This window comes from Alteriqipengyuania abyssalis (assembly GCF_019857185.1).
Lineage (GTDB): Bacteria > Pseudomonadota > Alphaproteobacteria > Sphingomonadales > Sphingomonadaceae > Alteriqipengyuania > Alteriqipengyuania abyssalis.
Map to the genome: position 1 here is coordinate 726,280 of NZ_JAHWXP010000001.1, position 55,755 is coordinate 782,034.

56 protein-coding genes and 1 tRNA gene (2 of these 57 cut by a window edge) are annotated in these 55,755 nt (G+C 65.0%); 28 read left to right on the forward strand and 29 right to left on the reverse strand.

The features are described from left to right. The 10 genes from KYN89_RS03590 to mazG all read left to right on the forward strand — a co-directional run. On the forward strand, positions 1-537 hold the 3' portion of the coding sequence (locus tag KYN89_RS03590) for a lytic murein transglycosylase (RefSeq protein ID WP_222823829.1). The gene continues 483 nt to the left of window position 1, outside the view; the window shows 537 of its 1,020 coding nt (coding positions 484-1,020); its start codon lies off the left edge, out of view; it ends in the stop codon at positions 535-537. A 10-nt stretch (positions 538-547) separates the two neighbouring features. After that, positions 548-1,720: an SPOR domain-containing protein gene (locus KYN89_RS03595; protein ID WP_222823830.1), complete on the forward strand. Its 1,173-nt coding sequence runs from the start codon at positions 548-550 to the stop codon at positions 1,718-1,720. 68 nt (positions 1,721-1,788) lie between these two features. Beyond that, the gene (locus KYN89_RS03600; protein ID WP_346727185.1) at positions 1,789-2,940 is read left to right on the forward strand and encodes a D-alanyl-D-alanine carboxypeptidase family protein; all 1,152 of its coding nucleotides are present in this window, start codon (positions 1,789-1,791) and stop codon (positions 2,938-2,940) included. Continuing rightward, the gene (gene tmk / locus KYN89_RS03605) at positions 2,937-3,584 is read left to right on the forward strand and encodes a dTMP kinase (RefSeq protein WP_222823831.1); all 648 of its coding nucleotides are present in this window, start codon (positions 2,937-2,939) and stop codon (positions 3,582-3,584) included. The genes KYN89_RS03600 and tmk overlap by 4 nt, the downstream gene beginning before the upstream one ends. Continuing rightward, a complete protein-coding gene (locus tag KYN89_RS03610) occupies positions 3,581-4,540 on the forward strand; it encodes a DNA polymerase III subunit delta' (protein WP_222823832.1) in 960 nt (319 codons plus the stop codon). The genes tmk and KYN89_RS03610 overlap by 4 nt, the downstream gene beginning before the upstream one ends. Then, entirely contained in the window at positions 4,533-6,095 is a 1,563-nt protein-coding gene (gene metG / locus KYN89_RS03615) for a methionine--tRNA ligase (RefSeq protein ID WP_222823833.1), read from the forward strand. Before KYN89_RS03610 ends, metG begins: the two co-directional genes overlap by 8 nt. Continuing rightward, a complete protein-coding gene (locus KYN89_RS03620; protein WP_222823834.1) occupies positions 6,095-6,889 on the forward strand; it encodes a TatD family hydrolase in 795 nt (264 codons plus the stop codon). The genes metG and KYN89_RS03620 overlap by 1 nt, the downstream gene beginning before the upstream one ends. Further along, positions 6,886-7,653, forward strand: a complete 768-nt coding sequence (locus KYN89_RS03625; RefSeq protein WP_010238132.1) for an MBL fold metallo-hydrolase — start codon at positions 6,886-6,888, stop codon at positions 7,651-7,653. The genes KYN89_RS03620 and KYN89_RS03625 overlap by 4 nt, the downstream gene beginning before the upstream one ends. After that, complete coding sequence (locus tag KYN89_RS03630; RefSeq protein ID WP_222823835.1) at positions 7,650-7,817, forward strand: hypothetical protein; 168 nt, start codon at positions 7,650-7,652, stop codon at positions 7,815-7,817. The genes KYN89_RS03625 and KYN89_RS03630 overlap by 4 nt, the downstream gene beginning before the upstream one ends. Positions 7,818-7,986: 169 nt before the next feature. After that, positions 7,987-8,757 (forward strand): nucleoside triphosphate pyrophosphohydrolase, encoded by a 771-nt coding sequence (mazG, locus tag KYN89_RS03635; protein ID WP_222823836.1) that lies wholly within the window; start codon positions 7,987-7,989, stop codon positions 8,755-8,757. Between the two features lie 105 nt (positions 8,758-8,862). Here the strand turns inward: mazG and hflX are convergent, their stop codons facing one another. From hflX to dusB, 5 genes are all read right to left on the reverse strand, one after another. Continuing rightward, positions 8,863-10,179 carry a GTPase HflX gene (hflX, locus tag KYN89_RS03640; RefSeq protein WP_222823837.1) on the reverse strand — a complete coding sequence of 439 codons (1,317 nt, stop codon included), beginning with the start codon at positions 10,177-10,179 and terminating at the stop codon, positions 8,863-8,865. 41 nt (positions 10,180-10,220) lie between these two features. Beyond that, positions 10,221-10,871 (reverse strand): RNA chaperone Hfq, encoded by a 651-nt coding sequence (gene hfq, locus KYN89_RS03645; protein ID WP_248284963.1) that lies wholly within the window; start codon positions 10,869-10,871, stop codon positions 10,221-10,223. Positions 10,872-11,054: 183 nt separating this feature from the next. Then, the gene (gene ntrX / locus KYN89_RS03650) at positions 11,055-12,434 is read right to left on the reverse strand and encodes a nitrogen assimilation response regulator NtrX (protein WP_010238147.1); all 1,380 of its coding nucleotides are present in this window, start codon (positions 12,432-12,434) and stop codon (positions 11,055-11,057) included. 28 nt (positions 12,435-12,462) lie between these two features. Continuing rightward, positions 12,463-14,682, reverse strand: a complete 2,220-nt coding sequence (locus tag KYN89_RS03655) for a sensor histidine kinase (protein ID WP_248284964.1) — start codon at positions 14,680-14,682, stop codon at positions 12,463-12,465. Between the two features lie 117 nt (positions 14,683-14,799). Then, on the reverse strand, positions 14,800-15,819 hold the full coding sequence (gene dusB / locus KYN89_RS03660; RefSeq protein WP_222823839.1) for a tRNA dihydrouridine synthase DusB: 1,020 nt from the start codon (positions 15,817-15,819) through the stop codon (positions 14,800-14,802). A 62-nt stretch (positions 15,820-15,881) separates the two neighbouring features. On the opposite strand from dusB, the gene KYN89_RS03665 reads away from it, so the two are divergent. Beyond that, positions 15,882-17,036 carry a bifunctional 2-C-methyl-D-erythritol 4-phosphate cytidylyltransferase/2-C-methyl-D-erythritol 2,4-cyclodiphosphate synthase gene (locus KYN89_RS03665; RefSeq protein WP_222823840.1) on the forward strand — a complete coding sequence of 385 codons (1,155 nt, stop codon included), beginning with the start codon at positions 15,882-15,884 and terminating at the stop codon, positions 17,034-17,036. A gap of 3 nt (positions 17,037-17,039) precedes the next feature. Further along, on the forward strand, positions 17,040-17,540 hold the full coding sequence (locus KYN89_RS03670) for a CinA family protein (protein ID WP_197636421.1): 501 nt from the start codon (positions 17,040-17,042) through the stop codon (positions 17,538-17,540). Here KYN89_RS03670 and KYN89_RS03675 read toward each other — a convergent pair. After that, positions 17,501-17,959: a type II toxin-antitoxin system RatA family toxin gene (locus KYN89_RS03675; protein ID WP_222823841.1), complete on the reverse strand. Its 459-nt coding sequence runs from the start codon at positions 17,957-17,959 to the stop codon at positions 17,501-17,503. The genes KYN89_RS03670 and KYN89_RS03675 overlap by 40 nt on opposite strands. Continuing rightward, entirely contained in the window at positions 17,959-18,927 is a 969-nt protein-coding gene (gene lipA, locus KYN89_RS03680) for a lipoyl synthase (protein WP_248284965.1), read from the reverse strand. Before lipA ends, KYN89_RS03675 begins: the two co-directional genes overlap by 1 nt. Before the next feature lie 79 nt (positions 18,928-19,006). On the opposite strand from lipA, the gene KYN89_RS03685 reads away from it, so the two are divergent. Continuing rightward, on the forward strand, positions 19,007-19,735 hold the full coding sequence (locus KYN89_RS03685; RefSeq protein ID WP_029140489.1) for an NYN domain-containing protein: 729 nt from the start codon (positions 19,007-19,009) through the stop codon (positions 19,733-19,735). A gap of 82 nt (positions 19,736-19,817) precedes the next feature. Here the strand turns inward: KYN89_RS03685 and KYN89_RS03690 are convergent, their stop codons facing one another. Next, entirely contained in the window at positions 19,818-21,077 is a 1,260-nt protein-coding gene (locus tag KYN89_RS03690; RefSeq protein WP_222823843.1) for a hypothetical protein, read from the reverse strand. 300 nt (positions 21,078-21,377) lie between these two features. On the opposite strand from KYN89_RS03690, the gene gyrA reads away from it, so the two are divergent. Beyond that, complete coding sequence (gene gyrA / locus KYN89_RS03695; protein WP_222823844.1) at positions 21,378-24,203, forward strand: DNA gyrase subunit A; 2,826 nt, start codon at positions 21,378-21,380, stop codon at positions 24,201-24,203. A gap of 78 nt (positions 24,204-24,281) precedes the next feature. Here the strand turns inward: gyrA and KYN89_RS03700 are convergent, their stop codons facing one another. Next, a complete protein-coding gene (locus KYN89_RS03700; protein WP_222823845.1) occupies positions 24,282-24,926 on the reverse strand; it encodes a lysoplasmalogenase family protein in 645 nt (214 codons plus the stop codon). A gap of 78 nt (positions 24,927-25,004) precedes the next feature. Here KYN89_RS03700 and trmFO point away from each other — a divergent pair, with 78 nt between their 5' ends. Beyond that, on the forward strand, positions 25,005-26,372 hold the full coding sequence (gene trmFO / locus KYN89_RS03705; RefSeq protein ID WP_222823846.1) for a methylenetetrahydrofolate--tRNA-(uracil(54)-C(5))-methyltransferase (FADH(2)-oxidizing) TrmFO: 1,368 nt from the start codon (positions 25,005-25,007) through the stop codon (positions 26,370-26,372). Here the strand turns inward: trmFO and KYN89_RS03710 are convergent. Together KYN89_RS03710 and KYN89_RS03715 are read right to left on the reverse strand one after the other, a co-directional pair. Next, positions 26,369-26,827: an EF-hand domain-containing protein gene (locus tag KYN89_RS03710; protein ID WP_222823847.1), complete on the reverse strand. Its 459-nt coding sequence runs from the start codon at positions 26,825-26,827 to the stop codon at positions 26,369-26,371. The genes trmFO and KYN89_RS03710 overlap by 4 nt on opposite strands. 25 nt (positions 26,828-26,852) lie before the next feature. Then, positions 26,853-27,530 carry a squalene/phytoene synthase family protein gene (locus tag KYN89_RS03715; protein ID WP_222823848.1) on the reverse strand — a complete coding sequence of 226 codons (678 nt, stop codon included), beginning with the start codon at positions 27,528-27,530 and terminating at the stop codon, positions 26,853-26,855. A gap of 157 nt (positions 27,531-27,687) precedes the next feature. Here KYN89_RS03715 and KYN89_RS03720 point away from each other — a divergent pair, with 157 nt between their 5' ends. Genes KYN89_RS03720 through KYN89_RS03730 form a run of 3 tightly spaced genes read left to right on the forward strand, consistent with a single transcriptional unit; the run spans position 27,688 to position 30,799 of the window. Next, complete coding sequence (locus KYN89_RS03720) at positions 27,688-29,436, forward strand: TadE/TadG family type IV pilus assembly protein (protein WP_222823849.1); 1,749 nt, start codon at positions 27,688-27,690, stop codon at positions 29,434-29,436. Beyond that, entirely contained in the window at positions 29,436-30,032 is a 597-nt protein-coding gene (locus KYN89_RS03725) for a TadE/TadG family type IV pilus assembly protein (protein WP_222823850.1), read from the forward strand. The genes KYN89_RS03720 and KYN89_RS03725 overlap by 1 nt, the downstream gene beginning before the upstream one ends. Next, positions 30,026-30,799, forward strand: a complete 774-nt coding sequence (locus tag KYN89_RS03730) for a TadE/TadG family type IV pilus assembly protein (protein ID WP_222823851.1) — start codon at positions 30,026-30,028, stop codon at positions 30,797-30,799. The genes KYN89_RS03725 and KYN89_RS03730 overlap by 7 nt, the downstream gene beginning before the upstream one ends. A 48-nt stretch (positions 30,800-30,847) precedes the next feature. On the opposite strand, the gene KYN89_RS03735 is transcribed toward KYN89_RS03730, so the two are convergent. From KYN89_RS03735 to KYN89_RS03745, 3 genes are all read right to left on the reverse strand, one after another. Beyond that, the gene (locus KYN89_RS03735; RefSeq protein WP_222823852.1) at positions 30,848-32,272 is read right to left on the reverse strand and encodes a pyruvate dehydrogenase complex E1 component subunit beta; all 1,425 of its coding nucleotides are present in this window, start codon (positions 32,270-32,272) and stop codon (positions 30,848-30,850) included. A 3-nt stretch (positions 32,273-32,275) separates the two neighbouring features. After that, positions 32,276-33,364 (reverse strand): pyruvate dehydrogenase (acetyl-transferring) E1 component subunit alpha, encoded by a 1,089-nt coding sequence (gene pdhA, locus KYN89_RS03740; RefSeq protein WP_010238176.1) that lies wholly within the window; start codon positions 33,362-33,364, stop codon positions 32,276-32,278. A gap of 147 nt (positions 33,365-33,511) precedes the next feature. Continuing rightward, positions 33,512-33,853 carry an FtsB family cell division protein gene (locus KYN89_RS03745; RefSeq protein ID WP_222823853.1) on the reverse strand — a complete coding sequence of 114 codons (342 nt, stop codon included), beginning with the start codon at positions 33,851-33,853 and terminating at the stop codon, positions 33,512-33,514. 230 nt (positions 33,854-34,083) lie between these two features. On the opposite strand from KYN89_RS03745, the gene hppD reads away from it, so the two are divergent. From hppD to KYN89_RS03760, 3 genes are read left to right on the forward strand one after another with little or no spacing between them, the layout of a single operon-like run. Next, positions 34,084-35,202: a 4-hydroxyphenylpyruvate dioxygenase gene (gene hppD, locus KYN89_RS03750; RefSeq protein WP_222823854.1), complete on the forward strand. Its 1,119-nt coding sequence runs from the start codon at positions 34,084-34,086 to the stop codon at positions 35,200-35,202. Continuing rightward, entirely contained in the window at positions 35,199-35,801 is a 603-nt protein-coding gene (locus KYN89_RS03755) for a VOC family protein (RefSeq protein ID WP_222823855.1), read from the forward strand. The genes hppD and KYN89_RS03755 overlap by 4 nt, the downstream gene beginning before the upstream one ends. Before the next feature lie 54 nt (positions 35,802-35,855). After that, entirely contained in the window at positions 35,856-36,779 is a 924-nt protein-coding gene (locus tag KYN89_RS03760) for a mechanosensitive ion channel family protein (protein WP_222823856.1), read from the forward strand. 4 nt (positions 36,780-36,783) lie between these two features. Here KYN89_RS03760 and KYN89_RS03765 read toward each other — a convergent pair whose 3' ends face one another. Further along, on the reverse strand, positions 36,784-37,518 hold the full coding sequence (locus KYN89_RS03765; protein WP_222823857.1) for a DUF1499 domain-containing protein: 735 nt from the start codon (positions 37,516-37,518) through the stop codon (positions 36,784-36,786). Positions 37,519-37,541: 23 nt separating this feature from the next. Then, positions 37,542-37,618 (reverse strand) — tRNA-Arg (locus KYN89_RS03770). Between the two features lie 76 nt (positions 37,619-37,694). Here KYN89_RS03770 and KYN89_RS03775 point away from each other — a divergent pair. Further along, the gene (locus tag KYN89_RS03775; protein WP_222823858.1) at positions 37,695-38,432 is read left to right on the forward strand and encodes a queuosine precursor transporter; all 738 of its coding nucleotides are present in this window, start codon (positions 37,695-37,697) and stop codon (positions 38,430-38,432) included. Here the strand turns inward: KYN89_RS03775 and KYN89_RS03780 are convergent. The 12 genes from KYN89_RS03780 to KYN89_RS03835 all read right to left on the reverse strand — a co-directional run bounded on the left by KYN89_RS03780 (position 38,429) and on the right by KYN89_RS03835 (position 51,382). After that, entirely contained in the window at positions 38,429-39,985 is a 1,557-nt protein-coding gene (locus KYN89_RS03780) for a Ppx/GppA family phosphatase (RefSeq protein ID WP_222823859.1), read from the reverse strand. The two genes, KYN89_RS03775 and KYN89_RS03780, sit on opposite strands and share 4 nt — an antisense overlap. Then, positions 39,985-42,135 (reverse strand): RNA degradosome polyphosphate kinase, encoded by a 2,151-nt coding sequence (locus KYN89_RS03785; protein WP_222823860.1) that lies wholly within the window; start codon positions 42,133-42,135, stop codon positions 39,985-39,987. The genes KYN89_RS03780 and KYN89_RS03785 overlap by 1 nt, the downstream gene beginning before the upstream one ends. Positions 42,136-42,269: 134 nt before the next feature. Next, a complete protein-coding gene (virB11, locus tag KYN89_RS03790) occupies positions 42,270-43,310 on the reverse strand; it encodes a P-type DNA transfer ATPase VirB11 (RefSeq protein ID WP_222823861.1) in 1,041 nt (346 codons plus the stop codon). Positions 43,311-43,331: 21 nt separating this feature from the next. Continuing rightward, positions 43,332-44,468 carry a TrbI/VirB10 family protein gene (locus KYN89_RS03795; RefSeq protein WP_222824103.1) on the reverse strand — a complete coding sequence of 379 codons (1,137 nt, stop codon included), beginning with the start codon at positions 44,466-44,468 and terminating at the stop codon, positions 43,332-43,334. Positions 44,469-44,505: 37 nt separating this feature from the next. Next, a complete protein-coding gene (locus tag KYN89_RS03800) occupies positions 44,506-45,285 on the reverse strand; it encodes a TrbG/VirB9 family P-type conjugative transfer protein (protein WP_222823862.1) in 780 nt (259 codons plus the stop codon). Then, positions 45,282-46,484, reverse strand: coding sequence for a TrbL/VirB6 family protein (locus KYN89_RS03805; RefSeq protein WP_222823863.1), 1,203 nt, complete (start codon positions 46,482-46,484; stop codon positions 45,282-45,284). The genes KYN89_RS03800 and KYN89_RS03805 overlap by 4 nt, the downstream gene beginning before the upstream one ends. Further along, on the reverse strand, positions 46,481-48,919 hold the full coding sequence (locus tag KYN89_RS03810; protein ID WP_222823864.1) for a VirB4 family type IV secretion/conjugal transfer ATPase: 2,439 nt from the start codon (positions 48,917-48,919) through the stop codon (positions 46,481-46,483). The genes KYN89_RS03805 and KYN89_RS03810 overlap by 4 nt, the downstream gene beginning before the upstream one ends. A 23-nt stretch (positions 48,920-48,942) precedes the next feature. Continuing rightward, positions 48,943-49,227, reverse strand: a complete 285-nt coding sequence (locus KYN89_RS03815; protein ID WP_010238208.1) for a VirB3 family type IV secretion system protein — start codon at positions 49,225-49,227, stop codon at positions 48,943-48,945. 22 nt (positions 49,228-49,249) lie between these two features. Continuing rightward, positions 49,250-49,558 (reverse strand): TrbC/VirB2 family protein, encoded by a 309-nt coding sequence (locus KYN89_RS03820; protein ID WP_010238211.1) that lies wholly within the window; start codon positions 49,556-49,558, stop codon positions 49,250-49,252. A 4-nt stretch (positions 49,559-49,562) separates the two neighbouring features. Next, positions 49,563-50,201: a lytic transglycosylase domain-containing protein gene (locus tag KYN89_RS03825; RefSeq protein WP_248284966.1), complete on the reverse strand. Its 639-nt coding sequence runs from the start codon at positions 50,199-50,201 to the stop codon at positions 49,563-49,565. 211 nt (positions 50,202-50,412) lie between these two features. Further along, positions 50,413-50,736, reverse strand: a complete 324-nt coding sequence (locus KYN89_RS03830; protein WP_222823866.1) for a hypothetical protein — start codon at positions 50,734-50,736, stop codon at positions 50,413-50,415. A 187-nt stretch (positions 50,737-50,923) separates the two neighbouring features. Continuing rightward, positions 50,924-51,382, reverse strand: coding sequence for a MaoC family dehydratase (locus KYN89_RS03835; protein ID WP_010238215.1), 459 nt, complete (start codon positions 51,380-51,382; stop codon positions 50,924-50,926). Positions 51,383-51,508: 126 nt separating this feature from the next. On the opposite strand from KYN89_RS03835, the gene KYN89_RS03840 reads away from it, so the two are divergent. The 3 genes from KYN89_RS03840 (at position 51,509) to KYN89_RS03850 (ending at position 52,910) form a co-directional block, all read left to right on the forward strand. After that, entirely contained in the window at positions 51,509-51,922 is a 414-nt protein-coding gene (locus KYN89_RS03840; RefSeq protein WP_222823867.1) for a holin family protein, read from the forward strand. A gap of 98 nt (positions 51,923-52,020) precedes the next feature. After that, complete coding sequence (locus tag KYN89_RS03845; protein ID WP_222823868.1) at positions 52,021-52,446, forward strand: organic hydroperoxide resistance protein; 426 nt, start codon at positions 52,021-52,023, stop codon at positions 52,444-52,446. After that, positions 52,443-52,910 (forward strand): MarR family winged helix-turn-helix transcriptional regulator, encoded by a 468-nt coding sequence (locus KYN89_RS03850; protein WP_346727186.1) that lies wholly within the window; start codon positions 52,443-52,445, stop codon positions 52,908-52,910. The genes KYN89_RS03845 and KYN89_RS03850 overlap by 4 nt, the downstream gene beginning before the upstream one ends. Before the next feature lie 102 nt (positions 52,911-53,012). Here KYN89_RS03850 and KYN89_RS03855 read toward each other — a convergent pair whose 3' ends face one another. After that, the gene (locus KYN89_RS03855; RefSeq protein WP_222823869.1) at positions 53,013-53,765 is read right to left on the reverse strand and encodes an SDR family oxidoreductase; all 753 of its coding nucleotides are present in this window, start codon (positions 53,763-53,765) and stop codon (positions 53,013-53,015) included. 154 nt (positions 53,766-53,919) lie between these two features. On the opposite strand from KYN89_RS03855, the gene KYN89_RS03860 reads away from it, so the two are divergent. The 3 genes from KYN89_RS03860 to accC all read left to right on the forward strand — a co-directional run. Then, positions 53,920-54,354 (forward strand): type II 3-dehydroquinate dehydratase, encoded by a 435-nt coding sequence (locus KYN89_RS03860; protein ID WP_222823870.1) that lies wholly within the window; start codon positions 53,920-53,922, stop codon positions 54,352-54,354. Positions 54,355-54,420: 66 nt separating this feature from the next. Beyond that, positions 54,421-54,915, forward strand: a complete 495-nt coding sequence (gene accB, locus KYN89_RS03865) for an acetyl-CoA carboxylase biotin carboxyl carrier protein (protein WP_222823871.1) — start codon at positions 54,421-54,423, stop codon at positions 54,913-54,915. A gap of 11 nt (positions 54,916-54,926) precedes the next feature. Further along, on the forward strand, positions 54,927-55,755 hold the 5' portion of the coding sequence (accC, locus tag KYN89_RS03870; RefSeq protein ID WP_054524441.1) for an acetyl-CoA carboxylase biotin carboxylase subunit. The gene runs 527 nt beyond the window's last position; the window shows 829 of its 1,356 coding nt (coding positions 1-829); it begins with the start codon at positions 54,927-54,929; its stop codon lies off the right edge, out of view.

Here is a 55,755-nt window from a genome sequence, read left to right on the forward strand (position 1 = left end):
GAATTTATCGCGCTGCTGAAGGTGGCGGACAAGGGCTATTCGCGCGAGCGGCTGGTCGGCAGCTGGGCGGGTGCCTTCGGCAATCCGCAATTCCTGCCGAGCGTCTATCTGCGCCTCGCCACCGATGGCGATGGTGACGGGATGGCGAACATCTTCACCAACCAGGCCGACACGATGGCCTCGATCGCGCGCTATTTCCAGGATGCGGGTTGGCGGCCCGGAATTCCGTGGGGGGTGGGCGCAAGCGTGCCCTCGGGCTTCGATGTCGATGCCTACCGCACCGAACTGGTCGCCCCGGTATGCCCGCGCGTGCACGAACGCCACAGCCAGTGGAAGACGGTGGAGGAATGGCGCGCGCTGGGCGTTGCGCCGCATCGCAGCCTGCCACCGGGCACGCTCGCCAGCCTGTTCCAGCCCGACGGGCCGGGAACTCCTGCGTGGCTGTTAACCTCAAATTATCGCGTTATCCTCGAATATAACTGCTCCAATTACTACGCCATGAGTGTGGGGCTGCTAGCCGATGAGATTGCCCGGTAACCTCCGGATTTTGGGAATTGCGTTTGGTCTGATTGCCGGCCTTTCCGCCTGTTCGGGCGGGGGAGGGGGCGGCGATCTGGCGCCCAACGCGGATTACTACGCGGTCGATCGCGCCGCGCCGACTCCTGTCGGTGCGATCAACGGCCCGCAGGCGGATTACCCGCAGGTGCTGGGCGAGCCTTATGTGGTCGACGGCCAGACCTACACCCCGGCAGACGTGCTCAGCTACGATGCGGTCGGCTATGCGACGATCGATGACGCAGCCGGGCCGGGCATCACCATTTCGCACAAGACCCTGCCGCTGCCGAGCTATGTCGAGCTGACCTCGCTCGACACCGGGCGCACCATCCTGGCGCGTGCGGAACGGCGCGGGCCGATGACGTCGAGCCGGATTCTCGGCCTGTCGCCCGGTGCCGCGCAGGAACTGGGCGCGGGCGACGGCGCTCCGATTCGGGTTCGCCGGGTCAATCCGCCGGAATACGAACGCGCGGCCCTGCGCTCCGGCCAGCCTGCCGGATCGCGGCTCGATACGCCCGACACGCTGCTGGCGGTGCTGCGCAAGCAATTGCCTGCCACCGGATCGGTCAGCCTTGCGCGAGCCGACGCGCGCAGCACCTCGGCAAGAACCAGCGGCGCTGCCGACACCGATTACCGCACGGTGGAGCGGGAATTCGACACGACCTTCGCCGAGGTCGACCCGGGCCCCTCCAGTGCGGTCGCCGACGCATTCGAGGAATATGAGACGCTGCCGCCTGCTCCTGCGCCCGCTCCGGCGGCGCCGACCCGCTACGCGCTCGCCCCGATCGGGGAGACGCCGACCGGGGCAGGGCGTCCGGCACCGGTCGAGGTCGCTCGGATGGAAACGCCGCGCCCGGCCCCTGCGCCGCGCGCCGCGCCGCCACCGGCGCGGGCTGCACCTTCGCCGCCCGTCACGCGCTCAGTACCTGCGCGGACGACGCAATCGACCGCCAGGCGTGGACGTTACGTCATCCAGGTCGCATCATTCTCCAGCAAGAACAATGCGATCGAAGCGGCCGACAAGCTGGGCGGATTCGTGGTCCAGTCGGGCCGCTTCTACCGCGTGCGCACGGGGCCGTTCGCGACCCGTGGAGAAGCCGATGCCGCCCTCGCCAGCGCGCGCCGGGTCGGCTATAGGGACGCCTTCATAGACACGAGCGAATAGCGGCTGCGCCAGTCCCCCGACGGCGCAAACTCGCCGTAGCAGGAGCAACCGCATTGTCTTCATCTCTGGTGAACCGGGCCCGGGTGGTGGGTTTTCTCGCCGCCCTGTCGCTCGCGTTGCCAACCGGGCTCAGCGCCCAGCCTTCGCCCCCGACCCCCGAACAGGCGCCGATCGCCTACATGATCGATCTGTCGAGCGGACAGACGCTCTATGCGCGCGATATCGACCGCCGCTTCGTCCCCGCTTCGATCACCAAGGTGATGACGACGCTGGTGGCGTTCGACATGCTCGCCGATGGCAAGCTGCGACGCGACCAGCGCATGCCCTATCGCGACGCCAGCTTCGACGAATGGCATCGCAAGGGATCGACCCTGTTCCTCCCGCGCCGTGCACGGCCTTCGGTGAACGAGCTGCTGATCGGGATCACCACGGTCTCTGCCAATGACGCAGCGGTCGTGCTGGCCGAAGGCGCAGCGGGCAGCGTGGACAAATGGACCGCGCGGATGAACGCCACCGCCCGTTCGATCGGCATGCACGACAGCTATTTCGGCACGCCCAATGGCTGGCCGGACGAAGGACACACCTTCACCAGCGCGCGCGATCTGGGGCGGCTGGCGACGCGGATCATCCGCGGCCATCCCGACTTTTTCGACTATTACTACGGCCGCACCGGCCTGAAGGCCTACGGCATCGCGCAGGACAATCACGATCCGATCACCGGCCGGGTGGACGGCGCGGACGGGCTGAAGACCGGCTATACCGATCAGGCCGGCTACGGCTTCCTCGGCACGGCGGAGCGCGACGGGCGGCGGCTGGTGATGGTGGTTGCGGGGGCCGATCGCGGCCAGGTGCGCAACCGGGCCGCACGCGATTTCATCGAATGGGGTTTCGACGCATTCGACAGCACGTTGCTGGTGAGGAAAGGCAAGCCTGCCGCCACCGCACAGGTTCAGAACGGCGCGGTCGACCAGCTGCCGCTGGTCGCGGCGCAGGATATCCGCGTCGCGACCCCGCGCGGCGATGGCGCGCGACCTGAACTCACCGTGCGCTACGACGGGCCGCTGCGGGCTCCGATCGCCAAAGGCGAAGCGGTCGCCACGCTGGAGATCGCTGTGCCGGGGATGGAGCCTTCCACCCTGCCGCTCTACGCCGCGCGCGACGTGCCCGAGGCGGGGCTGTTCCAGCGGATCGGCAACGGGTTTGCCGGGCTTTTCCGGTGACGCATCACGACATCAAGGCGCGCTTCATCGCGTTCGAGGGCGGCGAGGGCGTCGGCAAGTCGACTCAGGCGAAGCGGCTGGTCGAAGCACTCGCGAACCGCGGGATCGACGCGCTGCTGACCCGTGAGCCGGGCGGCACCACCGGGGCGGAGATGATCCGCAAGCTGCTGCTCGAACCGCCGGGCACCGGCTGGCGCGTGCAGGCCGAAGCGATGCTGTTCGCCGCCGCCCGGTCGGACCATGTGGCCAAGGCGATCAAGCCCGCGCTGATGGCAGGCCGCTGGGTCGTGTGCGACCGCTTCGTATTGTCGAGCCGCGCCTATCAGGGCCTCGCCGGGGGCCTCGGCGATGAAGAAGTGCGCACGCTCCACCAGATCGGCAGCGGCGGCTTGCTGCCGTGTCGCACCTTCCTGCTCGAAGCGCCGGGCGACGACGTCGCCGAACGGCTGCGCAAGCGCGACGGGGACGAGGTGGACGCCATCGGCGGGCGCGATGCGCGCTATCACGCGGATGTCGCGCGCGGGTTCGCCGGGCTGGCGCAGGATGACGACACCATCATCCAGATCGATGCTTCGGGCAGTGCCGACGCGGTTCACGAAGCGGTGATGAGGGAGCTTGCTCCGCTGCTCGTCGGCGAAGCGTGACCGATCATCACGCCCCCCAATGGCGCGAATGGCGCGCCGCGCTGGCCAGTCCGCGCATGCACCACGCGTGGATTCTCGCGGGCAAGAAGGGGCTGGGAAAGCACGACTTCGCCTTCGCGGCCGCGCGCGAGCTGGTCGCCATCGGGCGCGATGCGCCGGTGGCGGATAACGACCCCGACATCCAGCTGCTGACCCACCTGCCCAAGGACGACAAGGAAGCGAAGAAGGCGGAGAAGGGCGAGGCTTTCGAAACCAAGCGCAACATCTCGATCGACCAGATACGCGCGATGCAGGCTCGGCTGACCACGCGGCCGACGCTCGGCGCTTTTCGCGCGATCATTATCGAACCGGCAGACGATCTGGAGCGGAGCGCCGCCAACGCGCTGCTCAAGAGCCTGGAGGAACCGCCGGCGGGCACGTTCTTCCTGCTGGTGACCCATCGCCCTGGCCTGCTGCTGCCCACGATCCGCTCGCGCGCCCGGATTCTGCGGTTCAATCCGCTGTCCATGGGCGCGGTCGAGGATGCCCTGCGCGCCGCCGGCGACCATGCCGACCCCGCCGAGATCACGCTGGCGGCGCGCGCCAGCGGCGGAGCGCCGGGGGCCGCGCTGTCGTTCATCGCACAGGACCTCGCCCCTGCAGAGGCGCTGATGCGCCAGATCGCGAGCGAGGGAGACCCGGCTTTCGTGCTGCGCGGCAAACTGGGCGAAGAAATCGGCGCGCGGCCCGACCGGGCGCGGCTTTCCGCCACGCTCGACCTCGCGCGCACCGTGCTCGCGCAAAAGCTGGAATCGCCCGACTCGATCGACATTCCCGCTCTGGTCGATGCGCATGCGCGTTTGGTGACGATCTCGGGCCAGGCGCGAAGCTATAATTTCGACCCCGGTTTCCTCGCGATGGAAATCGGCACCTTGCTCGCTTCGGCTGCGCCGAATAGAGCCGCTTCCGATGGCTGAACCCTACTACATTACCACCGCGATCCATTACCCCAACGGCAAGCCGCATATCGGCCACGCCTACGAGACGGTCGCTGCCGACGTAATCGCGCGATTCCAGCGCCTGAAGGGCCGCGACGTGCGGTTTCAGACCGGCACGGACGAGCATGGGCTGAAGATGGCCCGCAAGGCGGAGGAGCAGGGCAAGACCCCGCGCGAGCTCGCCGACGAGATGAGCGGCTATTTCCGCGACCTGTTCGACCGGCTGAACATTTCCTACGACCGCTTCATCCGCACCACCGAAGCTGGCCACCACACCGCCAGCCAGGCGCTGTGGCGCAAGATGGAGGCCAACGGCGACCTCTATCTCGATCGCTACGAAGGCTGGTATTCGGTCCGCGACGAAGCCTTCTACGACGAGAAGGAGCTGGTCGAAGGAGAAGGGGGAGAGAAACTTTCTCCGCAGGGCACCCCGGTCGAATGGACCGTTGAGGAAAGCTGGTTCTTCCGCCTGTCGAAATACCAGGACAAGCTGCTCGACCTCTATGCCTCGCAGCCGGATTTCATCCAGCCCGACAGCCGCCGCAACGAGGTGATGCGCTTCGTCGAAGGCGGCCTGCGCGATCTTTCGGTCAGCCGCACCAGCTTCGACTGGGGCGTGCAGGTGCCCGGTGCCGAAGACCACGTGATGTACGTGTGGGTCGACGCGCTGACCAACTACATCAGCGGCCTCGGCTACCCGGAAGAGGGCGCGGACTGGAAATACTGGCCCGCCGACCTGCACCTGATCGGCAAGGACATCATCCGCTTCCACACGGTCTACTGGCCCGCCTTTCTGATGAGTGCCGGGGTCGAGCTGCCCAGGCAGGTCTATGGCCACGGCTTCCTGCTCAACCGCGGGCAGAAGGAATCGAAGTCGCTCGGCAATGTGACCGATCCCAATGTGCTGGCCGAACAGTTCGGGGTGGATGCGCTGCGGTACTTCCTGATGCGCGAAATCGCCTTCGGGCAGGACGGTAGCTATTCGCCCGAAGCGATCGTAACTCGCGCCAATGCGGAGCTGGCCAACAGCTTCGGCAACCTCGCGCAGCGCACGCTTTCGATGATCGCCAAGAACCTCGACGGCGAGCTCGGTGCCTATTCGCCCGCAGGCGATGACAAGGCGCTGCTGACCACGGTGCAGGATGCCTGCCGCGAAGGCCTGCCCAAGCAGTTCGAAAAGCTCGCCTTCTCGACCGGGATCGAGGCGTGGATGAAGGCGGTCTACGCCTGCAACCAGTATGTCGACGAGCAGGCGCCGTGGGCGCTCAAGAAGACCGACCCGGAGCGGATGCGCACCGTGCTGCAGACGCTGTTTATCGCGCTGCGAGACCTCGCCATCGCGATCCAGCCTGTGATTCCGGAGAAAGCGGACCACCTGCTGACCATGCTGGGCATTGCCGAAGACGCGCGAACTTTCGAGGATCTGGCCGATGAGGGCTGGTATGGCGCGCTGGTGCGCACCGGATACCGCGTCGCACCGCCGAGCCCACTGTTCCCGCGCCTCGAACTGCCAGAGGCTGAGGACGCAGGCTGATGCTGATCGATAGCCACTGCCATCTCGAATACGAAGGCCTGGTCGACGATCAGGACGCAGTGCTCTCCCGTGCTCGCGAGGCCGGGGTTCGGGGCTTCCTGAACATCTCCACCAAGCAGGACGAGTGGGACCAGGTCGTCGCCACCGCCGCACGCGAGCCGGATGTCTGGGCGAGCGTCGGCATCCATCCGCATAATGCCGATGGCCATGCCGATCTCGCGCGCGAGACGCTGTTCGAAGCGACGCAGCACCCCAAAGTGGTCGGGATCGGCGAGACCGGGCTCGATTACTTCTACGACAAGTCCGACCGGGCGACGCAGCAGGCGCTGTTTCGCATGCATATCGACGTTGCGCGCGAGACCGGGCTGCCGCTGATCATCCACACCCGCGATGCCGAGGATGACACCGCCGCAATCCTCGAGGAAGAGATGGGGAAGGGGGCCTACCCCGCGCTGATCCATTGCTTCACCGCCTCGGAAAGCTTCGGGCGCAAAGTCCTAGATCTGGGCCTCTCGATCTCGCTTTCCGGCATCGTCACCTTCAAGAACGCGAAGGATCTGCAGGAGGTCGCCAAGATCATCCCGGCGGACCGGCTGCTGGTCGAAACCGACAGCCCGTTCCTCGCGCCCGTGCCGCATCGCGGGAAGACCTGCGAACCGGCCTTCGTCGCCAATACCGCGCAATTCGTGGCGGATCTGCGCGAGACCAGCGTAGAGGCCTTGGCCGAGCAGACCACGCACAACTTCCACGCGCTGTTCGCGAAGACGCGCCAGCAGGGCAAGGCAACGGCGTGAAGGTCACGCTGCTCGGCTCGGGTACGTCGACCGGCGTTCCGCGCATCAATGGCGACTGGGGTGCGTGCGATCCGTCCGAACCGCGCAACCGCCGCACGCGGGTGTCGATCGTGGTGGAGAACGACGCCGGCGCACGCTTGCTGGTCGACACCCCGCCGGATCTGCGCGACCAGTTCCTGCGCAACAAGATCACCAATGTCGACGGCGTGTTCTGGACGCACGACCATGCCGACCATTGCCACGGAATCGACGATCTGCGCGCGCTGCGATACGGCCGCAGCGGCCCGATCCCGGGCTATGGCGTCGAGGAGACGGTGCGGCGGCTGAAGGCGCGCTTTTCCTACGTTTTCGCAGGCGAACACGGCTATCCGACGATCGTGAAGCTGGAGGTGCTCGACCGGCTGCGGCTTTTTGCGGGCTTCACCGTCAACTGGTGCGTGATGCCGCACGGCCCGGCGAAAAGCACAGGCTATCGCTTCGGATGCGATGACAAGTCCATCGGCTATGCCACTGATTTCAGTGAAATAACCAGCGAGATGGTCACGCTGTTCAAGGGCGTGGACCTGCTCGTGTGCGATTGCCTCCGCCGGGAAGAACACCCGACCCATGCGAATCTCGCCATGGCGCTGGAACTCGGCAAACGCTGCAAGGTCGGCAAGATCGTCCTGACGCACCTTGATAAAAGCATGGATTACAAGACTTTATCGGGCGAAGTTCCGGCGGGCGTTCAGGTCGGTTACGACGGAATGGTGGTCGCCGCGTGAACCAGTTCGAAGTCGTCCAGATCATCGCGCTGGTCGGCTGGCTGATCCTCGCGGTCAGCGCGTTCGCAGCGCGCGGGCTCAACTGGAAGACGTCGCTGCGCCACGCGCTGATGTGGGCCGTGATCATCTGCGGGTTGATGCTGCTGATAACGATGGTGCGCTGAAGCGCGCGAGCCGGGGTAAGAACCCGGCAGGGCGGCCCGATAGCTCGATCCTGCCGCTCTCGGCCCATCCCTTATTTTACATAATATATATTATCCATCTAGTGCGTTCGCCGATCCGCTGCTCAAATCCGCTGCTGACGCGGCGTGCTCTTGGCCCTACTCGTGCGTCATGACGCACACACCGACACCCCAGATCGATCGCCTGCTCGCCATCATGGCGCGGCTGCGTGATCCGGACCATGGCTGCGAATGGGATCTGGCGCAGGATTTCGCCAGCATCGCGCCGTACACGATCGAGGAAGCCTACGAGGTCGCCGACGCGATCGAGCGTGACGCCATGGCGGAACTGCGCGAGGAACTGGGCGACCTTCTGCTGCAGGTCGTGTTCCATGCGCGCATGGCCGAGGAACGCGGCCTGTTCGGGTTCGAGGACGTGGCGCAGGCGATTTCGGACAAGATGGAGGCGCGCCATCCGCACATTTTCGGCGGCAGCGATGGCACGATGGACGAGACCCGCTGGGAAGCGCTGAAGGCGCAGGAGCGCGAGGCGAAAGGCCAGCAAAGCGCGATGGACGGCGTCGCCCGCGCCCTCCCCGCACTGCTCCGCGCGGAAAAACTGCAGAAGCGCGCGGCACGCGACGGGTTCGACTGGCCCGATCCCTCCGGCGCGGCGGCCAAGATCGCCGAGGAAACGCGCGAACTGGCCGAAGCGGACGATGCAACGCGCGAGGAGGAAGCGGGCGATCTGCTGTTCGCCGCAGTCAATCTCGTCCGCGCATACGGAATCCAGCCCGAGGCTGCACTGCGCGCCGCGAACGACAAGTTCGAACGGCGCTATCGCGGAATGGAGGCGCTGGGGGATGGGGAATTCGCCACGCTCGACCTCGATGCGCAGGAGGCGCTGTGGCAGGCGGTCAAGCGCGCGGAGAAGGAAAGATAGGCCGTCACCCTGAACTCGTTTCAGGGTCCAGCCTTCCTCGTGTCCGACTCATTCGGATTGAGATCTGGATGCTGAAACGAGTTCAGCATGACATTGCCGATACGCTCAACTCACCCCGAAACTCTCGAACTGGCCGCGTTCCTTGGGGCCGAGGCGGACCAGCAGCCGGTGGCGCGGTGCACCGCCCTCCCCGGCAGGAAGCTCTTCTTCCTCCAGCACGTCGCCATGCGCGTGCAGCCACGCGATCTCGCGCCCGGCCGATGTCGGCAGCACGAATTCGCACACGCTCGCCTCGCGGGTCAGCGCGTCGCCGATCCGCGTCTCTAGCGCGTCCATATTGAACCCGGTTTCGGCGGACAGCGGCACCACGCTATCATCCTCCGCGGCGCGCGCGGCGAGGTCTTCGCGGACATCGTCGGCCAGCAGATCCCACTTGTTCCACACTTCGAGCATGGGGATCGAACTGACGGGTTCCTCCCCCTCCTCGCCCCCGGAGACCACGCCGAGCCCGCGCAGCACCTCCAGCACCTGCGTCTTCTGCGCTGCGCTTGCCGGGTTGGCGATGTCGCGCACGTGCAGGATCAGGTCGGCATTGGTGACCTCTTCCAGCGTCGCACGGAACGCGGCGACCAGCTGCGTCGGCAGGTCGGAAATGAAGCCCACCGTGTCGGACAGAATCGCCTTCTCGACCGCAGGCAGGCTGATCGCGCGCATCGTGGGGTCGAGCGTGGCGAACAGCAGGTCTTCGGCCATCACGTCCGCGCCGGTCAGGCGGTTGAAGATGGTCGACTTGCCCGCGTTCGTATAGCCGACCAGCGCGATCACCGGCCAGGGCGCGCGGGTGCGCCGCTCGCGGTGGAGCGCGCGGGTCTTCTTGACCTGTTCGAGGTCGCGCCGCAGCCGCGCCATGCGCGTGCGGATCATCCGCCGGTCTGCCTCGATCTGCGTTTCGCCCGGCCCGCCGAGGAAGCCGTAGCCGCCGCGCTGGCGTTCGAGGTGGGTCCAGCTGCGCACCAGACGGCTCGCCTGATAGTCGAGATGAGCAAGCTCCACCTGCAACCGCCCTTCGGCGGTCGCCGCGCGTTCGCCGAAGATTTCGAGGATCAGCCCGGTCCGGTCGATCACCTTGCGTGCCAGCTTCTCCTCCAGCGTGCGCTGCTGGATCGCGGTGAGCGCGCCGTCGACAATGATCAGCTCTGCCTCGGCCAGTTCGGCCTGGGTGCCGATCTGTTCGACCTGCCCCGCCCCGAACAGTGTGGCGGGCCGCACGTCGCGGATCGGCTGGATATAGCTTTCCGCCACCTCGATCCCGATCGCGTGCGCGAGGCCGACCGCCTCGGCGAGGCGCTCCTCGGCCGGCAGGTCGTGGATCTGGCCGCGAATGTCGGGGCAGATGACGAGCGCGCGCGCACCGCGCGTCACCTCGCCTTGCAGGTCATCTTCGAAAATCTAGGTCGTTCCTGTCAATCGTCGTCGTCGTCGTGATCCGGCTCGTCCTCTTCCCAGTCGCTCAGGTCGACGGGTTCGGCGGGCTGGATGGTCGATACCGCGTGCTTGTAGGCGAGCTGGACGTAACCGTCGCGCTCCAGCAGCGTGCAGAACAGGTCGTAGGCGGCGATCCGGCCCTGGAGCATGACCCCGTTGACGAGGAACATCGTCACCTGAACCTCTGCCTCGCTCACCCGGCTCAGGAACACGTCCTGAAGCTGGCGCTGCTTGCGGCTGCCGTCCTGGCTGGAAAACTGTTCCGCATCCATCGCGGAAGCCGGCATGATCGTGCTGATCGCGTGCTTGTAGACCAGCTGCGAGTGGCCGTCGCGGCGCAGCAGCAGGCTGAAATTGTCGAACCAGGTGATGATGCCCTGCAGCTTTACGCCCTTCACCAGAAACACCGTGACCGGCGCCTTTTCACGCCGCAGCAGGTTGAGGAAGGAATCCTGCAGGCCCGGCTGCTTGTCGTCCGAAGCGCGGGCTCCTCGCGCACGGGCGGGCGCAGGCCGCGTGGTCTTCCGCGCCGGTGCGGGCGCAGCCGCGCTGGACTCGGCTACGCTGGCGACTTCGTCGTCGGCGGCCTTGGGCTTGGTGCGAATGGAGAGCGTTTTTCCTTCGGGCATGACCCTGTTCCTATTGTTCTTGGCCATCCGCGCATTGGGCACGGCTAGCGGGCGCTCATATATCTGCGGATGTCGCGCACGGGGGAAGGCGACAACCGCTACTCAACCGAAAAATGCGCGCCGCGGCCTTGCGTTCCGGTAAGCGGAGTTCGTTAACTCCTGCAAGGCCGGGAAGATGCGCGTTCAGCCGTCGTCCTTGCGATCGGTCATGCCGAGAATCTTCAGCTTTCGGTGCAAGGCCGAGCGTTCCATTCCGATAAAACTCGCCGTCTTGGAAATATTGCCCGAAAAGCGCCGGATCTGCACGGTGAGGTATTCACGTTCGAACTCCTCGCGCGCTTCACGCAGAGGGACACCCATCAGGCTGGACAGGCCGATGCCGCCCTTCACTCCGCCCTCGGTGATCTCGCCCGGCAGCATGTCCGGCTCGATCACGCTCATCTGGTCGCGCGGAGAGAGGATCACGGTGCGCTCCACCACATTGCGCAGCTCGCGCACGTTGCCCGGCCAGTCGTAGGCCTGCAGTGTCGCCAGCGCCTCTTCGCTCACCTCGGGCGGCGGAAGGCCCTGTTCGGCGGCATAGCGGGCGAAGAAATGGGTCGCCAGCGCGGGAATATCGTCCCGCCGGTCGGCCAGCGAGGGGATCTCCACCGGCACCACGTTGAGCCGGTAGAACAGATCCTCGCGAAAACGCTTTTCCTCGATTTCCTTCTGCAGATCGCGCGAGGTGGAGCTGACCACCCGCATGTCGACCCCGATCTGCCGGTTGCCACCCACGCGGACAAAGCTCTGTTCGGTCAGCACGCGCAGGATGCGGGCCTGGGTGGAGAGCGGCATATCCGCCACTTCGTCGAGATAGAGCGTGCCGCCATCGGCCATCTCCAGCAGCCCGGGCCGGACCAGCTTGCCCTCCGCCTCTTCGCCGAACAGCTCCTGTTCGAACCGCTCGGGCGTGATCCGCGCCGAATTGACGATCACGAAACCGCCTTCGCTGCGCGGGCTCCAGCTGTGCAGCAGCCGCGCGGCGACTTCCTTGCCCGACCCCGCAGGGCCGCTGATGAGCACACGGCTGCCCGTGCTGGCAACCCGCTTGAGCGTCGCGCGGACCTGGTTCACGGCGGCGGAGTTGCCGGTGAATTCCTCGCCCGCACCGCCATTATCCTGCCGCAGCCGGGTGTTCTCGCGCCGCAGCCGCTCGGTCTCGGTCGCGCGCTCGACCAGCAGCAGCAGCCGCTCGGTCTCGAACGGCTTCTCGATGAAATCCATCGCCCCGCGGCTGACCGCGGAAACGGCCGTGTCGATATTGCCGTGGCCCGAGAAGATGATCACCGGCAGTTCCGGCTCGCGCGCCTTGATCGCGTCGAGCACCTCGAGCCCGTCCATCGGGCTGCCGTGGAGCCACACGTCGAGCAGCACGAGACTGGGGCGCCGTTCGTCGACCAATCGCAGCGCGGTCCCGCTGTCGCCCGCGACGCGACATTCGTAGCCCTCGTCGCTGAGCACGCCGGAGACCAGATCGCGAATGTCGCGTTCGTCGTCGACGACCAGAATATCGAGCGCCATCAGCGCCTCCTTCCAAGGGTGTTCGGCATCATGCCGGCGTCTCTTCGGACGCGGGTTCTTCGGGGGTGCGGGCGAAGCGCAGGATCACCTGCGTGCCGCCATCGGGGGCCGGTGCGAAACTCATCTCGCCCCCGTGCTCCTCCACAATCTTGGTCACGATCGCGAGGCCGAGGCCGGTGCCTTTCTCGCGCGTGGTGACGTAAGGTTCTGCGATCCGGTCGCGATCGGCAGGCAGCCCCACGCCATTATCGGTCACGCAGATATCGACCACGTCATCGCCCGGTGCGATCGACACCGCGATCTTCCCGGCAAAGCCCTCGCCCTCTTCGGCGGCGCGCGCCTCGACCGCCTCGACCGCGTTCTTGAGCACATTGGTCATCGCCTGGCCGAACTGGTGGCGGTCGCAGCTCAGCGGCACTTCGCCTTCGGGCGTGTCGAAGGTGAAGGCGATGTCCTGATGCGCAACCTCCTGCAGGAAGACCGCCTGACGCACCAGGTCGAGAGCATTCTCGTCGCGGAACACCGGCTTGGGCAGCCGCGCGAAGGAGGAGAACTCGTCGACCATTTTGCGCAGCGCACCGACCTGCCGCACGATCGTGCTGGTCAGCTCGTCGAACAGCGCGGCGTCATCGCCCACCTTGGTGCGGTAGCGGCGCTTGAGGCGCTCGGTCGCGAGCTGGATCGGGGTCAGCGGGTTCTTGATTTCGTGCGCGATGCGCCGCGCCACATCGGACCATGCGGCGCGCCGCTGGTCGAGCAGCTGGCGGGTAATATCCTCGAAGGTGATCACCTTGCCGCCGGTTGCAGGCGCGATCCGCACTGCCAGCGTCAGCAGGTCGGCGCCCCTGTTCAGGGTCACGATGCCGCGATCCCCGCCCTGCTCCATGACTCCCGCGATCTGCGGGGAGATTTCGGCGAACGCCCTCCCCCGCCCATCCTGCGAGGGATCGTCGAACAGCAGCGCCCTGGCCGAGGTGTTCATCAGCTGGATCGTCCCATCCTCGTCGATCGAGACGATCCCGGCGGTCATCGATTCCAGCACCGCCTCGATGAAGGCGCGCCGTTCGTCGAGCTCGTGATTGGCGCGCACCAGATCGTCCGTCTGCGCCTCCAGCTGCGCGGTCATCCGGTTGAACGCACGGTTGAGCAGGCCGATCTCGTCCGCTCCGGTGCGCCCTTCGACGCGCAGCGAGAAGTTGCCCGCGCCGACCTTGCGCGCGGCGAGCACCAGATTGGTCAGCGGCTCGACCTGCCGGTCGGCAAAGCGCAGCGCGAACCACACCGCAAAGATGACCAGCGCGAGCGAGACGAAGAACAGCGCGAGGTTGAAGCGCAGCTGGAGCGCCCGCGCACGCGTGGTCAGCGCCGAATACTGCTCGATAATCTGGCTCGCGAGCTGGTAGTTGTTGAAAGACAGCGCTTCGATGTTGCGAGCATTATAGAGATAGATGCCCGCTGCGGTGTCGATCGGGGTCACCGCCTCGATCCGCTCCTTGTTGGCGAACACAACCTCGGGCTTGCCCTCCTTGAGCTGCGGAAGAGCGGCAGCACCCTTGGTCGCCGGCTCATTGCCCTCGACCAGGCCGATCGCGACCGCAGTGGTCATCTTGCCGTCGGGAAATGCCTGCAGGATCGCACTTTCGGTGATCTCGCGCGCCTGCATCTGATAGGTGTAATCCTCCAGGAAGGCACGATCGGCGAGATCAGGACCCGAGCGCTTCTGCAGCAGGACCAGCATGTCGCCCGCCATCGCGCGCGTTTCCTGAGCAACTTCGTACTGGTTCTGCTCGAAAAACCCCTCGGCCAGATCGGCGGTGCTTTCGAACAATCCTCGCGAGGGGCCGGAAAACCAGAAATCGACCCCCGACTGGAACAGAACTGCCGCGAACACCGCGACCAGCAGGGTGGGCACTGCCGCGATGATCGAAAACACGAACACAAGGCGCACATGCAACCGCGCCGTGCTACCCGCTGCGCGGCGCAGGGCAAGCCGCCGACCAAACAGCACCACCAGAGCCATCGCGGGCACCAACGTGCCGACAAGCAGGAAGGAAATCTGCCGCGTGGGCAACAGTTCGGTTTCGTCCGGTGTCGTGGAGAAGGCGGTCCAGGTCGCAACGATCATGATCGCCAGCGCAACCCCGGCGCCGATCTCGAGCCAGCGGAAGAGGTTGGCCCGGCGCGATGCCACAACCATGCGCCGTGCGAGGCGCGATCCGCGTGGAGTTGTGCCGTCCGAAGCGCTCATCGTTGCCAGTTTACAACATCGCTGTTGCCAGAATACAAGTTACAAACGCCGATACGTCCCACTTCGCGTCGCATTTTGGCAACGCTTCGTAGCCCGCATGTCTGCGGGACAATCCGCTCAGGCAGCGTTGCGAACCAGGAAGGGTTCGTAGAAGCGCTCGATCTCGCCCAACACCTGTGCCGGATCGTCGATGAAGTTGACCGCCTTGCGGAACTCGGACGAGCCGTAGAGGCCCTTCACATACCAGCCCAGGTGCTTGCGGGCGATCTTCACGCCCACTTCGGGCGTGTAGTGGTCCAGCATCCGGCGGAAATGCTCCACCACCACGGCATATTGCTCGTTGAGCGGCGGATCGGCGCGCTTCTCGCCCGTCTGCCACCAGTGCATCACCTGGCCGAGCAGCCACGGGCGACCATAGGCGCCGCGCCCGATCATCAGCCCGTCCGCGCCCGATTGCTCGAGCGCCTTCGCGGCATCGTCGACACCGCAGATGTCGCCGTTGACGATCACGGGAATGCTGACCGCATCCTTCACCTTGCGGATGAAGGACCAGTCGGCGCTACCTTTATACATCTGGTTGCGGGTACGGCCGTGGACGGTGATCATCTTCACGCCCAGATCCTCGGCAATGCGCGCGAGTTCGGGCGCGTTGAGGCTGTCGTGGTCCCAGCCCATGCGCATCTTGACCGTCACCGGCACATCGACCGCCTTGACCGTCGCTTCCATCAGCTTCGTCGCCAGTGGCACTTCGCGCATCAGCGCGCTGCCCGCCAGCTGGCCGACGACCTTGCGCACCGGGCAGCCGAAATTGATGTCGATGATCGCCGCGCCGTTGCCTTCCTGCAGTTTCGCAGCCTCGGCCATGCTCGCGGGATCGCACCCGACCAGCTGCATGCTGACCGGTTCCTCGATCCGGTCCCACGCGGCCTTCTGCACGCTCTGGCGCGTCTCGCGGATCGCCGCCTCGCTGGCGATCATCTCGGTCACGTTGAGGCCGGAGCCGTAGCGGCGCACCAGCGTGCGGAAGGGCATGTCCGTCACACCGGTCATCGGCGCGAGGACCACGGGCGTCTCGACGCGCACGTCGCCGATGGCGATCGGCTTCGGGGCCGAGGGAGGGGTTGGTACTTGCATCATGGGGAAACGCGCCAAATAGTGGATTGCCGCGCTTCCCGCAAGCGCGTAGCCCTCTCGGCTCCATGCCATCCCCCGCACCAGCCCCCCGCTTCGCCGCGATTATCGTAGCCGCAGGCTCCGGCACACGTGCCGGGCAGGCGATCCCCAAGCAATATGTCCGCTGGCGCGGCAAGCCGGTGCTGCGCCACTCAGTGGAGCATCTTCTCGAAGCAGGCGCAGACCGCATCGTGATCGCGATCGCCCCCGATGCGAAAGACCTTGCCCGCGAGGCGACCGCCGGGTTGGAGAATATCATGTTCGTCGAGGGCGGCGCGACCCGCCGGGCCTCGGTCGCCTCCGGGCTGGAAGCACTCGCGCTCGATCCGCCGGAAGCGGTGCTGATCCACGACGCTGCGCGCCCCTGTGTCCCGCTAGCTGTCGTTGAACGCGTGTTGAGTGCGCTTGAGCACCATGCTGGCGCGATCCCCGCACTGCCTCTGGTGGACACCATCGCGCGCACGCAAAACGGCGTGATGACGGGTCAGGAAGACCGCTCCACCCTCGCCCGCGTGCAGACCCCGCAAGGGTTCCGCTTTGCCGAGATTCTCGCGGCGCACCGCGCCTGGGACAGCGAAACGCAGCCCACGGATGACGCGCAGGTGCTGCGCCATTCGGGCGGCGAAGTCGCCATCGTCGAAGGCTCGCAGCGCCTTGCCAAACTCACCTTCGCAGAGGATTTCGCGATGCAGGCACCACCCGTGCGCACCGGCACCGGCTTCGACGTTCACCGCCTCGCCGATGGCGAGGAGCTATGGCTCGGCGGGCTGAAAATCGATCACGATCAGGGCCTTGCAGGCCATAGCGATGCCGACGTCGCGCTTCACGCGCTGGTCGACGCGGTGCTCGGCGCGATCGGCAATGGCGACATAGGCACCCACTTCCCGCCCAGCGACGAACGCTGGAAAGGCGCGCGATCCAGCCAGTTTCTGGCCCACGCGGTCAGCCTGGCGAGTGAGGCAGGCTACCGGATCGGCAATCTCGACCTCACGATCATCTGCGAAGCCCCCAAGATCGGCCCGCACAAGGACGCGATGCGTGAAACAATCGCGGAAATCGCCGGTGTTCAGGCCGATGCGATCAGCGTAAAAGCGACCACTACTGAAAGGCTGGGCTTCACCGGCCGCGGCGAAGGCATTGCCGCGCAAGCGGTCGCCACGCTGATCAGGGAGGATTTCTAGCGCATGACCGACATCCTGCTCCCCACCAATGTCGTCGAACTGGCCACCAAGGTGGTCGAGGCGAACCGCGACGCGAACCGCACACTCGTGCTGGCCGAAAGCTGCACCGGCGGGCTGGTGAGCGCGGCGATCACCGAGATTCCGGGCTCCTCCTCCGTGCTCGATCGCGGCTTCGTCACCTATTCCAACGAATCGAAGATGGAGATGCTGGGAGTTCCGCAGGACATCATCGAGACCTTCGGTGCGGTGTCGATCGCCTGCGTGTGGGCGATGGCGCAGGGCGCGCTTGCCAACAGCAATGCGGATGTCGCGGTTGCGATCAGCGGAGTGGCCGGCCCCGGCGGCGGAAGTGCGACCAAGCCGGTCGGCACGGTCGTATTCGCGCGGGCCGTGCGCGGACACGATGGCGAGCCTGAGGGCGAACTAAAATCCTTCGGCGACCTGGGCCGCGGCGAAATCCGCCGTCAGGCGACGCTGTGTGCGCTGGAGCTGCTATTGCCGTAGAGTTCGTGGGCGCGATCCTCGAACGCGGCCATCATCCGGCGAAAGGCACGGTCGAAATAGGCCCCGGCCAGCCGCTCGAAAATCTTGTTCTTGAACGTGAAATCGACGCAGAAATCGATCTCGCAACCGCCGTCGACGGCGTTGAAGCGCCAGTCGTTCTGAAGGTCGCTCAGCGGCCCGTCGATATAGTGGACGCTGATACTCTGGGGGCGGTGCTTCTCCACCCGCGAGGTGAACTTCTCGCGGATCGCCTTGAAGCCGACGACCATGTCCGCAACCATCTCAGTCTCGCTGTCGGACTGGATCCGGGTCGCGATCACCCATGGCAGGAACTCGGGGTAACGCTTCACGTCGGCGACCAGATCGAACATCTGTTCGGGCGTGAACGGCAGCACGCGCTGCTGGTGGATGCCAGGCATCAGCGGGCTCCGGCGTTTCCGGCCTTGCGCCCCGCGTCGCGCTGAAGACGCTCTTCGCGCGCCGCCTTCATCTGCGCGAAATCGTCGCCCGCGTGATAGCTGGAGCGGGTCAGCGGGCTCGCCGCGACCTGCAGGAAGCCCTTGGCGCGCGCGATCGAACCGAACGCGTCGAACGCCTTGGGAGTGACGAAATCCTCCACCTTCGCGTGCTTGGGCGTCGGCTGCAGGTACTGCCCCATGGTGATGAAATCGACGTCGGCACTGCGCATGTCGTCCATCACCTGATGCACTTCGAGGCGCTGCTCACCCAGGCCCAGCATGATGCCCGACTTGGTGAAGATCAGCGGATCGTGCGACTTCACCTCTTCGAGCAGGCGCAGCGAGGCGTAATAGCGCGCGCCGGGGCGGATCGTCGGATACAGGCGCGGGACCGTTTCGAGGTTGTGATTGAACACGTCCGGCCCGGCTTCGCAGATCGCCTCGATCGCGGGGCGCATCTTGCCGCGGAAGTCGGGCGTGAGGATTTCGATCGTGGTGTTCGGAGTCTCGCGCCGCAGCGCCTGGATCACCTTCACGAACTGCCCCGCCCCGCCATCGGGCAGGTCGTCGCGGTCGACGCTGGTGATGACGATGTGTTCCAGACCCATCTTGCCTGCCGCCACCGCGACATTCTCAGGCTCCATCGGGTCGACCAGCCGCGGCATCCCGGTCTTGACGTTGCAGAATGCGCAGGCGCGCGTGCAGACATCGCCGAGGATCATGACGGTCGCGTGCTTCTTCTCCCAGCACTCGCCGATATTGGGGCAGGCCGCTTCCTCGCACACCGTGTTCAGGCTGAGGTCGCGCATCAGACGGCGCGTCTCGTGATAGCCCTTGCTCACCGGCGCCTTGACCCTGATCCAGTCGGGCTTGCGCGGGCGTGGTGCGCGGTTGTCGTGCGGTTCGGGGGCGGAGGAGAGGTCGTTCATGCCCGCCATCTAGGAGCCTCGCCCGGCAGAGGCAATGCCGCGCCTTGCCAGTGGGGCTCCGCTCGCCCATGTGGCGGGCATGACCGAAGAGACCCTCAAGAATATCGCCCTGCTGATCGATGCGGACAACACCACCCCCAAGGGCATCGACCCGGTGCTGACCGTCATGGCCGAGCTCGGCCAGGTCAACATCAAGCGCGCCTACGGCAATTTCGCGAAGAACAACCTCGCCAACTGGGACAAGATCACTCACAAATACGGCATCCGTCCGCAGCAGCAGTTCGACCTGACGGCGGGCAAGAACGCGACCGACATGGCGATGACCATCGATGCGATCGATCTGCTGTATCAGGGCAAGGTCGACGGTTTCGGGATCATGAGCTCGGACAGTGACTTTACCCCGCTTGTCACGCGGCTGCGGCAGGACGGGCTGGTCGTCTACGGCTTCGGCAGCACGAACAAGACGCCCGCGGCCTTTAAGAGCGCGTGCACCCGCTTCATCGACATCGATGCGCTGATCAAGGGCGCCTCCGATGAGCAGGAAACGCCTAAGGCGCGCGCCGCGAAGGGCAAGGGCCAGATCGACGACGAACTGGTCGAGCTGCTCGGCACCGCGTGGAAAGCGGCGAAGCGGGACGAAAACGGTTATGCGCCAATGGGCGAAGTCGGCAAGATCGCCGGCAACCGCTCCAGCTTCGACGTGCGCAATTACGGATACAAGCGGCTTTCCGACCTGTTCGAGGCGATCGACGAGTTCAAGGTGGAACGGCGCGACAATAGCGGGATGTACGTAAAGCGCCTGCGCTGATCCGCACACGCATGAGAAAGGAAAACGGCGCGGAAGGTCTCCCTCCCTCGCCGTTCTTTTCTCAGCTTAAAAGCGGCTTCAATCAGCCCGCCTGCTGCTTGGCGTAAGCCGCCCACAGCTTGGCGATGGACGCACGCTGGCCCTGAACCTTCTCCAGAGTCTCCTGCGCTGCGGCATAATCGCCTGCCTTGACCTGCGCGATGCCGAGGCGGGTCAGAGCCAGACTGCGATCAACATCGGGCCGCGTCAGCGCGAGCTCGTAAAGCTCGGCCGCCTTCGCACCATTGTCGAAGTTCAGGTAGGCATCACCCGCAGCAACCGCGAGGCTGGCCGATGCGCCGGATGCCTTTGCGTCGCTTTCAAGCGCTCCGAGGTCGGCCTTGAGACCGGCGGTACGCGACTGCGATTCGCGCTGCGCTTCTGCGACGAAGGTGTCGCTCGATTTGAGCTTGCCGGAAGAGATGCCCTCGGCGGTGACAGCCGCAACCTCTGCCGGAAGACGACGGAAGTTGGCCGCATCGATGTAGTCGGTGTAATCGCGCGCCTCACGCATTGCATTCGCGGCGCGCGCAAGACGCAGCAGGTCGAGCATTTCGGCATCAGACCACTGGCCGAAATTACGCTGGATCGCGACCGCATCGGCCCACGTCGTCGCGCTCGGGTAGTATTTCACGAGCATGAGGCTGTAATTGGTCGCGTCTTCGAACATGTCATTGTTGTAAGCCGTGGTCAGCCCCCGCTTGAGCAGGGTTTCATCCGGTGCGCCGCCGGCGGCAATCTGTTCGTTGATCTGGTCATTCACCGTTTGCAGCGCGGCGGTGAAATCGCCCTCCTCGCTGTAGGTTCGCGCGATCAGCGCACGTGCCTGCTCAACCTCGTAACCAAGCTCGATCGCCTTCTCGAAGCGTGCGCGAGCGGATGCCCAGTCCTGCGAGTTGAAGGCAAGCTGGCCGGCGACGTAGGTGTACTGCGGCACATTGGCCTCGGGCACCTTGCCGCTGTCGAGCATCATGTTCATGCCTTCGAGCTGCAGCGCGACATCGTTGAGCTTACCGCCAATGGTGTACATCGTGCTGCCGTAGAAAAAGCGTTCGTCATCGGTTTTCACCGTGTCCTTGGCAGCTTCGGCCTGCGCACGCAGCGCGGCGTAATCCGGGTTTTCGCCCTTGATCGCCTCATCGATTGGCTGGAACGCCGCGAGGAATTCCTTGGAAAACTTGGCCTGCTTCTGCGCGTAGGCCGGCGTGGCGATCGCGGTCGCGCCGAGCGTGCCGACCGCCATCATCGCCGCAGCGATTGCGAACCTGGAACTCTTGGCGGGGAAAAAGGCAAACCTGGCCATATGTATCGTCTCTCCTGTTCAGCCGCGCAGTGTCGCGCAGCGTGTGTCATCTGCTTATCGGAATAACGCGCGGCCTATGCGATAGTGCCACGCCAACGTCCAGAGAGTGGCTGAAACCGGTTGAACCGAGGTTGAATGGGTGCTTCAGGCAATTCGACGTCCAACTCCGCAGAAAATGTGGAAAAACCGGCCCTCAATCCCCATGTCTGGCTGCCATTGCTGGCACCGCCGGGCGCTTTCCCCTAGCCTTCCCCGACTGCGCGTCAGACGCATCCGAATAACAGACGGACCGGACATTCCTTGAGCGACGAAACCGACACCCTCACCCCGCCCAGCCCCATGGGCGAATATGATCGCATCGACATCGTCGATGAGATGAAGACCAGCTATCTCGATTACGCGATGAGCGTGATCGTCAGCCGCGCGCTGCCCGATGTGCGCGACGGTCTGAAGCCGGTCCATCGCCGCATTCTCTTCGCCAGCCAGGAAGGCGGCTTCGTCGCCGGGCGGCCCTATCGCAAGAGCGCCAAGATCGTCGGCGACGTGATGGGTAACTACCACCCGCACGGCGACAGCGCGATCTACGACGCCCTCGCGCGCATGACGCAAAGCTGGTCGATGCGCGTTCCGCTGATCGACGGCCAGGGCAACTTCGGCAGCATGGACCCCGATCCGCCCGCCTCGATGCGTTACACCGAGGCGCGGCTGGAAAAGGTCGCCAATGCGCTGCTCGACGATCTCGACAAGGATACCGTCGATTTCGCGGAGAACTACGATGGCTCGCGCGAAGAACCGACGGTTCTGCCGGCGGGCTTCCCCAACCTGCTGGTCAATGGCGCAGGCGGCATTGCGGTCGGCATGGCGACCAACATCCCGCCGCACAATCTGGGCGAAGTGATCGACGGCTGCCTCGCCTTCATCGCCAACCCCGCGATCACCTCCGAAGAGCTGATCGAGTACATCCCCGGCCCCGATTTCCCGACCGCACCGCTAATTCTCGGCCAGTCGGGCGCACGCTCGGCTTACCTGACCGGGCGCGGTTCGATCATGATGCGGGCGCGGCATGAGGTCGAAACCGGGCGTAATGATCGCCAGTCGATCGTGCTCACCTCGATCCCCTATCAGGTCGGCAAGAACATGCTGGTCGAGAGGATCGCCGAGGCCGCGAAGGACAAGCGGATCGAAGGCATCTCCGACATCCGCGACGAATCCAGCCGCGAAGGCGTGCGCGTGGTCGTGGATCTCAAGCGCGATGCCTCGCCCGAAGTCGTGCTCAACCAGCTGTGGCGCTATTCCCCCGCGCAGGCGAGCTTCCCCGCGAATATGCTGGCGATCCGTGGCGGGCGGCCCGAGGTGCTCGCGCTGCGCGACATCATCCAGGCGTTCATCGGCTTCCGCGAACAGGTCATCACGCGGCGCACGAAGTTCGAACTGAACAAGGCGCGCGACCGGGCGCATATCTTGCTCGGCCTGGTGGTCGCGGTGTCGAACCTCGACGAGGTTGTCGCGATCATCCGCGGCGCCTCCAATCCCGCCGAGGCGCGCGGCAAGCTGCTGCGCAAGGAATGGCCGATCGGCGATATCGCGCAATATATCGCGCTGGTCGAAGCGATCGAGCCGACTTCGGACGAACACGGCGGAACCTATCGCCTGTCCGAACGGCAGGTGAAGGCGATCCTCGACCTGCGCCTGCACCGCCTGACCGCGCTTGGCCGCGACGAGATCGGCGACGAGCTGAAGGAACTCGCGACCAAGATCGAATATTACCTCTCGATCCTCGCCGATCGTCGCAAGCTCTACCAGGTGATGCGCGAGGAACTGCAGGCGATCCGCGACCAGTACGCGACCCCGCGCATGTCCGAAATCGCGCCCGCATGGGACGGCGTCGACGACGAAGACCTGATCGAACAGGAAGACATGGTCGTCACCGTCACCCACGGCGGTTACATCAAGCGTACTCCGCTCCACGCCTTCCGCGCACAGGCGCGCGGCGGCAAGGGCCGCAGCTCGATGGCCACCAAGGACGAGGATGCGGTGGTCGAGATGTTCGTCACCAGCACCCACAATCCGGTGCTGTTCTTCACCAATACCGGCCGCGTCTATCGCCTCAAGGTGTGGAAACTGCCCGAAGGCAGCCCGACCACCAAGGGTCGCCCGATGGTCAACCTGCTGCCGCTGGGCGAAGACGAGCGCGTGACCAACGTGCTGCCCCTGCCGCAGGACGAGGCCGAGTGGAGCAAGCTCAACATCGTCTTCGCGACCGAACAGGGCATGGTCCGCCGCAACTCGATGGATTCCTTCACCAACATCCCGTCCAACGGGAAGTATGCGATGGGCTTCGTCGAGGATAGCGGCGACCGGCTGATCGGGGTGCGCCTGCTGAACGAGGATCAGGAGATTTTCCTCGCCTCCGACGCGGGCAAGGCGATCCGCTTCGCCGCGACCGACGCGCGTGAAACCAAGAGCCGTACCGGCATCGGCGTGCGCGGCATGAAGCTGAAGGAAGGCGACAAGGTCGTCAGCCTCGCCGTGCTCCACCCGCTCAGCCACGACATGGAAACGCGCGAGGCATATCTGCGCGGCGCAGTGTGGAAGAACAACGACACCGCCCACACGCTCGACCCGGATATTGCAGCGGCGATGGAGGAGAACGAGGAGTTCATCCTCACCCTCACCGCCAATGGCTACGGCAAGATTTCTTCGGCCTACGAATACCGCACCATCGGGCGCGGCGGCCAGGGCATCACCAATATCGGCGAGCCGAGCGATACCAAGCGCAACGGCCCGGTGGTCGCGAGCTTCCCGGTGCGCCACGGCATGCAGCTGATGCTGGTGACCGATCAGGCCAAGCTGATCCGCCTGCCGATCGATTTCAGGCATCTCATTCCCGACGGGTTCGAGAACCACAAGGGCTGGTCGATCTACGGCCGCAGCTCTTCGGGCGTGAAGGTATTCGATGTCGCCAAGGGCGAGCATATCGTCGGCGCCGCGCGCATCGACGAGGATGCCGATCCCGAGAACTCGGCAGAAGAGGCGATCATGGATGAGCGCATGGCGCGCGAAGACCAGACCACCTCGCCGCACACGACGCTGGACCGGGACGATCCGACACCCACGGATGTCTAGGGCCTAGTCCCGCTCCCTGACAAAGCCCGCTCGCCCTCGAACTTATCGGGGCGAGCGGTCGCTTTAATGGCGACTGGTTTACCGCCGGAACCGGCGCAGCGTCTGCACCACGCCGGTCGCGATCAGGAACTGGCCGACGTAATATGTCGGCCAGATCAGCAGATCGGGCAAAGGCGCGAGGTTGTATGGGCCGAGGCGGCTGAAGATCAGCCAGTCGGACACCACGAACAGCAGCGCCCCCAGCCCCACTCTCCATTCGGGGAACAGGCTGAGCCACGCGACCATCGCCATTCCACCCAGCGCGAGACCATAGATCCCGATCAGAACGTCGCCGCTGAGCCACCAGGCGACGAGCGGCACGGCCACGAACAGCAGTGCGGTGCCCCAGGTCCGCCCGACGCTCGGCTCGGGCCGCAGGTAGCGGCGGTAGAACAGTATCGCGACGACGTGGCTGGCGAAGAAGGCCACGCCCCCCGCAATGAACGACAGCTCGATCGCGAGATCGCCCAGCGCACTCAAAGCGAGCGCGAGAACGAACAGACCCGCCCGCAGCCCCTTGGTGCGCTGCGCCGCATAAAGCGCGAGGAAGCCGACCGCGGAGGTCTTGATCGCCATCAGCCAGACCCCGCCCAGCGGGGTCTGTTCGAGCAAGGGCAAGGCAATTGCTGCGAGCAGGCTGAGGGCAAGCCAGGGGCGATACTGGACGAGGGCACGGCGCGGCATGGCCCGTCTCTAACGCGGGTGCAGCGTCCTCGCCACATGCTTTGAACTTTTGCCGCACTGCGCCTACGTGCGCTGGTAATGACACACGACGTACACATCATCGGCGGCGGTCTCGCGGGCAGCGAGGCGGCGTGGCAACTGGCACAGGCAGGGCTCAAGGTTCGCCTGTCGGAAATGCGCGGCAGCGGCGAGATGACCCCCGCGCATCAGACAGATGGCCTGGCCGAACTGGTCTGTTCCAACTCCTTCCGCTCCGACGACAGCGACAAGAACGCGGTCGGCCTGCTGCACGACGAAATGCGGCGGCTGGATTCGATCGTGATGTCCGCTGGCGAAAAGGCACGCGTGCCCGCTGGCAGCGCGATGGCGGTCGACCGCGACGTCTTTTCGGCAGAAGTCGGACGCAGGCTGGCCGAGCATCCCAACGTCACCGTGGTGCGAGAGCGGGTCGACACGCTACCCGACGCAGGCCTCACCATCGTCGCCACCGGACCGCTGACCGCGCAGACCCTGGCCCAGAGCATCGTGCAGGCGACCGGCGAGGACCGGCTCGCCTTCTTCGATGCCATCGCCCCGATCGTCCACCGCGACTCGATCGACATGAGCAAGTGCTGGATTCAGAGCCGCTGGAACAAGCGGACCGAGGCCAGCAACGAGGATGGCGACTACATCAACTGCCCGATGACGAAGGAACAGTACGAAACTTTCGTGCAGGCGCTGGTCGATGGCGAGAAGACCGAGTTCAAGGAATGGGAGGCCGACACCCCCTATTTCGACGGCTGCATGCCGATCGAGGTGATGGCGGAGCGCGGGATCGAGACGCTGCGCTACGGCCCGATGAAAGGCGTCGGGCTCGACAACCCTTACGACACCACCGAGGAACACCCGCAGGGACGCTGGCCCTATGCCGTCGTACAGCTTCGGCAGGACAACAAGCTGGGCACGCTGTGGAACATGGTCGGCTTCCAGACCAAGCTGAAATACGGCGCGCAAGTCGAGCTGTTCCGTACAATTCCCGGCTTGGAGAACGCCGAATTCGCGCGGCTGGGTGGTCTGCACCGCAACACCTTCATCAACTCGCCGCTGGTGCTGGACCGGCAATTGCGACTGAAGAACGCGGGCCATATCCGCTTCGCCGGGCAGATCACCGGATGCGAGGGCTATGTCGAAAGCTCGGCCATCGGTCTGCTCGCCGGCCTGATGGTCGCGGCGGAGCATCGCGGCGAGGACTGGTCCGCTCCCCCGCGCACGACGGCGCTGGGTGCGCTGCTCAGCCATGTGACCGGCGATGCCGAGGCCGAGACCTTCCAGCCGATGAACGTCAATTTCGGGCTCTTCCCGCCGCTCCACGAAGTGAAGAAGAAGCAGCGCAAGGAAGCCTATACCAGCCGCGCCAAGGCGGATCTGGGCGAGTGGCTTGCCGCGCGCGAGCGCGTGCCTGCCTAGCAGCTACAGCGCGGTTTCTTCTTCGGCTTGGGCGCGGTGGTCGCGAATTCGGCCTGCGTCAGCACGCGGTTGCCATCCGCATCGGCACCCTCGAACTTGTCGACCGTCGCCACCGCCCATTCCTCGAAATCGAGCAGGTTGTTGCCGTCCTTGTCCAGCTTGCGGAACGCATCGCTGCGGGTCGAGAGCATTTCGTTGCGCGTGATCTTGAGGTCGCGATTGCGATCATAGCGGAAGAAGCGCCGCTGTTCGCGCGTCAGCTCGGTCGCTTCGGGAGGAGCCGGGCCGGTCAGGTCCGCCGGATCGGCCTGGGGCAGCGCGTCCTCTGCCGGGGTCGTGGCAATGTCGGGCGGCGGCGGAGCGGCCTCTTCCACCTGCGCGCGGCCCTGCCACCAGAAAATCCCGACGCCCGCCAGGATCAGCCCCAGCACTGCACCCAGCACCACGCGATCCATCAGCCCCTCCCCCTCTTGAAGCCCTTCAGCGGCCTAGCATACCCGTCCGTACCGCCGCGAGAAAATCTCCGCCTGCCGACATCATCGGCCTGCCCGAACGCAGGCTGCGCAAGCCTTGCGTGCCGAGTACCGCGAAGGGCCGCAAGGCACGCGGCAGCCTGGACGGCGTCTGGTCGAGCAGCCGCTGCCCCCGCGCCGCAGCCTGCACCCGCTCCACATCCTCTGACGTGGAGCAATGCTGCGCCAGATCGGCGTAGGACCATAGCAGCGCGGCATGATCGGGGGGCGGAGGCCCGGGGTGGCCCAGCGCCGCTGCGGCGAGCGCCCACGCATCGGCATGGCCTTCGCCGAACGCGGTGATCGCCTCCTCGGCCAGCGGACCTTCGGCCAGCAGCGCCTCCCACCCGTCGACCAGCGATGCAAGCTGCGAGACATCCGCATCCCAAGCCGCAAGGCGGGCCAGCAGCGGCTCCCCCTTGGGCCAGTCGCTGCGATCCTGCGCGAAGCGGTCGCGCCACCAGGCGAGCTTCAATTGCCCGATGATCGGCTCGCTCGCCTGCCGCACGGCATCCGCCAGCCGCCGGTCGAGCGCGAAGAGATCGTCGAATACCGGCCGCGCATCGCGCGGGGCGTAGGCCAGCGCCAGCGTAAGCGAAGGGTCTGTTGCCGGACCTGATTCTCCCTCGGTTCTTGCGCTCGCCATGGCACGCCCATGCGCGGCTCTTAACCTCGCTTCAACCCTGATCGGTCAAAGCCCGACAACCACTGGTAGGTTAAGCGGAAGGATGATGGCGGTTAACCATCGTCCGACACGCAAGCCACAAAGACGGGACCACGAGAATGACTGGGAAAGGGCAGGCATGAATTTTCTGACGCGCCTGCGCCGTAATATCGCGGGCAATACCGTCGCCATCGTCGCGGCTGCGCTGGTGCCGCTGGTCGCGCTGATCGGCAGCGGTGTCGACATGAGCCGCGCCTACATGGTGGAATCGCGTCTGCAGCAGGCGTGCGACGCAGGCGTGCTCGCCGGCCGCAAGGAAATGGGCAACAGCACCTGGTCGACCGCCGCCGCAAACGTCGCCTCCGAATATTTCGAGGTCAACTACGCGAGCGACTATCTCGGTTCGCAGGATGTCAGCTTCGCGGCGACCAATCCCTCAGGCACGACCACGGTCGAGGGGACCGCCTCTGTCCGCCTGCCCACGGTCATCATGCAGTTCTTCACGTTCAGCGAGCTCAACCTCGCGGTCGACTGTGCGGCACGCTACGATGTCGGTAACGCGGACGTGACCTTCGTGCTCGACACAACCGGCTCGATGGCGTGCCCGAGCGACTCAAACGACAGCCAGTGCAGCGGGTATTTCTCTCGCTACGGAACCCAGCAGGGGCGCAGCTATTCCGGCCTGTCCACCACGTCCCGGATGGGTGCGCTCAAGGATGCGATGGATAGCTTCTACAACACGCTTAGCACCGCATCGGCAGGTAGCGGAGGCCGGATCAGATACTCGTTCGTCCCCTACACCGGCACCGTCAACGTCGGGCGCCTTCTGCCTCAGAATTACATCGTGGACAGCCATAACTATCAGTCACGCAAAGCTGAAAGCACACTTGTAGAACATTTCCGCAGTAGAGATTCGAGATACACCTCGGACTGTTCCAGCTATTACGGCACCTGGGATGGCTACCGCGTTTATGGTCGATTCGACAGTGACTATAATGGTTGCATCTGGGACGATCAGCATACCGGAAGCACAAGTTACAAGCAGTACAATTTCAGCACCGCGACTTACAAAACCTTCGCGTCCACTCCGGACCCGACGAGCACGGGGATCGGCAACTCGACCTGGGCGGGTTGCATCGAGGAACGCGACACGGTCGCTTCGGGCTCGGTTTCCTTCAATTCGGGCACGAAGACCTTCAGCCCGAGCGGCCTTTACGATCTCGATATCGACAGCGCACCGACCAATAACGCGACCAAGTGGCGCCCTTACTGGCCCGAAATAGTCTACTATCGCAACAACAATACGACCACTGCCAATTCGGGGACATCGTCACAGACCAGTTGCCCCTATCAGGCAAAGCTGTACGCCGAATACGGCTCTCTCTCGGCGTTTCGGACCTACACCAACAATCTTGCGCCCGACGGCGGTACCTATCACGATATCGGACTGCTGTGGGGCGCCCGGGTAAGCTCGCCGCAGGGCATATTCTCTTCCAACGTGAACGCTGCGCCGACCAACAACAGCTTCGTGGGTCGGCATATCGTGTTCATGACCGATGGTCAGCTGGACCCGGGCGACACCTATTATCAGGCGTACGGGGTCGAACGGCACGATGGCCGCATCACCGGCATGCAGACCTCGAACAGCAGCAGCGCCATCACGGGGGAACAGCGCACCCGGCTTACCCGCCGCTACAAGGAGCTGTGCAAGGCGATCAAGGCCAAAGGTATCCGCCTTTGGGTGGTCGCGTTCAACACCGCGCTGACCAGCGACATGACCGAATGCGCCAGCCCCAACAGCAGCTTCACGGCGAACAATTCGGGCGCGCTCAACAACGCGTTCGGCAAGATCGCCGAAGAGATCGCCGATCTGAGGCTGGTCGACTGATGCTGGCGCGCGCCCTCAACCGTCTGCGCCGCGACACGCGTGGCTCGACCATCGTCGAGTTCGCGATCATTGCGCCGTCCTTCATGATCCTGCTGATGGGCGTGTTCGATCTCGGCCAAACTGTTTACCTGCGCGCGGTGATGAATGGCGCGATGCAGGAGGCCGCGCGCGATTCCACACTGGAAAGCGGCCCCACGGCGGAAGCGACCATCGACGGGATGGTTGAAACCCGCGTGCAGCATGTGTTGCGCAGCGCGGAACTCTCCTTCGATCGCAAGAGCTACTACGACTTCACCGACGTCGAGCGGCCCGAGGCGATCAATGACGCGAACGCCAACGGCGAATGCGACGCAGGCGAAACCTTCGAAGACGAAAACGGTAATGGAATCTGGGATTCCGATGTCGGCAGTGCGGGTTTCGGCGGCGCGCGCGATATCACGATGTACACCGTCACCGCGACCTACGATAAGCTGTTTCCGCTCTACGGTCTGCTCGGCCTGCCTCAGGAAGCCAGCATCGAGATGAGCACGGTGCTGAAGAACCAGCCCTACGCCCAGCAGAATGGCAAGGCGGTGCCCGAGACCAAGCCATGCTGACCTCCCTCGCCCCTGTCCCCGCGCGGCTGCGCCAGTTTGCCCGCCGCCTCAAACGCCTGCGCCGCGACAATCGCGGCCTCGCGCTGATCGAGTTCGCGATCAGCCTGCCGGTCTTTCTCGGTCTCGGGATGTTCGGGATCGAGCTTGCCAACTACGCCGTGACCAGCATGAACGTCAGCCAGATTTCGCTGACCATCGCCGATAACGCGGCCCGGATGGGCCAGACCTCGTCGAACAGCACGACCAAGACCATCTACCGGTCGGACGTTAACTCGATCTTCGCGGGCGCAGCGAAGCAGGGCGAAAACATCGACCTGACCGCGCATGGCCGGGTTGTTCTCTCCAGCCTGGAGACGGTTGGCATTCTCGACAAGCAGCTGATCCGCTGGCAGCGCTGCACGGGTTCGGCTGCCTACGCGTCACGCTACGGGCCGGAGCTTACCAGCGAGATCCTGGATCCCAGTTTTGTCGGGATGGGCCCGACTGGCCGCCAAATCCGTGCGCCGGTCGGCGATGCGGTGATGTATGTCGAGGTGTTCTACGAATATCAGGGGCTGTTCGGCGACATGTTCCTCGGCAACCGCGTGATCAGGCACGAAGCCGCTTTTCCGATCCGTGACGACCGAAACCTTCTGCCCGGTGTCGCAGATGATGGCGCGCCCGATCCGGTCTGCGCGCCCGTACCGACGCCGCCCAATCCGTATCGGGATAACGCCGCTGCCGGTGTCTGCCACACGACCGCATTCGACGGCTACCACTGTCACTGACGAAAAGTGGCTGTAGCGGTCCGCTGATGGGCGGCGTGGTGGGGCGCGCTATCGGCGCCCCTCCTCCTCTACGTAGCAGACCTTCTTCACCGCCTTCACGATCCGGTCAGTATCGATCAGCGCCATCGCCTCCAGATTGGCGGCGTAGGGCAGCGGCACGTCCTCGTTGTTGACCCGCGTCACCGGTGCATCGAGATAGTCGAAGCCTTCCTCCATGCAGATCGCCACGATCTCGCTGGCGATGGAGCAGGTCGGCCAGCCCTCTTCGGCGACCACCATGCGGTTGGTCTTCTTGAGGCTTTCGAGCACGGTTTGCTTGTCCAACGGACGCAACGTGCGCAGGTCGATCACTTCGGCATCGATCCCGTCTTCCGCCAGCTTCTCCGCCGCGTCGAGCGCCAGCCCGACTGCGATGGAGTAGCTCACGATGGTCACATCGCTGCCCTCGCGCACGATCCGCGCCTTGCCGATCGGCAACACGTAATCGTCCAGCTCGGGCACGTCGAAGCTGCGACCATAGACCAGCTCGTTTTCGAGGAAGACGACCGGGTCTTCACTACGGATCGCAGCCTTCATCAGGCCCTTGGCATCGGCCGCGTCATAGGGCGCGATCACGATCAGACCGGGAACGCTGGCGTACCAGGGCCCGTAGTTCTGACTGTGCTGGGCCCCGACGCGGCTGGCCGCGCCATTCGGCCCGCGGAACACCACCGGGCAGCGCATCTGGCCACCCGACATGTAATTGGTCTTCGCCGCCGAGTTCACGATGTGGTCGATCGCCTGCATCGCGAAGTTGAAGGTCATGAATTCGACGATCGGGCGCAGGCCGCCCATCGCCGCGCCCGTGCCGAGCCCGGCAAAGCCGTATTCGGTGATCGGCGTGTCGACCACGCGCTTCTCGCCGAATTCGTCGAGCAGGCCCTGCGTCACCTTGTACGCGCCCTGATACTGGGCGACTTCCTCACCCATCACGAACACGCGCTCGTCGCGGCGCATTTCCTCGGCCATCGCATCGCGCAATGCCTCGCGCACGCTGGTCGAAACCATGTTTGTGCCCTCCGGGATCGCGGGATCGCTGGCCGGGGAGCGGGTGGGCTTTTCCGCCGTCTGCGTCACTTCGGCTTCGGACGGTTCGCGCCCGACATCCTTGCCTTCGCCCTCGACGTCTTCCTTCTCGTCGGACGAGTTATCGGACTTCGCGGCGGGCGCTTCGACATCGCCGACATCCTCGCCCTCATCGGCCATCATCGCGATGACCGTGCCGACGGAAACGCCTTCGGTGCCTTCCTCGACGAGGATCTTTGCCAGCGTGCCTTCGTCGACGGCCTCGAATTCCATCGTCGCCTTGTCGGTCTCGATCTCGGCGATGATGTCGCCGATTTCGATCTTGTCGCCTTCGGACTTGAGCCACTTGGCGAGCGTGCCCTCTTCCATCGTCGGAGAGAGCGCGGGCATCTTCAGTTCGGTCGCCATCGCTCAGTACTCCTCCACCAGAACGTCGGTGTAGAGTTCGGCAGCCTCAGGCTCGGGCGAATTCTCGGCAAAGTCCGCAGCTTCGGAAACCTGAGAGCGGATTCCCTTGTCGATCTCCTTCAACTCGTCCTCGCTCTTGCCCTTCTCGATCAGCGTCTTCTTGATCCGCTCGATCGGGTCGTGGTGTTCTTTCTGGTCCTGCACCTCTTCACGGGTGCGGTATTTCGCCGGGTCGGACATCGAGTGTCCGCGATAGCGATAGGTGTTGCATTCCATCAGCACCGGGCCGTTGCCCTCGCGAATATGCTTGAACGCGACCTCGGCCGCCTGCCGTACTTCGAGCACATTCATCCCGTCGACTTCCATGCCGGGGATGCGGAAGCTCGTACCGCGGCGGTAAAACCGCGTTTCCGCGCTGGAGCGCTTGGTCGCGGTGCCCATGGCGTACTGGTTGTCCTCCACCACGAAGCAGATCGGCAGGTTCCATAGGGCGGCCATGTTGAACGCTTCGTAGACCTGGCCCTGGTTCGCTGCGCCGTCACCGAAATAGGCGAGGCAAATGCCCCCGTCCTCGTTGTACTTGTGCGCAAAGGCGAGGCCTGCACCCAGCGGCACCTGCGCGCCGACGATGCCGTGCCCGCCGTAGAACTTATGCTCGGTGCTGAACATGTGCATCGAGCCACCCTTGCCCTTGGAAATCCCGGCCTGGCGACCGGTCAGCTCGGACATGATGACCTTGGGGTCGATCCCGTAGGCGAGCATGTGGCCATGGTCGCGATAGCCGGTGATGACCGAGTCCTTGTCGTTATCGAGCGCCGACTGGAGCCCGATCGCGACCGCTTCCTGCCCGATATACAAGTGGCAGAACCCGCCGATCAGGCCGAGACCATACAATTGGCCCGCGCGCTCTTCGAACCGGCGGATCAGGAGCATCTGCTCGTAGAAATGGAGCATCTGCTCTTCGCTCGCGTCGTAGAGCTTGTTCTTGTCGAACTCCTCTTGCAGCGAATGAAGTACGAAGTCCGGATCATCCACGGCGGCCAGATTTTCGGCTTTGGCGGGGGACTTCTTCGCAGCGGGTTTCTTGGCCAATGGTAACTCCTTCACGCAAGCCGCACGGCGGCCCGGCACGTGTTCCTCAGGGGCGTGGCGTAGCCCCATGACGTAACGTCGCGCGGCTTGCAATGGTTGCGAAAAATCTTGGGTCTCGTGGAGCGTGCCCGGATCGAGGCCCGGCAATCAGCGTGCCGGAGCGTCCGGCTTGGGCAGGATCACTTCGTCGGGATGAACCACGTTGAGATTGCGGCGCATCATTTCCACGACCATGTCCGGATCGGCATTGTCGGGGTCGAGCGCGTCGACCCGCTGGCGCAGATCCGCCCGCTGATCCTGCAGCTTGGCAATCCGCGCCTCACGCTCGGCCAGCGCCTTGGAGGCATCGCTCCACGCGAAAACCCCGCTCGGCCCGGCGATCGCCATCCCGCCCATCAGCAGCAGCGCCGCGAGCGCGAGCCCCTGGGTCAGGCGCTCACGCCGGGCCGCACGGTTCTGCTTGGCAATGGTTTTCTTGGCGAGGTTCATGCCAGCCCTTGAATCACATGCGCCGGGCGGAGGCAAGCCCCTTTGACGCAAGGGAAATCTGCGGGCGCTCGTCGCGTCGCGGCGCAGGAACCGGGCACGCCCCGCGTCCGTTGCAGCGATTGACAGGCAGGCCTGTCAGACCTAGCTCGACCGGGAAACGGCGCGCGCCCTCCCCCGGATACGCTGCTGCCGCCCGCCAAGACACAGTCACTGCTACGGAGGATGCCGATATGGCCGACCTTTTCGAGAATCCCGTGGGCCTCAACGGCTTCGAGTTCGTCGAGTTCTGCGCGCCGGAAAAAGGCACGCTTGAGCCGGTGTTCCAAGCGATGGGCTTCACCCATGTCGCCAACCACCGCTCCAAGGATGTGCAGTTGTGGCGGCAGGGCAATATCAATCTGATCACCAACTACGAACCGCTGAGCGCGGCGTGGTACTTCGCCCGCGAACACGGGCCGAGCGCGTGCGGCATGGGCTTCCGCGTGAAAGACGCAGCCGAAGCCTGGGCGAAGCTGATGGACGCCGGTGCCGAACCGGTCGACACCCAGACCGGGCCGATGGAACTCTCGATCCCCGCGATCAAGGGCATCGGCGGCGCGCTGATCTACATCATCGATCGCTACGCCGATAAGGACGACGAAGCGCTTTCGATCTACGACATCGACTTCGAATATCTCGACGGGGTGGAGAAATATCCCGAAGGCGCCGGCTTCCAGCGGATCGACCACCTGACGCACAATGTCTACGGCGGGCGCATGGCCTATTGGGCCGACTGGTACGAGAAGCTGTTCAACTTCCAGGAAATCCGCTTCTTCGACATCAAGGGCGAATATACCGGCCTGACCTCCAAGGCGCTGACCGCGCCCGACGGCAAGATCCGCATTCCGCTGAACGAGGAAGCCAAGGGTGGCGGCGGCCAGATCGAGGAGTTCCTGCGCGAATTCAACGGTGAAGGGATCCAGCACATCGCCCTGATCTGCGACGACCTGATCGCCGCGTGGGACAGGCTCAAGCAGTTCGGCGTGCCCTTCATGACCGCGCCGCCCGAAACCTATTACGAAATGCTACCCGAACGCCTGCCCGATCACGGCCAGCCGGTCGACGAGCTGAAGGCACGCGGCATTCTGCTCGACGGAACGACCGAAGGCGGCCAGCCGCGCCTGCTGCTGCAGATTTTCGCCGAAGCGCAAGTCGGGCCGGTGTTCTTCGAATTCATCCAGCGCAAGGGTGACGAGGGCTTCGGCGAAGGCAATTTCAAGGCGCTGTTCGAAAGCATGGAGCGCGACCAGGTACGCCGCGGCGTGCTGAACGTCGAAGACGCCAAGACCGTCTCGGAACCGGCGGAATGACTAAAGCCGCCCATCCGGTAAACCTGGGCGGCGTCCACCACGCCGCCTATCGCTGCAAGGACGCGAAAGAGACGGTCGAGTGGTACGAAAAGGTGCTCGGTATGGAATATACCAGCGCCTTTTCGGAGGACCACGTGCCCTCCACGGGCGAGTACGATCCGTACATGCACGTCTTCCTCGACGCGGGGAACGGCAACATTCTCGCCTTCTTCGAACTGCCTAACCAGAAGGATATGGGCCGTGACGAGAATACGCCGATCTGGGTCCAGCACCTCGCCTTCAAAGTCGCGGATGAGGCCGCGCTGATCGCAGCGAAGAGCCACATCGAAGGCCTCGGCATCGACGTGCTCGGCCCCACGCACCACGGCATCTTCAAGTCGATCTACTTCTTCGATCCCAATGGCCACCGGGTCGAGCTGGCTGCCGACATCGGCACGGACGAGCAATATGCCGAGCTCAAGCGGGTCGCGATGCCGATGCTGGACGAGTGGAGCGAGACCAAGAAAGCCCCGCAGCACGCGGCATGGCTGCATGAGCTCGCTCGCGAGGAACATGCCAAGGCCAAGGCCAAGGCGGCGGAAGAACCCGACCTGCCCTGATTTTCGGAACTCTCCCCGTTTTGCCGCCGTTAGTGCCGCAAAACGGGGAATTCCATGAGCATACCAACGAACACGCCTTCCGGCGAAACCTACGATCAGACCGTCAACACGCTGGCCACCTTGCAGGACCAGCTGGTCGACATGGCGGAGGGGTTCGTCCGCGCCCTGCCCAATATGGCGATCGCCCTCGTGATCATCCTGATCACCTGGATCGTCGCGCGCATCGCGGTTCGGGGCGTAAGCCGCGCCATCGGCAAGACCGATATGCGCCCCTCCTTGCAGAATCTGATCGATACCGTCGTGAAGCTGGGCATTTGGATCATCGGCCTGATGATCGCGCTGATCGTGGTCATGCCGGGGATGACGCCCGCCAGCCTGATCGCCGGTCTCGGGATCGGCGCGGTCGCGATCGGCTTTGCCTTTCAGGACATCTTCGAGAACTTCCTCGCCGGCGTGCTCATCATGCTGCGCGAGAAGATGCGCATCGGCGATGTGATCGAATGCGAGGGGATCAAGGGCAAGGTCGAGCACATCACGCTGCGCGAAACCCATGTGCGCAAGCTGTCGGGCGAGCTGACGATCGTGCCCAACTCGATGATCTTCAAGAACCCGGTCGAAATCCTGACCGACGAGCAGGTGCGCCGCCACGAAGTGGTTGCCGGGGTCTCCTACGACACCGATCTGGACCACGCGGCCGAGGTGATCCGCAAGGCGGTGGAAGCGGTCGAGGGGATCGAGAAAGACAAGGGCGTCGACATCTTCGCGACCACCTTCAACTCCAGCTCGGTCGATTTCCTGGTGCGCTGGCACGCAGGCTCGACCCCGCGCGACGGGTGGGAATCGAAGGACAAGGTCGTGCGCGCGATCAAGCGCGGGCTGGACGAGGCCGGGATCGAGATCCCCTTCCCCTACATCACCCACACCTTCAAGGAGCGCGTCCCGCTGGGCCGCGAGCCAGGCGAAAGTGCAGTGGGCTAGCCCCTCACCTCACCGCGGCGAGATCTTCGAGAAAGTCGCGGATCCGCTGCGCGTTCACGCCCAGATCGCCGATCCCGACCCGGCTCACCGAGCGCATGTCGACCAGGCTGCGCCCGGCACCGTCGGGGCGCACGCGGAGCACCACCTCATCCTCGAACCGGATGTATGAGGCATAGGCAGTCGCCTCCAGCCGGCCTTCTTCGGGATCGACCGCACGGATCGTCCAGCCGCGTTCTTTCGCCAGCTTCTCCGCATCGCGGATGGTCTGATCGACCGGCCGGTCGAGAACCACGCTGCGCAGGTCGGGATAGCCGATCTCGTGCAGGCTGACCCATTCCGAGGGTTCGCTTAGCCCGCGCATATTGTCGTCCGGCAGGGTAATCGTCTCGAACTGCGGGACATCGGCTAGGTCGGTGGTGGCGTCGTGGATCATCGGTGCGTCGGTCCCCATGGCCACACGAACCGCCAGCGAGCCGACGAACCCCACCGCGAACAGGAAGCCGATCAGCGCCGCCCGGCGCGCGGGCCATCCCGTACGCCAGTTGAGCAGCAGCGCGATGATCGCAATAACCAGCGCGCCGACCATCACGGGGGCCGAGACGGTGAGGTACTTGAAGCCTTCCAGCTTGCCGATGGTATCGAACCGCGCCAGCGTCATCCCGGTAAATGCGGCAATCGTACCGCCCAGCGCCAGCACCAGCGCGAGCCATGACAGGCCCCTGGTCCACTTGTGACTCATCGTTCGTTCCCCCCGGATTGCTGTGGCGCGCCCTGCAGGATTCGAACCTGCGGCCTCAGGATTAGAAGTCCCGTGCTCTATCCAACTGAGCTAAGGGCGCGTGTGCGATGCGCATAGCCATCTTTGCGGCGGTGCAAAACCGGCTTATGCAAGGATTGGCTTCGGGGGGTGTAACGATGTCGGACGAACCGGTGAAATCAGCGGACCAGGGCGCGCCCCCGCGCTTCAAGCATTACGATCGGATCATGGCGGCTTTCGTCACGATCCTGCTGCTGTCCAACCTGATCGGCGCGTCCAAGCCCAGCTACGTGATCCTGCCCGGCGGGATGGAATGGAGCTTCGGCGCCGGGGTGCTGTTCTTCCCCGTCAGCTACATCATCGGCGACGTGCTGACCGAGGTTTATGGCTATGCCCGCGCGCGCCGCGTGATCTGGACCGGCTTTGCCGCGCTGCTGTTCATGGCCTTCATGGCATGGGCGGTGGTTTCACTGCCCGCCGCCGACGGGTGGGACGGGCAGGAGGCTTACGAGAAGGTCTTCGGCAACACATGGCGGATCGTCGCCGCCTCCATGATCGCATTCTGGGCGGGCGAATTCGCCAATTCCTATGTTCTTGCCAAGATGAAGGTCTGGACGAAGGGCAAGGCGCTGTGGACGCGGACCATCGGCTCTACGGTGGTGGGCCAGGGGCTCGACAGCCTGATTTTCTATCCGCTCGCGTTCTACGGCCTCGCCGGATGGCCACCCGAACTGCTGTGGCAGGTCGTCATCTCGCAATGGCTGATCAAGACCGCATGGGAAGCGATCCTGACCCCGTTCACCTATCTCGCGGTAAATTGGCTGAAGCGCGAGGAGGGTGTCGAGATCTTCGATACCGACACCAACTTCTCGCCCTTCGCGAGCGGTGACCGCTAGCGCTTGATCTGCTGGTCCAGCAGCACCGTCGCTTCGCCCTTTTCGGGCAGCTTCTTCTCACCCTTCACCCGCATCTTCGGCTCGAGCCCGAGATGGGCGGCCAGTTGCGCGAGGTCGCGCTCGGTCGGCGGGCCGTAGAGCGCGGCGTGGCTCTTCGCGAGGGTCAGCACCAGCGCATCGTCTTCGCGCGTCAGCCGCGTGGCGTCGAGCGAGCGTGCCGAACCTGCCCCCAGCCGCCGGGCAAGCCGCAGCCCCAGCCCCCAGGTGACCGCCTCGTCCAGCGCATCTTTCGAGGCCAGCTTCGGGAGCATTTCGGGAAGCTCCAACTGGTTGGAATTGGCGCAGATCGCGGCGGCCAGCATCGCGCGCCCTTCGGGCGAGATCGACAGCCAGCGCTTGTGCAGCGCCCAGTCCACGCCTTGCGTGACCCGCAGGTTCGGCTCGGTCTGCATTGCCGCCATCCCAAGCATGATCGCCGCCAGCCGCAGCCGTTCCGCGCCCGTGCGCAGCGAACTGACGGTGTCCACGGTCCACCCGGCCACGCGGGTTGCCTGCAGGGCCGAGGCGCCGCGGCTTTCGGCGAAATCGACCACGCCTGCCAGCAGCGGGTCCTGCGACAGCTGGTAGGGGTCGATGCGGCCCATCATCAGCCCTTCGCGCAAACCCCACGCTGAAATCACAACCCGCTGGGGTTCGTAATGCTTCAGCAGCACGTGCAGCAGCTGTCCGGCGTCGGGCAGGCTCTCCACGCGCGAAGAGGCAATCCGCGGGTTCGCCCTGATCGTCTCGATATCCGTCTTGGCGAGCGTTTTTACCAGATCGCCGGCGTCCTCCCGGCTCATCATGAAACCATGCGGATCGGTCAGCGGGAAATCGGAGCGGTCGCGGGCAAACGCAGCGAGCGCGCGCCAGGTGCCGCCGACCAGATACAGATCGCCCTCGCCTGCCATCTCGGGGGCCTTCTTGCCGATCATCTTGCGCAGCTTGTCGCGCAGCTTGCTGCGGTCGCCGCCGCCCAGATTGGGCAGCCGCAGGGTGCCCGCAGGCAGGCTGCATCCCTCGCCCACCGTGCCGTCTTCCACCGGCACCAGTTCGAGGCTGCCACCGCCGATATCGGCAACGATCCCGCGCGCGATCGGAAATGCGCCGAGCACGCCCTGCGCGCTATAGGTCGCCTCGTCCAGGCCGCTCAGCAGCCGCGGTTCGAGACCGAGCGACTTGACCTGCGCGAGGAATTCCTTGCCGTTCTTGGCATCGCGCACCGCGGCAGTCGCCACGGTATCGACCCGCTTGACCTCCAGGTCGGCCAGCAGCAGCGCGAAACGCTCCAGCCCCGCGAGGGCCAGCTCGATCGATTCATCGGCGAGCATCCCGTTCGCATCCAGATCGCGGCCCAGCCGGGCGGTGACCTTCTCGTTGAACAGGATGCTCGGCGCGCGCGGCGGGCCGCCATAGATTACCAGACGGACCGTGTTGGACCCGATATCGATAATCGCGCCGAGCGGTTCCGAACCGGAAATGGTCGACCGGCCGCGCTTGTCCTTGCGTGCCATCAGACAGCTCCTCGTCGCAGTGCCAGCGTCGGCACACCGCCCGCCTCCAGCGCGCCACCGCGCCCGGAAAGTGAGGGATTGGTCATGAAATAGCGGTGACAATTGAACGGCTTCTCGCCCGGATCGGCGCGCTCGTATGTCCCGTCGGGCTGGAGGAACCAGCTGCGCTCGTTATCCAGCAGATTGGCCAGCAGCACCTGTTGCAGCACCTGATCGTGCACCGTGCTGTTCTCGATCGGGACCAGCTGTTCCACCCGCCGGTCGAGGTTGCGTTCCATCATGTCCGCACTCGAAATATACACTTTGGTCTCCGCACCCGGAATCGCTGCGCCATTTGCGAACGCATATATCCGGCTGTGTTCAAGAAAACGCCCGATAATCGATTTTACGCGAATATTCTCCGACAGGCCGGGCACGCCCGGGCGAAGATTGCAGATCCCGCGCACCACCAGCTGGATCTCCACGCCCGCCTCGCTCGCGGCATAAAGCCGCTCGATCATGTCATGATCGGTCAGCTGGTTCATCTTGAGCCAGATCCCGCTCGGCCTGCCCTGCCGCGCGGCCTCCACTTCGGCATCGATCCGCTCATAGAGGGTTTCGCGCAGGTCGATCGGGCTGATCGCGAGCAGTTCGGTACCGCGCGGTTCGACATAGCCGGTCACGAAATTGAACAGCTTGGCCGCATCGCGCCCCAGCCGCGGATCGGCGGTGAAATAGCTGAGATCGGTGTAGAACTTGGCGGTGACCGGATGATAATTGCCGGTCCCGAAATGGCAGTAGGTGCGAAAGCCCTCTTCCTCGCGGCGGACCACCATCGCGACCTTTGCGTGGGTCTTCCAGTCGACGAAGCCGTAGATCACCTGCACGCCGGCGCGTTCGAGCTTGTTCGCCCAGTAGAGGTTCTGTTCCTCGTCGAAACGCGCCTTCAGCTCGACCACCGCGGTCACCGACTTGCCGTTCTCCGCCGCCTCCACCAACGCCTCGATCACCTCGGACTGGTTGCCCGCGCGGTAGAGCGACTGCTTGATCGCGACCACATTGCGGTCGTTCGCCGCCTGCCGCACGAAATCGACCACCACGTCGAAGCTTTCGTAGGGGTGGTGGATGATGATGTCCTTCTCGCGGATCGCGGCGAAGCAATCGCCGTCATGCTCGCGAATCCGCTCCGGGTAGCGGGGGGAATAGGCATCGAACTTCAGATCGGGCCGATCTTCTTTCACGATGTCCGACAGGCCGGAAATGCCCAGCATGCCGTCGATCTTCACGAAAGTCGCGCCCGGCGTTGCCAGCCGGTCCCGCAGCAGTGCCTCGGCTGTGGGATCGAACTCGGTCTCCAGTTCCAGCTGGATCACCTGCCCCCGCCGCCGCCGCTGGATCGCACTGCGGAAGGTGCGGACTAGATCCTCCGCCTCTTCCTCGATCTCGATATCGCTGTCGCGCAGCACGCGGAAGACGCCGCTGCCGCACATCTCGAAGCCGGGGAACAGGTGCTCGGCAAAGCGGGTGATGAGGTTCTCGATCCCGATATAGATCGCCTCTTCGCCGGGCACGCGCAGGAAGCGCGGCAGGGCCGAGGGGATCAGCACCATCTCGACCAGCTCTTCCTCCTGGTTCGCCTTGATCTCCTCGCGGCGCACGGTGAACAGCACGCCCAGCCCTTCGTTGGCGATGAACGGGAACGGGTGCGCCGGGTCGAGCGCCTGCGGAGTGATCACCGGCATGATCTCGTCGAGGAAATGCCGCCGCAGCCATTCGTGCGCCTCGCGGTCGATCCGGCGATCGTCGGCCATGTGGATGCCCGCCTCGGCGAGCATTTCGCGAAGGTCGCGCAGCGTCTTCTGCTGGCGTTCGTTGAGCGCGGCGAGCCGCGCGCGAATCTCCGACAGCTGCTGCGCAGGCGTCAGCCCGTCGACCGAAGGCTTGTCGATCCCGCGCTGAACCTGCCCGACCAGCCCGGCCACGCGAATCATCATGAATTCGTCGAGATTGCTGCCCGAGATGGACAGGAAGCGCAGCCGTTCGAGCAGCGGGTAATCGGGATTGCGCGCCTCCGACAGAACCCTGTCGTTGAAGGCCAGCCAGCTCAGTTCGCGGTTGAAGAAACGCGCACTGGTATCGCGGTCGGGGCTGGCGCTTAGCGGGGTGTCCATCGGGCTTCGGCACTCGCTTCGATACTGGGCGTCTCACCGGCGCCCGCGCGGCGGGGTGAGGCGCATGGGGGTTTCGGGCGCGCATCTATCGGCTGGCAACGCGACTGACCAGCCCGCGCGATGGCTTCGTCAGCCTACCAGGCGTCCGATTTCAACAGATCGGCGCTGCGCGCGATCTGGGCGATGCCGCGCTTGCCATCCGCGCCGCGGCCCAGTTGCACGATCACGTCGATCACGCTGGCGGCGTAGGCGATGATGTCCCTGCGCGACAGGCCGATGCCGGTCTGCATGACCATCAGCGATAGCTGTTCCAGCGCGCCGTGGAGCGAATTGGCATGCACGGTCGAGAAGCTGCCCGGATGGCCGGTGTTGATCGCCCGCAGGAAGCTGACGCTTTCCTCGCCGCGGAGTTCGCCCAGCACAATCCGGTCGGGCCGCAGGCGCAGCGCGGCCTGGAGCAGTTCGTTGGCGGTCACCTTGGCCTCGCCCAGGTCGCCCTTCACCGCGACCAGCCCGACGCCGTTCTCACCCGGCAGTTTGAGCTCGGGCGTATCCTCCACCAGCACGACGCGCTGGTCCTTCGGGATTTCGCCCAGCATTGCATTCAGGAAGGTGGTCTTGCCGGTGCTGGTCCCGCCCGAGATCAGGATCGTCTGGCGCTGCAGGATCGCCTCACGCAGAAACGCGATCGGCTCTGCCTGCGGATCGGGCATCGCGGCCTTCTCCTGCTGCTTGAGCGGGCCGGTGTCGTAGGCGTCCAGTGGCAGGTCCAGACGCCGGTGGCGGCGGATCGCCATCACCCAGTGCTTGCGGGCTGCCGGCGGTCCGCAGAACTGGACGCGCGCGCCATCGGGCAGCGTCGCGCCGAGCAGCGGATGTTCGCGGTTGATCCCTTGGTGGCTGACCCGCGCGACCTGTTCGGCCAGCCGCTGGACCAGCATATCGGTAATCGCGTCGGTCTCGATCCGCTGCATCCCGCCCGGCGTGGCGGCGTCCTCGATCCACACCTCGCCGGGGCGATTGACGATGATCTCGGTCACCGTGTCCCGGTCGAGCCACTGGCGGAACGGCGAGAGATAGGCGTCGAGATAGACGCTCCCTCCCCCCGTGGCGCCCGGCACCTGCCGGTCGGCAGCACAGCTCGCAGGGGTCAGAGGCTGGATATCGGCACTCATGATCGGTCGTTCGCCCAGCGCTCAGACGCCGGAGAAATCGAGGTCGCGCGCGGTGAACACGCGGATCGGCTCACCCTGGCGCACCCGCACCACGGGGCCGAGCTGGCTGTCCTGCGACACCGCAGCGGCCGCCGCCGCCTGCCCGCCGCCACCGACGATGACCGAGGCACCGCCCGAACCGATCGCCGACAGGCCGCCGACCACGGACAGCAGCATCGCGGACCCGAAGCGCTGGAAGAAGCGGCTGTCGACATCGCCCGGCAGGCCGGTGGTGCCATCAAAGCCGATCCCCGGCGATTGCAGGTTCACGCTCGCCCCATCGGGGCGGATCAGGCGCGTCCAGATCACGTAGGCGCGCTTCTGCCCCGCCTGCAGGCCGGACTGGTACTGGCCGACGAGGCGGCTGGAGCGCGGGATCAGCACGTTCTTGCCATCGAAGCTCTTCACATCCTGGCTCACCACCGCGCGCACATAGCCGGGCACGTCGGTATCGATCGCGGTTTCGAGGATCGCGGGGATCAGTGTGCCCTGCGTCACCGTGGTGCCCGGATTGGCCATCGCCTGCGCGCGCGCAGTGCTGCCGCCCACGCCGCCCACCCGGCTGGCGAAATCGCCCGCCGCAGTGCCGGTCGCGCCATTGCTGCCGGGGGCGGCAGCGGCTTCGGGCAGAGCGCTGGTTGGCACGCTGGCGACCGCCCTGCCCGACGCGTCGAACACGATCGTGGGGCTGTTGTTGGGGTTGGACGCTGTGCCCGGGGCAAGGTTGGGATTGTTCGAGAGGATCGGTGCGGGTGCAGGGTCCGCGCGCACGACCTGCTGCTGCGGTGCAACGCCGGTCGTGACCGGGGCCGGGTCCACCGCGATCGCGGCGGGGGCTGCGCCAGTATCGGCGGCCACGTCGCCCGCGGGAGTAGCGTCCGCGTCGTCCAGCCGGGCGCTGTTCATGCTCCACAGCGTGACCAGGCCGAGAGCGGCGACGATCGCGATCCCCGCGACCATGCCCATCGTGTCCGAACTCTTCTTGTTCGCGACGCTGGGCAGTACGCTGCGGCTGGCGAGATCGATCACCTCCGCGCTCTGGTTCTCGCGCGGGTCCGTATCGTGGGCCCCGTTGGCAAAATCGCCATCGGTGGGGCGTTTCTTGGGCGGCATCTTCATTGCGAGGCGCATAGTTCGCTTCCCTTCCTCGGCGGCCCTAGCGGCCACCCCCGACCGGCCCGCTTGCAGCGGTTGCCCGGACCGGACCATTGTTCACCAATACAGCCTTTTCGCGGCCCGAGCGCAGGATGATCTGCCTCGGCACGCCATCGACGATCACCGTGTCTCCGCGCACGGTGGAGTTTACCGGGCCTTCATCGCCCTCGTAATTCTCGATCAGAATCGCGGGCACGGGCCGCTCCTGCTCCCACCTGAGGTAGGTCGATCGGCCATCGTCGTAGACCTCATCGGGATACAGCTCGCGCTGGCCAACGGGCTCCCACTTGAAGTTGAGCAGCGCGGGGTCGACCACCGCGAGCGGATCGTTCGCTGCCGCCAGCTCGACCGGATTGGCCTCCTGCACAGGCCCCGCCGCCAGCTGTGCCTCGGCCTCTTCCTCCGGCGGCTCCGGATAGGTGAAACGCAGCACATACAGCGGTTTGGCGCGCGGACTTGCGACCAGATCGAACAGATAGGTGTGGCGGTTGGTGACCACCGTCATATTGGTCTGCGCGCTTGGCTCGAGCGGTTTGACGAACAGCAGGTTGGCGCGCTGGTTGGGCGTCACCTGCCAGGCGTTGGAATCGCCGATCGCGACATTCTCGATCGATTCATCCTCGCCGAACTGGATCGTCGCCTGAACCTTGGTCTTGCCCTGGATCACCACGACCTCGTCGGGATCGTACAGGCGTTCGACCAGCCGGGGGTCGTCGGCCAGAGCCGGGCTCGCGACCATTACTGCGAGAAAGGCGAGCGCTGTGTAACGCGCGGCGATCATTTCATTTTCTCCGTCTGGCGTCCTGCGCCCGAAGCGCCGGATGCAGTCTTGAACCGCGTGCCCAGGCCGCTGGTGCGCGAGGCTGCCTTGCTGGCCACGCCAGCATGTCCATCCGCTGAAGAGGTGGCGTAAACCTTGGTCACGCGGGCGCCGCCAGAGCCATCCGCGCCGCCACGATTGCCAAGATCGTTTGCCGCCATGGTCGGGGTGGCGGCGACAACCGCCGTACGGCGCGCCGCGCTCGATGGGGCGGGCTGAGAGGCGCTGGCGCTGTTGTAGACGCTGGGCGCTGGAGCTGCGGGGGCGGGCGCGCTGGCAGTCGACCGACCGCGATCGCCGTCGGAATTGGCGAGGCCGAATACGGTCCACCCGCCGACCAGCGTACCCATCACCTTCAGCACCATCACCATCAGCGCGACGTGCACCGCGCCGATCATGAAGAAGGCCATCGCCGCGCGCGCCGGAATATCGCCGGGTACGGCGACCAGCGAAGCCAGAATCGGTACCGACATCTCGAGCATGATCGACCCGCCGAGCACCGCAAACAGCGGGGTCAGCCCCATCATCGTCAGCCCCTTGAGCCAGCCGACGAACAGCCCGCGCGTGCCATCGAACAGCGCCATCACCAGGAAGATCGGACCGAGCGCGACCAGCAATGCCAGCGCAATCCGCGCGGTCACCAGCAGGCCCACGGTGCCGAGCATGAACAGCAGCGCACCCATCCACAGCATCCCTGCGGGCGAGAAGGTCTCGATATCGGTCTGCCCCTCGCTCGCCTGCTGTACCGCGGCGAAGACGACGTCGATCTTGGTCGCGAAGGTCTGCGTTGCGGAGCCGCTGTCTCCGGTCAGCACGCTCGCCAGCCAGTCCGGCCCTTCGACGAAGATGTTCCAGAAAACCGCCTGATAGGCGATCCAGCTGGTCACGAAGGTCAGCACCAGACCGATCCGCAGCATCCGCGGGGTCAGCGTGCTGACACCCAGCGTGCTGCGCCCGGTCACCAGCTGGATCGCGAAGAATGCGACATATAGCGTCAGCATGATGGTCAGCACGGTGACCATCACGCCGCCCGGCGCGAACAACCGCCCGAAGGTGGTGCCCGTCACATCGGCGGCAACGCAATTGACCGCCTCCAGCGCGGCGGCAACGCCGCCCGCGGCTTCGGACATCGCCAGATCGCAGGCGCCGGTCGGGGTCATTCGGCAGCCTGCTTGAACGGCAGGACAACGCTGTCGTCATCCACAGCGCCCTCGCTGCGCTCGCCCGGCCAGGCATGGCCGGTGAGCGCGGGGAACCAGTCGGCGGGATTGTCGCCCACCGCTTCGCGCAGCAGGTCGAGCCGGCGCACGCTGCTTTCGCGACCCGACAGGATCGTGAGGACTTCGGGCGCATTCGACAGGTCGAGCCGCACCACGACGCTCGCATCGGGCTGGCGCACGAGGAAGCAGCGGCTGTGCGCGGGCAGCGTGCGGATCAGCGCCAGCTCGTGGCTGGTGAGCCCGAACCCGTCGCAGTAATCCTCTGGCCGCGCGCGGCTGTTGGGCATGAACACCATGGTCGCGGTCTGTTCGACCAGCGCGGTCGAGATGCGGCTTTCCAGCGCATCGCGCGCGCTCTGCGTGGCGAAACCAACCAGCGCGTTGCGTTTACGCAGCGTCTTGAGCCAGTCGCGAATGCGAGCGGCGAAGACCTCGTCATCAAGCGCCTTCCAACCCTCGTCGATCAGGATCATCGTCGGCTCGCCATCGAGCCGCTCTTCGATCCGGTGGAACAGGTACATCATCGTCGGTGTGCGCAGGCGCGGATTTTCGAGCAGCGCGGTCATGTCGAAGCCGAGCGTCTTGCGATCGAGGTCCAGCTCGTCGGTCTCGTTGTCGAACAGCCAGGCGTGCTCGCCGCCATGGATCCATGCCGACAGGCGATCCGCCAGATCGCCCGGCTCGGGACGGCGCGTGCCGCTGAGCAGCTCGCGGAAATTGCGCAACCGGCGCAGGCTCGCATCGTTCTCGTACGCCGCATCGACCGCATGGCTGATCGTCTGGAGTTCCTCGGGCCCTTCGGCCTTCAGCATCACGCCCAGCCAGTCGCGCAGGAAGGCGCGGTTTGCAGGCGTGTCGGGCAGCGCGAGCGGATTGAAACCCGAAGGCTCGCCCGCATAGATCCGGTCGTAGCGCCCGCCGATCCCGCGCACGAACAGCTCCGCGCCGCGATCCTTGTCGAACAAAATGGTGCGCGGATTGAACTTCTGCGCCTGCGCGGCGAGGAAGTTCATCACCACGGTCTTGCCCGAACCCGACGGGCCGATGACCGAGAAGTTGCCCAGGTCGCCATTGTGGAAGTTGAAGAAGAACGGCGTCGCGCTGGTCGTTTCCAGCAGCGTCACCGCCTCGCCCCAGTGGTTGCCCTCGGCCTGCCCCAGCGCGAAGCCGTGCAGCGAGCCGAAGCTCGCCATATTGGCCGAAGAGATCATCGCGCGGCGCACGATATACTGCTCGTTGCCGGGGAACTGCGCCCAGAATGCAGGCTCTAGGTTGGTATCCTCGCGGACCACTATAGCACCCGTATCGGCCAGCGCGGCGGCGCAGGCGGCGGTTGCATCGTCGAGCCTGGGGAGCGTCTTCTCACGCACCAGCACGCTCAGGTGATGATCGCCGAAGCCGACCGCGCCATTGCCCAGCGCATCGCGCGCGGCGAGCATGTCCGCACGCTCGGCCTGCGCTTCCTCGTCGACGGAGCGCAGGCGGCGGATCGCCAGATCCATCCGCTCGCGCGCGGTGGTCCGTTCGGACGGGGCATAGCTTTCCGAAACGACCATTTCGTAGGGCAGCCGCAGCAGCCCATCGAGCAGGCCCGGGCTGGTCGCGTCGGGATAATCCTTGAGGCTCAGCATCGCGGCGAAATCGGGATCACCCGAGCCGCGCAGCTCCATCGCGTCGATCCCGAAGCTCGCCCGGCGATAGGGCAGCATGTGGCCGATGTCGCGGTCTTCGGCCGGACGGCGGACCGGCTGCATCTCGCCATTATAAAGCGCGGAGAGCAGCTCGAGAATTTCGGAATTGGTGTAGCCCTTGGGGCCGGTGTAATCGCCCAGCAGCGCCGCCCCGTAGGGTTGCAACGAGGCGACCAGGCCGGTCGCAGCCGCGCGCAGGGAGCGCAAGTCCTTGGGATCGACCTCGACCGCCTGCTTCTTGCGGTTGCTGAGCGCCTTGCCCGCCTTCTCGACCCAGCCCGCCTTGCCGCGTGCGGGGCGACGGATCAGCGTGACGAACTGGTCGTTGATGAACAGCGATCCCGAGCCGAGCCGCTCCTTCCACCGCGCATCTATATGGCGCGCGAGCGGGTCTTCGAATTCGGCGTCCAGCTCCACCTCCACCCGGCGACGGATCACGTGGTGATACATCACGAAGCGGCTGTCGAGCGTGCTGCGCAGCATCACCTCGCGCGTGGCGGCATGGGCGTTGAGCGCTTCGGTATCCTCGGTCTCGAACAGCAGGCCGGGCACCTGAATCGCGGTCAGCAGCGCGCCGTCGCGCAGCATCAACGTGTGCTCGTCCACCAGACGCGCAAAAGGCAGCCGGTCGCCGACGCGGGCTTCCTTTGCGCTCCAGGCAGCAGCTCCGATCCATTTGCTCATGCGTCGACCCTCCTAGGTCGAGTTCAGGCGGCGTAGCTGTTGCAGCCCCACCGCTTGTAATTCTTGACCCGCGGGCACTTGCTGACCTTGGTGATCCACAGGTCGAAGATGCGCGGTTCGCGAAGGCAGGCGAAATAGCCGATGCCGTGCATCGCGGCGGCGACCGGCAGCGCCAGCCAGCTGCCGGTGATCAGAAACACCTCGGTGGTGACGCCGATATTGATGATGAAATAGTTCAGCGTCACGCCCGCAAACATCTGCGGACGGGTCAGCGCACGGTGGACCGGATGGCGAACGAGCTGATCCATTCGTCTGTCCCCTTCCCCCGGCCTAGCCCGCCGCCGCCTGGATGCCCGCGACGATCGAGGCGGCACCGAACAGAATGAACACGCCGATGATCACGGTCGCGCCGAAGCGCCAGTTCATCCGGCCGGTCAGCATCATGAAACCGACCGCAGCCACCGCCATCACCGCGACCGCCGTGGCGACCGAGCCGAGCAGCGTGCCCTGCAGCCACGCCAGCGCGTTGACGATCGGCCCCGCGCCCTGCGGGTCGTTCGCCTGGACCTGCGCGAGTGCCGCGCTGGGAGAAACCAGCGCCAGAAGCGTCGCAAATCGGGAAAGCGGGTTCATCTTCATACCTTTAGTCGTTCCGTGAATGATTAGAGAGGCGACCCATGATCGCCGCCACGTAAGCTTGCGTCTCGCGGATGCGCGGCACGCCATTGGCGCGGATCACCCGTCCGGGCCCCGCGTTGTAGGCGGCCAGCGCCTTCTCCAGGTCGCCGTCGAACCGGTCGAGCTGTTCGCGCAGGTAGCGCGCCCCGCCCTCCAGATTGGCGAAGGGATCGTCCGGGTTCACGCCCAGATCGCGCGCGGTGCCGGGCATCAGCTGGGCCAGGCCGCGCGCGCCCACCGGGGAGCGGGCATCGGCGCGCCAGCGGCTTTCCTGCCACACCAGCGCCTCGATCAGGCTGGGGCTGAGATCGAACCGCGCGGCAAGCTCTGCCACCTTGGCCTTGTAGGTATCGGGAACCGCGCGTGCGGTTACTCGGGGGTCGGACGTGACATGCGCAGGCACGTCTTCCAGCACCGCTTCGCCATCGAGCGCGGCGAGCTGGGCCGGCGTCATCGACAGGTCGCCCGCGGGCATGCCTGCCTGCTGGCCCGCGATCCAACGCGCGCCATTCTCTCCGATTTCCATTACATCGGCCCGCGCCGGGGCCGAAAGCAGGGTAAGGGAGGCGAGAATCGCCAACCGACCCGTTGTCCCGAGAATCATCGAGCCCTCCGTCCAACCGCCTTGCGCATCATACATGACAGCGCAGTGACATATAGCTGAACGGTTCCAGCCCGTAATCCCGATTTCGCAACGGCTTGTCGCCGCAAATCGCGCCCGCCCGGGTCGGGAAGGCACGAATTGCGGCGACGAAAAGCACATGCGCGGGCCATCCCTGGGACGGCCGCGCGCACGCAAGATTTTTGGTCCGTTGTTAGCGGGTGGCGACCTTGTCGCGCTGCTGGGCGAACTCGCCCCGGTCGAGCATACGGAGCCCGTCACGCGCCAGATCCGCCGGATAGACGTAGCGTCCGTCGGTGGTTTCCAGCGTATAGTCGATCCGCATGCTGCGGACCTTTTCGAACGCGCGGCGGGCAGCTTCGGTCTCGCCCTGCTCGGCCAGCTTCACACCCAGGTTGAGAAGCGCAGCAGGGTCTTCCTGCGATTCGATCAGCGCGATCGGCGTCGGCGCGAGCGGCTCGGCGGCAGGCGCTCCCTGAACCATCATGGCACCCACGATCAGACTTTGGACAATCATGTTTCGCTCTCCTGTTTTCTGGAGACTTTTATGAACTTCCTGACCCGGAAGTGCAACAAAACTGAAACATTGTCATCTTTCCGTCACGCCGCCGGAGACGAAATCGGCGGTCTTCCGATGCTTTCACCCAAGATTCGGAAAATGACGCGTTGTCACAAATAGTGCTTTCGCCAAGAAAACGCGCCGGTCAGCTATCCGCCGGGCGCTTCATCTGAAGCCCGCTACGCTTGCAGCTGGCAACCAGATCGCCATGCTGGTTGAACGCGCGGTGCTCGAACGTCACGATCCCGGCATTGGGGCGCGACTTGCTTTCGCGCAGGGAGACGATCTCGGTCTCGATCCGGATCGTGTCGCCGTGGAACAGCGGCTTGGGGAAGCGGACCTCGTCCCACCCCAAATTCGCCACAGCCGTACCCAGCGTCGTGTCGTTGACCGAAATGCCGACCATCACCGAGAGCGTGAAGCACGAGTTGACGATCCGGGTGCCGAACTCGGTGCCCTTCATGTATTCCTCGTCGAGGTGCAGCTGCGCCGGATTGTGCGTCATGCAGGTGAACATGACGTTGTCCGTTTCGGTCACCGTGCGGCGGATCGGGTGATCGATCACCTGCCCCACTTCCATATCGTCGAACCAGATCCCGGCCATGTGCATCTCTCCTTTGCTTGAATGCGTTTGTGGCGGGCGTAGCTGCGGCTCTCCGGCCCGCAAACCATTTTCCTACTCGAACCGATCTGGTTACGTGATGCAGCTCCAACAATCCGGAGTCGTCCCATGCCCCTCATCGAAAGCCTGATCGGACCCGTCGCCTCGATCATCGACAAGATCATCCCGGACAAGGAAGCGCGCGCCAAGGCCAAGCTCGAACTGCTCGCGCTGGAAGGATCACAGGAACTCAAGGCGATAGAGGCGCGCATGTCCGCAATCGTGGCCGAGGCGCAGTCGGCGGACCCGTGGACCAGCCGCGCGCGCCCCAGCTTCCTCTACGTGATGTACGCGATGATCCTGTTCGCGCTGCCGATGGGCATCCTCTCCGCCTTCGATCCGCGCATGGCGGTAAACATCGGCAACGGCATCACCGCCTATCTGCGCGGCCTTCCCGAAGAACTCTACGCGCTCTTCGGCACCGGCTACCTCGGCTACACCGCCGCGCGCCAGTGGGGTAAGGTCAAGGGCGTGGAGCGGTAGGGATGTCGCCGCGCTTTTCGCGTCACACCTCACAATTAATATTGTTCGCAATATAATTTCCCACTACCCATCTCTTCATCAAACCAAAGGATCTGATGATGAGCACTCTCTACAAGACACGCGTCAATGCCTACGGTGGGCGCAGCGGCACGATCAAAAGCGAGGACGGCATCCTCGATATGGCGCTCGCCCTGCCCAAGGAACTGGGCGGCAAGGGCCGCGCAACCAATCCGGAGCAGCTGTTCGCGGCAGGTTATGCCGCCTGCTTCGAGAATGCCGTGATCCACGTAACCCGTGCACAGGCCCACAAGGTGCGCGACGAGGATATCGAGGTTTCTTGCGAAGTTGGGCTGGTGCCGAACGGCGAAGACGGCTTTAAGCTGGTCGTGGCGCTCGATGCCGAGATTGCCGGTGTCGAACAGTCCAAGGCCGAGGAAATCGTGAAAGCTGCCCACGCCGTGTGCCCCTACTCCAACGCGATCCGCGGCAATGTCGACGTCACTCTGACCGTCTTCGCGCAGTGAGCGATCCGGTGGCAACATCACGCGAACGGGATGATCCCCTGCTGCTCGATCGGCAGATCTGCTTTCCCCTGTATGCTGCCACCAACCTGCTGAACCGGCGGTACGGGCCAGTTCTCCGACCGCTCGGACTCACTTATCCCCAGTATCTTGTCATGCTGGTGCTATGGGAAGAGGAGCCCCAGACCGTCGGCAGCCTTGGTGCGCGCCTCTATCTCGACAGCGGGACATTGACGCCCCTGCTCAAGCGGATGGAAGCGGCCGGCCACATCACACGGTCGCGCGATCCGGATGACGAACGGCGCGTGGTCGTAGGGCTTACCGAAAAGGGCAGAGCCTTGCGCGAGCAGGCCCTGCACGTGCCCGAGACCATCGCCAGCGGACGAACTCCCGAGGGAATCGAGGAACTCGGCAACAGCGTGCGAAAGCTCGTCGCCCTGCTAGCGGATCAGAATTCGAAAGCCTGACCCCCTTACGAGCTTAGCTCCCCGCTATCCGAGCTCGACGCGGCGTGATCAGCGGTCTGGAGCGGCGGCAGGCCCTTTTCACCACCGCTCCGATACAACTGGCTAAAGCTTGACCGCTGCGTTGCCGCCATCCGCCCATAGAGCCGAACCCGTCACGAAACTGGCCATGTCGCTGGCGAGGAACAGCGCCGCCTGCGCAATTTCGCAAGGGTCTGCGATTCGCTTCATGGCGTGCAGGCTGGCGGCCCACTCGCGCTGATCCGCATCGCCGGCCATTTCGGTGGCGGTCCCGCCGGGCAGCAGCGCATTGGCGCGAATCCCCTGCGCGGCATAATCCGCCGTGATCGCCCGGACGAGCCCCATCAGCCCCGCCTTCGCAGCGGCATAGGGTCCCATTCCAGGCAGCCCCACACTAGTCCCGACGAAGCTGCCGGTGAACACCAGCGCTCCGCCGCCCCCGGCAAGCATCGCCGGAATCTGGCTCCGCGCTCCCAGAAAAGCGGCTGTCAGGTTCGCGTCGACAACCTGCGTCCACGTCTCGATGCTCGTGTCGGCCAGCGGGCCCATTTCGCCCACCAGGCCAGCATTGTTGAACGCGACATCCAGTCTGCCGAAGGTATCGAGCGCGGTGGCGACGGCATCCCGATGCGTATTCTCCTGCGTAACATCGCCGACCACGACCCTCACCTGGCCGCCATCCCGTTCAATTTCGGCTGCGACCTCTTCGAGACGGTCCGCCCGCCTTGCGACGAGGACGAGCGAGGCCCCATGCTCTGCGAACAGGCCGGCAGCGGCTCTGCCTATGCCAGCACTAGCTCCGGTGATGATTGCCGCTTTGCCGTCGAGTAATTTCATGATGTGCGCTCCTATTGCGCGGCAACGCGATAGGGGTGGGTGCCGCGCCGATGCGTCCCGGAACATGCGTTCAAACGGGGCTCGCTCGAATTCGCCTAGGGACAGGCGTCGCGCCGCGCTTCCTTGACGTCTCGCCAGACGCTACGCGCAGCGGATGAGCACCACTATCTTCATCTTCAACGGCCCCAATCTCAACCTGCTCGGCACGCGCGAGCCGGAGATCTACGGCACCACCACGCTGGCCGAGATCGACGCGGCGTGCGTCGCCAAGGCGCGCGAGCACGGCCTTTCTGTCGATTTTCGCCAGAGCAACCACGAAGGCGTGCTGGTCGACTGGATACACCAGGCGCACAAGGCGAAGGCGCGCGCGATCATCATCAACGCGGCGGCCTATACCCACACCTCCATCGCGCTGCTCGATGCGGCGAAGGCGGTCACCCCGCCGGTGATCGAGGTGCACCTGTCGGACCCGCACACGCGCGAGGAATTCCGCCACAAATCCTATATCGGCGAGGCTGCCGTCGCCTGCTTCAAGGGAAAGGGGCTGCAGTCCTATCTCGACGCAATCGACGCGGTTGCCGCCCTCTAAACCTTGCATGAACGCGGGCAGCAGCGCATACGCCCCTCTTCCCCCATTCACCGATCAAGGTTGTCCATGGCAGAACATAGCCGCAATTCCGGTCGCAAATCGAAAATGAACGTCGACATCGAGCTCCTTCGCGAGCTGGCAGAACTCCTTTCCGATACCGGCCTGTCCGAGATCGAGGTGGAGGATGGCGATCGCAAGCTGCGCGTCGCGCGCGAGCTGCACGCCGCATCCTACACCGCCGCTCCGGCCCCACAGGCCGCACCCACCGCGGCTCCGGTTGCGCAGCCGCAGGCCGCGCCCGCCGCAGCCGATAGCGGGTCGGATCTTTCCAACGCAGTCCCCTCGCCCATGGTCGGCACGGTCTACCTCGCGCCCGAACCCGGCGCGGCGGACTTCATTTCGGTCGGGGCGCAGGTCAAGGAAGGCCAGACCATCCTGATCGTCGAGGCGATGAAGGTGATGAACCCGATCACCGCCCCGCGCAGCGGCACGGTGAAGGCGATCCTGGTCGACAACGCCCAGCCGGTCGAGTTCGACCAGCCGCTCGTCGTCATCGACTGAGGACGCTACCAATGGGCATTACCCGCATCCTGATCGCCAATCGCGGCGAAATCGCCTTGCGCATCCATCGCGCGGCGCACGAAATGGGGATCGAAACGGTCGCGGTGCACTCCACCGCCGATGCCGACGCGATGCACGTGCGGCTCGCGGACCATGCGGTGTGCATCGGCCCGCCGAGCGCGACCGACAGCTATCTCAACATTGCCAACATCATCTCGGCAGCCGAGATCAGCCAGGCGGACGCGATCCATCCCGGCTATGGCTTCCTGTCCGAAAACGCCAAGTTCGCCGAGATCGTCGAGGCGCACGACATCAAGTGGATCGGCCCCAAGCCGGAACATATCCGCACGATGGGCGACAAGGTCACCGCCAAGAAAACCGCCGGCGACCTGGGCCTGCCGCTGGTCCCGGGCAGCCCGGGTGCGGTCGAAAGCGTCGAGGAAGCAAAGCGGATCGCTGCCGAAATCGGCTATCCCGTGCTAGTCAAGGCGGCGAGCGGCGGCGGCGGTCGCGGCATGAAGGTCGTGCCCGAGGAAAGCCAGCTCGAAAGCCTGATGAGCCAGGCCAAGTCCGAAGCAAAATCCGCCTTCGGTGACGACACCGTCTATCTCGAGAAATATCTCGGCAATCCGCGCCACATCGAATTCCAGGTGTTCGGCGACGGCAACGGCAATGCGATCCATCTGGGCGAGCGCGACTGTTCGCTCCAGCGGCGCCACCAGAAGGTGCTGGAGGAAGCGCCTTCCCCCGTGCTCACCTCTGCCGAGCGTGACCGGATGGGCAAGGTATGCGCGGATGCGATGGCGCAGATGGGCTATCGCGGTGCAGGCACGATCGAAT

Bases quoted from the DNA above. Each gene is read 5' to 3' on its own strand.
- metG (WP_222823833.1), top strand. From the start codon at position 4,533: ATGGCTGAACCCTACTACATTACCACCGCGATCCATTACCCCAACGGC.
- KYN89_RS03620 (WP_222823834.1), top strand. From the start codon at position 6,095: ATGCTGATCGATAGCCACTGCCATCTCGAATACGAAGGCCTGGTCGAC.
- mazG (WP_222823836.1), top strand. From the start codon at position 7,987: ATGACGCACACACCGACACCCCAGATCGATCGCCTGCTCGCCATCATG.
- hfq (WP_248284963.1), bottom strand. From the start codon at position 10,871: ATGCCCGAAGGAAAAACGCTCTCCATTCGCACCAAGCCCAAGGCCGCC.
- ntrX (WP_010238147.1), bottom strand. From the start codon at position 12,434: ATGGCGCTCGATATTCTGGTCGTCGACGACGAACGCGACATTCGCGAT.
- KYN89_RS03655 (WP_248284964.1), bottom strand. From the start codon at position 14,682: ATGAGCGCTTCGGACGGCACAACTCCACGCGGATCGCGCCTCGCACGG.
- dusB (WP_222823839.1), bottom strand. From the start codon at position 15,819: ATGATGCAAGTACCAACCCCTCCCTCGGCCCCGAAGCCGATCGCCATC.
- KYN89_RS03665 (WP_222823840.1), top strand. From the start codon at position 15,882: ATGCCATCCCCCGCACCAGCCCCCCGCTTCGCCGCGATTATCGTAGCC.
- KYN89_RS03670 (WP_197636421.1), top strand. From the start codon at position 17,040: ATGACCGACATCCTGCTCCCCACCAATGTCGTCGAACTGGCCACCAAG.
- KYN89_RS03675 (WP_222823841.1), bottom strand. From the start codon at position 17,959: ATGCCTGGCATCCACCAGCAGCGCGTGCTGCCGTTCACGCCCGAACAG.
- lipA (WP_248284965.1), bottom strand. From the start codon at position 18,927: ATGAACGACCTCTCCTCCGCCCCCGAACCGCACGACAACCGCGCACCA.
- KYN89_RS03685 (WP_029140489.1), top strand. From the start codon at position 19,007: ATGACCGAAGAGACCCTCAAGAATATCGCCCTGCTGATCGATGCGGAC.
- KYN89_RS03690 (WP_222823843.1), bottom strand. From the start codon at position 21,077: ATGGCCAGGTTTGCCTTTTTCCCCGCCAAGAGTTCCAGGTTCGCAATC.
- KYN89_RS03700 (WP_222823845.1), bottom strand. From the start codon at position 24,926: ATGCCGCGCCGTGCCCTCGTCCAGTATCGCCCCTGGCTTGCCCTCAGC.
- trmFO (WP_222823846.1), top strand. From the start codon at position 25,005: ATGACACACGACGTACACATCATCGGCGGCGGTCTCGCGGGCAGCGAG.
- KYN89_RS03710 (WP_222823847.1), bottom strand. From the start codon at position 26,827: ATGGATCGCGTGGTGCTGGGTGCAGTGCTGGGGCTGATCCTGGCGGGC.
- KYN89_RS03715 (WP_222823848.1), bottom strand. From the start codon at position 27,530: ATGGCGAGCGCAAGAACCGAGGGAGAATCAGGTCCGGCAACAGACCCT.
- KYN89_RS03720 (WP_222823849.1), top strand. From the start codon at position 27,688: ATGAATTTTCTGACGCGCCTGCGCCGTAATATCGCGGGCAATACCGTC.
- KYN89_RS03725 (WP_222823850.1), top strand. From the start codon at position 29,436: ATGCTGGCGCGCGCCCTCAACCGTCTGCGCCGCGACACGCGTGGCTCG.
- KYN89_RS03730 (WP_222823851.1), top strand. From the start codon at position 30,026: ATGCTGACCTCCCTCGCCCCTGTCCCCGCGCGGCTGCGCCAGTTTGCC.
- KYN89_RS03735 (WP_222823852.1), bottom strand. From the start codon at position 32,272: ATGGCGACCGAACTGAAGATGCCCGCGCTCTCTCCGACGATGGAAGAG.
- KYN89_RS03745 (WP_222823853.1), bottom strand. From the start codon at position 33,853: ATGAACCTCGCCAAGAAAACCATTGCCAAGCAGAACCGTGCGGCCCGG.
- hppD (WP_222823854.1), top strand. From the start codon at position 34,084: ATGGCCGACCTTTTCGAGAATCCCGTGGGCCTCAACGGCTTCGAGTTC.
- KYN89_RS03755 (WP_222823855.1), top strand. From the start codon at position 35,199: ATGACTAAAGCCGCCCATCCGGTAAACCTGGGCGGCGTCCACCACGCC.
- KYN89_RS03760 (WP_222823856.1), top strand. From the start codon at position 35,856: ATGAGCATACCAACGAACACGCCTTCCGGCGAAACCTACGATCAGACC.
- KYN89_RS03765 (WP_222823857.1), bottom strand. From the start codon at position 37,518: ATGAGTCACAAGTGGACCAGGGGCCTGTCATGGCTCGCGCTGGTGCTG.
- KYN89_RS03775 (WP_222823858.1), top strand. From the start codon at position 37,695: ATGTCGGACGAACCGGTGAAATCAGCGGACCAGGGCGCGCCCCCGCGC.
- KYN89_RS03780 (WP_222823859.1), bottom strand. From the start codon at position 39,985: ATGGCACGCAAGGACAAGCGCGGCCGGTCGACCATTTCCGGTTCGGAA.
- KYN89_RS03785 (WP_222823860.1), bottom strand. From the start codon at position 42,135: ATGGACACCCCGCTAAGCGCCAGCCCCGACCGCGATACCAGTGCGCGT.
- virB11 (WP_222823861.1), bottom strand. From the start codon at position 43,310: ATGAGTGCCGATATCCAGCCTCTGACCCCTGCGAGCTGTGCTGCCGAC.
- KYN89_RS03795 (WP_222824103.1), bottom strand. From the start codon at position 44,468: ATGAAGATGCCGCCCAAGAAACGCCCCACCGATGGCGATTTTGCCAAC.
- KYN89_RS03800 (WP_222823862.1), bottom strand. From the start codon at position 45,285: ATGATCGCCGCGCGTTACACAGCGCTCGCCTTTCTCGCAGTAATGGTC.
- KYN89_RS03805 (WP_222823863.1), bottom strand. From the start codon at position 46,484: ATGACCCCGACCGGCGCCTGCGATCTGGCGATGTCCGAAGCCGCGGGC.
- KYN89_RS03810 (WP_222823864.1), bottom strand. From the start codon at position 48,919: ATGAGCAAATGGATCGGAGCTGCTGCCTGGAGCGCAAAGGAAGCCCGC.
- KYN89_RS03815 (WP_010238208.1), bottom strand. From the start codon at position 49,227: ATGGATCAGCTCGTTCGCCATCCGGTCCACCGTGCGCTGACCCGTCCG.
- KYN89_RS03820 (WP_010238211.1), bottom strand. From the start codon at position 49,558: ATGAAGATGAACCCGCTTTCCCGATTTGCGACGCTTCTGGCGCTGGTT.
- KYN89_RS03825 (WP_248284966.1), bottom strand. From the start codon at position 50,201: ATGATTCTCGGGACAACGGGTCGGTTGGCGATTCTCGCCTCCCTTACC.
- KYN89_RS03830 (WP_222823866.1), bottom strand. From the start codon at position 50,736: ATGATTGTCCAAAGTCTGATCGTGGGTGCCATGATGGTTCAGGGAGCG.
- KYN89_RS03835 (WP_010238215.1), bottom strand. From the start codon at position 51,382: ATGGCCGGGATCTGGTTCGACGATATGGAAGTGGGGCAGGTGATCGAT.
- KYN89_RS03840 (WP_222823867.1), top strand. From the start codon at position 51,509: ATGCCCCTCATCGAAAGCCTGATCGGACCCGTCGCCTCGATCATCGAC.
- KYN89_RS03845 (WP_222823868.1), top strand. From the start codon at position 52,021: ATGAGCACTCTCTACAAGACACGCGTCAATGCCTACGGTGGGCGCAGC.
- KYN89_RS03855 (WP_222823869.1), bottom strand. From the start codon at position 53,765: ATGAAATTACTCGACGGCAAAGCGGCAATCATCACCGGAGCTAGTGCT.
- KYN89_RS03860 (WP_222823870.1), top strand. From the start codon at position 53,920: ATGAGCACCACTATCTTCATCTTCAACGGCCCCAATCTCAACCTGCTC.
- accB (WP_222823871.1), top strand. From the start codon at position 54,421: ATGGCAGAACATAGCCGCAATTCCGGTCGCAAATCGAAAATGAACGTC.